The sequence below is a fragment of the Novacetimonas hansenii JCM 7643 genome (assembly GCF_000964405.1).
Classification (GTDB): Bacteria; Pseudomonadota; Alphaproteobacteria; order Acetobacterales; family Acetobacteraceae; genus Novacetimonas; species Novacetimonas hansenii.
In genome coordinates, this window is sequence record NZ_BANE01000078.1 from 1 (window position 1) to 53195 (window position 53195).

Genomic DNA, 53195 nt, shown 5'->3' on the forward strand with positions numbered 1-53195 from the left:
GCCAGTCCGGCCTCGTTCATCTCGGGCATTCAGGCCTCGCGTCGCGCTCTGGTGGCGAAGAACGATGATGATCGTGAAACATTCTTACGTCGTCGCGGGTTCTCAAAACCGGAAACCACAAAGATCATCGAAACGGTCTTGCATGAGGAAGGGCACAAGCCCGAGAGCGTGTTCGATTTCGTGCAGGGGATTACCGCACTGGCCCGCACCAGGGCCAATCAGGATACGCGGCTGGATCTGGAAGAGAAGGCCCGCAGGCTGATGGAACGGGCTTCCTGAAAGCCGACTGCACGCTTTTCCGCCAATACGTTTTTACGAGCCCGGCCACCGCGCCGGGCTTTTTCGTTTCGGGAGTTTTCCGATGGCTGATTTCTTCACGCATTTTTCCTGCGTTCTCGATGTGGGCACAGTGGACAATGCCGCAAAGGCGCTCGACCTCTACAATGAATTCATCGACGAACTGGCGGCGGAAGACCCGCCCTCTGACGGTTTTGTCCTGTCGATCGTGCCTGAATATGGTGGCACGAAACTCTGGATGCACGATGAGACAACCGGCGATCCGCATCAGGTGGTGGATTTCGTGCTACGCTGTGCGCGGGCATTCCGGCTGCGGGGGCGATGGGGGTTCCAGTGGGCCAATAGCTGTTCACGTCCCCGGATCGGCGCCTTCAGCGGAGGCGCGCATCTGCTTGACCTTGGCAGGCGCAAGACGATTTCATGGATGACCACCGATCGCTGGCTGGCGATCGCCCTGGACGGAGGCAATCCCGACACAGGAGGGCAGGGCGATGACCTTGCATGACGCGGGCGATCTGGCCCGCCGTCTGGCGGAGAACGCAGAGGCGGTGTGCCGTCGGTATCTGTCCGCTGGTCGTCGTCACGGCAATTACTGGCTGGTCGGTGACGTACGCAACACGCCCGGCCGGTCGCTGTTTGTCCGGCTGCACAACACCGCCAACGGCAGGGCGGGAAAATGGACGGACGCGCAGTCCGCTGAACATGGCGACCTGCTGGACGTGATCCGCGAAAGCCTCGGCCTGGTGGATTTCCGCGACGTGGCCGACGAGGCGCGCGCCTTTCTCAGCCTGCCGCGTCCCGATCCGGTACCGTCGTCACAGGACCGTCCGGCCCGTGAGCGTGGCTCTGCCAGTTCTTCTGAAGCCGCACATCGGCTCTGGGCCATGTCCGGGCCGATCGTGGGTACATCCGTAGAAGCGTATCTCCGTAGACGCGATATTACGCTTTTGCACGGAGCCGGCGCCCTGCGCTTCCATCCGCGCTGCTTTTACCGCCCGGACGAGGACAGTCCGACCGAGACCTGGCCCGCCATGATCGCCGCCGTCACCGATCTCGACGGCACTCTGACCGGTGTGCATCGCACCTGGCTGGCGGCGGAAGGGCGCGGCAAGGCGCCGGTCGATCATCCGCGTCGCGCCCTGGGCGGGCTGCTCGGCCATGCCGTGCGCTTTGGGGTGGCATCCGATGTGCTCGCCGCCGGGGAAGGCATCGAGACGGTGCTGTCGCTGCGGCAGGTTCTGCCCGATCTGCCATTGGCCGCATGCCTGTCCTCGGCGCATCTCGCCGCCCTGATCTTTCCGCCGCTGCTGCGCCGGCTCTACGTGCTGCGCGACGATGATCCGGCCGGGGATCAGGCGCTGGCGACGCTGCACGCCCGCGCGGATGACGCCGGGATCGAGGTGATCGGGCTGTCGCCACGGCTGGGCGATTTCAACGATGATCTCCGGGCGCTCGGACGCGGCGCACTGCGGGCGATCCTGCATCCGCAACTTGCGCCACCGGACGTGGCACGGTTTCTGGAGACTGCCGGCACATGAGCGGGCCGGAAAGAGGGGCGGGCGGTTTCCGTCTTCTATCGGCGGTCCTGTCGTGCCTCCCGTTCGGCAGGTTCGCGCCCCGGCCTTTCAAGTGGGGAGCGGGCGTCAGCCGGGCCGGGCCTTCAATGGCGTGAGCCAGCTATTTTCCGTCGCGCCCCTTTGGGGGCGCTTTACATCGCGAAGCAAAATAGCCGGCCCCCTGCCATCCTTCGCTGTGCTGCGGCCGCGCGCGAGCGCGCGGTTCCGGCCCGTCCCTGGTCTGCCGCTATCCGCCCCCGGAAAGGCCGCGAAGGGCGCGGCCGGAGACCTGGGAGGACCGCATCATGACCCGCACCGATGATTTTGAACCGCCGCACGCCGCTTCATCCACCGCCCATGTGCTGGCTGAACTTCAGATGTATGGCTACCGTCCCTTCGAGGACGAGCCTGATCCAAGGCCGCTGCCCGAAGCTCCGCGCATCGGGGGTGCTGTGGCCGACATCTTCGACGCCGTCGCCGCGACGCTGACTGACACACGGCTGGAACCGGACCTCGAAGCGCTGCTCTGGTCCACCGTGAACATCTTCCACCGCATGGTCGGCCAGGTCGAGCGTGAGCTTGACCGCAACGAGCAGGCGCAGAAACGCAGCCAGCAGGATCAGGATGGCAGCGAGATCCGCTCGGTGGAACTGGAGCGACTGATCGCCGAAGGGCTGACACTGATCGAACGCCGCAACGCCTACGAGATCTTCCGCGACGAGGCGCAGGAGCAGTTCGAGCGGCTGACCCTGAGCGCGTGGCGGCCGAAGACCGGCTCGCTGGTATCGCGGCGGACCATGACGGCCTCTATGATCGACAGCCGTGACTTTCTCAACGCCCGACGCCGCGCCGAGAGCGAATTGCTGGTCCCGCCCGGCCCCAAGGTCGTCGTGACCGGGGGGCTGGACTTCGACGACCATATCCTGATCTGGGACCGGCTGGACAAGGTCCGTGCCAAGCATCCCGACATGGTGCTGCTGCATGGTGGTTCGCCCAGGGGCGCGGAGTTCGTCGCGTCTCGCTGGGCTGATCACCGCGAGATCGTGCAGATCGCTTTCAAGCCGGACTGGACGAAGCATGCCAAGGCCGCGCCCTTCCGCCGCAACGACGCCATGCTCGATACCTTGCCGATTGGCGTCATCGTCTTTCCCGGAACCGGTATCCAGGAGAATTTGGCCGACAAGGCGAAGCGCCTCGGTATCCCGGTCCTGCGGTTCGGAGGCGGCGCGTGAGCGCCGTCTTCAGTCCGGATTACCCGTGACGGCGATCCGCGCGGAACGGGCATAGAAGGCCAGCTCGGTATCGCCGGGCGCCAGAAGGTCGAGCAGGCCCTTCATGTCCTGCATGTCCGAATAGGACTGAAACGGCCCTGGTTGCTGTTCAATGGCCAGCACTGCAATGGCGAGCGCCTTTTTGACCAGATGCAGTTCGCGTCCCGTGATGTCCGCCATGACGTTGTCTCCCTGAGCAGCCCCACGATGCACGTCCGCTTGGCGGACGTCAGTACGATTCTCGTTCCGTCGATACATCGTTTTCTCTATGATGCGGATTGCGCCGTGGTGGTGGTGGCAGGCGTGACCGTCAGATCATGTCATCTTTACGGGAGCCGCCACCATGGTGATCTTCGCACCGTTCCTGATCGTCGCCGGCATCGGATTTTTCTGCTGGCTCATGTTCACGCTCGCGGTCTTCGCCTTGCCGTTTGCTGGCGGGTTGTATGCCGGGCTCTGGGCGTTTCATACCGGTGCCGGAGTGATTGGCGCCCTGATCGTCGGCGTCGTGGCGGGGATAGCGACTTTCGTCGCCGGTCAGATCGCACTCGCCTGCGCGCCGTGGATCTGGCTGAGAGGGCTGATCGTCCTGCTCTATACCGTGCCCGCCATCATTGCCGGTTATAGCGCCACGCACGGTCTCGCCGAGATGATGATGCCGTCCGTCGTCTGGCAGCTCTTCTTTTCGGTCATCGGCGCCATTGCGGTCGGCATCACCGCGTTCGTCCGCTTTACCGGCATGGCCCCGCCCGAACCGGCCAACGGGAGCGTCGCGCGGGTCTGACCGCCTGCGCGGCAGCCGGCGGGCAGGCATGGATCAGGTACCTGCCTGTCTTTCCACGTCATCGAGAGGCGGGGAGCGATGGGCAGCGAAGCGCGGATGCGACGCGCTGTTCCAGATACGGTCCGCCTGTTGAAGCAAACGAACTGGCGCTCTGATTTCCCGCAGGCCGATCGCAACGGGGAAGCCGGGCATGTCCGGTGAGGCGCAGTCCCGGAACGGGCCGGTTCGGTGGGCTGGTATGGAGGGAGGATGACGCCGTCATTCTGGTTGCCGCCGGATCTCGTGCGCTGTGCCGGTCGCCATAGTCTCCGTGATGTGTGCTCTGTCGGGCCGCGCACGCATGCTGCCTCTCAAGATGGCTGATCTAGCCGAAGGCCGGCTACGCCTCGATCGGCTATGGCGCAACAACGGGCCATAATTTTCTTCCCCTGCCGGCTGCGCCGTCATTCCTCGCGCACCAAGAAAATTCTGTCCCGCCGTCCTCCGCTGCGCTTCGGCCCCAAGGGATGCGCCGCCGCTCGCCTCCGTCTGTCCGATCGCCATCGAGGCCGCAATGGTGCGGGCTCGATAACAGAGATCACGGAGAGTATCATGGCCACCATCGGCACCTTCAAGAAAGTCGGCAACGGGTATAACGGCGAGATCGTCACCCTCTCGCTCCAGACCCCCAACGTCCGTATCGCTCCCGAGACCACGCGCGCGAACGACAACGCCCCCAGCCACCGCGTCTTCGTAGGCAGGGTGGAGATCGGGGCGGCCTGGTCCCGGCGCTCCAACGAGGGGCGCGACTATCTGAGCCTCAAGCTCGACGATCCGAGCTTCAACGCCCCGATCTTCGCCAATCTCTTCGATGACGAGGACGGCGAGGGTTACAGCCTGATCTGGTCCCGCCCCAATGGTCGCCGCAACGGCGACTGAAGTGCCCGCGATCCCCGCCCGGCCGGTCCGGGCGGGGCCTTCGCATGACCGGTTGGAAACCAGCGGGCGTGCGCAGCAGTCGCGCTCCTCTCGATCTGCCGGGGTGCGGGCAAGAAAGGGGAACAGGGCTTCCCTCAGTCTTCCCATTATACCATGCCCGGCGTGAACCGCCTCAAGGACGCGCGGTCCCCCCAATTTTGCCCGGCGCACCCTACGGGCACACCGGACAAAATCGGCTCCCCCGGGCGCCGCTGGCGCGGTCGCCTGCGGCGATCCCTGACCCGGCTCCCGCGTGCATGAGGCGGAGTCCTGTCTTCGAGAAACGAAAGGAGCAGGACGATGACCACGCTACACGACCATATCCAGATGCTGCGCGCCGAACTGACCAGCTTTTACCTGAGCCACGGGGAGCGCCGACGGATCGAACGAGAACTGAAGCTGGCATGCGCGCAATTCGCGGCGGACCGATACGACGAGACCCCCCCCGCATAGAGCGGGGGGCTTTTCGTATGGTCGCCCGTGCCATCGGATATCCAGGCGCCGATTCCACTTTGCCATCCTCCTGAAAGAACGTTGTTGAATCTCTCTAACACGACTATTATAGTCGTATTACTGGTGTGCATGCCCCGCGTGTCGGATGTGATCATGGATGATCACTGGCCGACAGGTAAGGGCGGCACGGGCACTCCTGAACTGGACACAGGAGATGCTCGCTGAAAAAGCCCTCGTAGCACTGACCGCGCTCAAGCGCCTTGAATCCGAACGCGGTCTCGGCGTTCATGAGGGCACGACCGACCAGGTTCGCCGCGCGCTGGAAGCGGCGGGCATCCTGTTCATCGAGTCCGGACAAGGGCGTGGCGTCATGTTTCTTAACGAGACTTCCGGCATCGAAACGCGGCAGGCTAGGGTGCGTCGCGTTCGTTCTCCGACCTGATCGACTCCATCATGCAGAAGCCCCCGCTCGACCCGTCTGTCGCCGACAGCGCTCCGGAAGCGTCCTGTCTCACCGGCTACGACGAACAGCATCTGATTACCTATCTCCGCCTGCTGGATGCCGAGGCCGACGGCGCCGACTGGCGCGAGGTCGCCCGCATCGTGCTCCACCGCGACCCGGTGGTTGACCCCGAGGGCGTCCACCGCTGCTGGCACAGTCATCTGGCGCGGGCGCACTGGATGACCGAGCATGGCTACCAGCATCTGCTGCGCGGCGGCGCGCCCCACTGACACCCTGAATCGTTGCGTGACCTGCAAGACCTGTTGCAGGTGCGGGGCGTAGCGGGCAACGGGACGGTCTGGCATACTCTCGCGAGCAAGTACTTGCCCTGTTCCCACCCGTTACGCATCGGAGACGACGCCATGAGCCGCGCCAACTGGCGGTCGGCGGGCGCGTACGAGGGCCTGCGGTCGCTCGACGCTCCTGCCTTTGCCTTGCAGTTTGTCAGTCGCAATCGGGACTTTATCCGTGATCGTGCCGCCCTTCAGCGCGCCGCGCTCCGGGCCGCGCTGTCCACGTCAGACGCCGAAGCCTTCGCCCGGCGCTGGGGGTTGCGATTTCGAGAGTGTCCGCACGGCCCTCAATCCGCGTACCGCCCGCTGGACTGTTGCGGTATCGCCGGCCGTGATTGCGGTTGTCCGCCTGCCGACAGCACTGGCTGACGCGGCGTATCATCCGGTCTCCCTCGCTCGGGCAGAACTGCCGCCTGATATGGCGGGAGAAGTGCTGGTCGAGCAGGGGGAGATGATCCTGCGGCTGTACGTCTTGCCGCCTGACGGGGCTCAGCTCGGCGTGCTCCTGCCGCTCGACGCGCTGTTCGAGGTGCGTGTCCAGGCCGCCCTGCGGCTCTGGCGCGTGCTGATGGATCGGCGTCCCGGTCGTGATCCGGCCTGCCTGTCATCCGATCGCATCCGCAGGCTGATCCTGGCGCTCCGGACGCTCGATGGCCTGGACGACGGGGTGTCGCAGCGCGAGATCGCCGGCGTCCTGTTCGGTCGGGAGGTTTCCGCAGGGGACTGGCTCTCCCATGATCTGCATTTCCGCATGAAACGGCTGGTGCGTTTTGCGCGGGGACTGACTGACGGAGGATATCGGCGCCTGCTACTGCACCCGTTTCGGGGACGATAGTGGATGATGAATGTCTTGTAGGGCCGGAAGAACAGAACAAGGAGGCTGATAGTATCCATGGCCTCACTGCTGGCCGCTCCGGTGCTTTGTGTCGAGGAAAACCGAAAATGGTCCGCTATTGGAGACGCGTGACGGTTCGTTGAAAAGAAGAAGTGAGGCTTCAGATACATAAGGAGAAAATAGTCCATTCCTGAACATTATACGTCAAAAGATAACGTTGACACGAGCCATCGCATGTTTGCATCGGGAATGTTTCTGCAGGGGCAGTTATTTTGTAATCGAATACCGCAACCCAGATATGGAAAACCTGCCCGGAAAAATTGGCCTGACGGCGAATTTTTCCGGACATTTATTCGAAGTTTATCAGGTGGTCAGGAGCTTTTCACTGGTCAACCGCATGACGATGCCATGCCGGAGCGCATGCAAGCCCTCGATTTCAACTTCAATGTCGCGAGCCTTGAGTTTGGATACGATCTTCTCAATCATAGCCACCGAGGTCACGTCCCAGAAATGGGCGTTGTTCAGCCTGATGACGACCCGGCGCGCATTGGTCCTGAAGTCGATCTGATCGTGAAGAAGGTCAGACGAAGCAAAGAAAACCTGTCCCTCAACCTCGTAGATATCCGTACCCTCTTCTCTGATCTTTTTGACGTGCATCAAATGCGTCATAGACCAGGCAAAGAACACACCACTGAGCAGAACACCGACGAGCACACCTAGAGCCAGATCCGAGGATGCGACAGTCACGGCAACGGTTACGACCATGACGAGGCTTGAGAGCTTTGGAAAACGCGCAAGATCACGCAGGGATGACCACGAGAATGTGCTGATTGAGACCATGCACATAATGGCGACAAGGGCAGCCATTGGAATGCGGGCGACATAAGTATGCAGCATGACCATCAGAAACAGCAGGAAAGCGCCGGCAGTAAAGGTCGACAGACGTCCTTGGCCGCCGTACCGAAGATTGCCGACTGTCTGCCCTACCATACCGCACCCGGCGATGCCGCCGAACAGTCCTACAAACACATTCGAGACACCAAGACCTACGCATTCCATTCTGGGATCACCGTGCGTGTCGGTCTCATCATCCACGACACCTGCTGTCATTAGAGATTCAAGGAGGCCCACAGATGCCATCGCAAGGGCATAGGGAAACACAATTTTCAGTGTGGCCAGATTGAATGGTACGTGGGGGATCGTAAAAGCAGGAAGGCCTGTCGGCAGCGTGCCCAGATCAGAGACAGTGTGCACCGGCATTGGATACCACATCGTGATGCCTGTCAGAACTACGATACAGATCAGGGGCGACGGTATCAGGGTTGATATCCGTGGCATGAGATAGATGATGGCAAGCCCAAGGGCAATCAGTGCATACGTGTGCCACGTCACATGAAGCATTTGTGGTAACTGTGCCGAAAAGATCAGGATCGCGAGAGCATTCACAAAGCCGGTGCGGACCTCAGCCGATACGAAGCGCATAATGACCTGAAAGCCAAGCGCACCGAAAATGATCTGTAGTCCGCCAGCCAGTAATGTCGCGACGAGAAGGTATTGAAGCCCGTAGCTATGCACGAGGGCCGCGGCTACGAGGGCCACGGAACCCGCCGCCCCTGAGATCATTCCCGGGCGGCCACCGGTGATGGAAATGGCGACGCTAATGACAAATGACGCGAAAAGGGAGACGGCGGGAGAGACGCCGGCAACGTAGGAGAAAGCAATGACCTCGGGAATGAGGGCGAAGGTGCCGACCATTCCGGCCAGCACTTCGCGCAGCGGGTTATAAGCCCACTGCGACCGATAAGTCGCAAAGTTCATGGCGTTTTTTCGAAACCTCTCTAGGTAGTAAGCACGCTCAATAAGGTTTCGTCGTATTGTGGCCCGACGCGGCAATGGTGCTTGCAGGGTAGTCAGGTCGTGAGGTCGATGCAACCCGAGAAGACAGACCAGCCAACACAACGTTGACTGCTGCAATGGCGTGATCGTCTTGTGAGGACCGACATCCCAACGTCCCAGAACGTATGGACTGTAGACCGCTGCCCCACTGTTGAACCCGGCTTTCTTTCTCTGTTGGCTGAACCGGACGGCGACACGATGCAGTAAGCGGTCCAGGCCCCATGTCCTTGGCTACTGGGTCATGGGGCCCGGCATGGGCTAAGTTCGCAATTTGCTGAGAGCAGACCATATGGCATGGGTTATGGTTCAGAAACTGGCAGACTGGCTCGTGTCATCGCAGCATGATGTCCGCTTACCGAAACCTTCAGCAGAACTTTGTATGATTGGGACGAGGGCGAAAGCCGAAATCCAGTTGGTTCGGTCGCCCGGTTCGAGGCGGCCGCGTCGCCATCTCCCGCCAGTCAAGGACCGATCTCGCCCCCCGATGAGATCGGTCCTAGTCCCGGAAGACCTCGCTCCGCCACGCTGATCCCTGCTGGCCGCATCTGTCCCGCGGCCCCAGCCAGCGACCACGGAGCCACCTCATGTCCGCCAATTACAGCGATCTGCCGCCGCGCTATCTGCGCACGCCCGACGCCTCGCGCTTCGTCGGACTATCTATTCGCACACTGGAGAAACACCGGATCTACGGCACCGGACCGCGCTACTCGAAGCTCGGTGGCCGCGTGGTCTATCGGGTGGATGAGTTGCAGGCCTGGGTCGAGAGTGGTGCCCGCGCCCATACCTCGGACACCACTGCCGGCGTCGTGCCGGCGGCCGCGCGGCAAAGTCCGCTGATTCCGCCGACATCACGCGGGAGCCGTCGCTGATGCCTCCGCCCGGCAGGGCGCGCTCCGAGCGCGAGCAACTGGAACTCTTCCACGCTATCGCGGGAGATTTCGCTCCTCGTGACGCACAGGATCTGATGGCGTTTCCGTTCTTCAGCCTCGCCAAATCCCCCCGCATGGTCCCGATCGATTACCGGACCCCGGACGTCACCATCCGGGTCGAGGCGTCTGCCGAACATGGCATGGCCACGATCTGGGATGCTGACGTGCTGATCTGGGCCGCCAGCCATCTCGTTGCCGCGCGTGACGCCGGTCGGCGCACGTCGCGGCTGATGGTGGCCAGCCCGCGCGAGATCCTGACCTTCATCGGTCGGGGCGACAGCGCGCGGGACTATGAGCGGCTGGAAGCGGCCTTCGACCGGCTGCAATCCACCACGATCAAGACGTCGCTGCGGCAGACCGGCAAGGGGCAACTGCACCGCTTTTCCTGGATCAACGAATGGAAACGGCATACCGCGCGGGAAGGGCGCACCCGCGTGATCGAACTGATCCTGCCCGACTGGTTCTACCAGGCGGTTCTCGATGACGCGCTCGTGCTGACCATCGACCCGGCCTATTTTGGCCTCACCGGCGGTCTGGAGCGCTGGCTCTATCGCATCGTGCGCAAGCATGGCGGTCGCCAGCGTGCGGGCTGGGCCTTCGGCCTGCGCCATCTCTACGAAAAATCCGCCAGTCTTTCCCCCTATCGGCGCTTTGCCTTCGAACTGCGCGACATGGCGAAGCGGCAGCCCTTTGCCGGCTATCGGCTGTCGGTGCGTCCCGACCGCAACGGCAATGACACGCTGGCCTTTGCACCTGTCAAATTATCCACAGGCGTCTGTGGACAAGCTGTGAGTTCATCCGTGCTATCAGTTGTGGATTTATCCGTGCCATCACTGCCACGGCATCCGTGCTATCGTTTGCGGAAAACGCCGAATCATGACATTGAATCAATTGGTTACGACGCCCTTAACTTAGATTCTAACTTAAAAGAGTCTAACTTTAAGGATGTTGGCCCCCCTGCCGATCCGTGGAAAACCCCCGGAGAGGGGCCATGATCGTGGCTTTCCTCAACCAGAAGGGCGGCGTCGGCAAGACGACTCTGGCGCTGCATCTCGCCGGCCAATGGGCTCGGGAAGGCCAGCGCGTGACGGTCATCGACGCCGATCCGCAGGGTTCGGCGCTGGACTGGTCGGCGCAGCGCGCGCGGGAAGGACTGCCCCGGCTGTTCGGCGTGATCGGGCTGGCACGCGACACACTCCACCACGAGGCGCCCCAACTAGCTCAGGGGGTGGATCACGTCGTCATCGACGGTCCGCCTCGGGTGGCGGCATTATTGCGCTCCGCTCTGCTGGCTGCCGACCTGGTGCTGATTCCCGCGCAGCCTTCGCCGTTCGACGGATGGGCTTCGGCCGAGATGCTGCGGCTGCTGGAGGACGCGCGCTTCTTCCGTCCCGGCCTGCTGGCCCGCTTCGTGCTCAACCGCTGCGCCGCGCGCACGGTCATCGCCCGCGAAACCCGGCTGGCGCTGATGGGGCATGAGCCTGCCGCTCTAGCGGCGCGGATCGGCCAGCGGGTTGCTTTCGCCGACGCCGCGCGCACCGGCCGCCTGGTCTGCGACCTGCGCCCGCACGGGATTGCCGCCCGCGAAATCGCCGCCCTGACGGCCGAGATCGGGGGGCTGGTGCCATGACCCTCCTGACCGGCGACAGCGCGCTCCTGATGCCCTGGCACGGCCCCTACGACATGATCCTGGTCGACCCGCCCTATGGCGATACGTCGCTCGCCTGGGACCGGCGCGTGGCGGACTGGCCCGGCAAGGCACTCGCCGCCCTGAAACCGAGCGGCTCGCTCTGGGTCTTCGGCTCCCTGCGGAGCTTTCTCGCATCCAACGCGGCATTTCGGAATGCGGGCTGGAAATATGCTCAGGAACTGGTCTGGGAGAAGCAGAACGGTTCCAGCTTCCATGCCGATCGCTTCCGCCGCGTGCATGAACTGATCGTCCAGTTCTATCGCGACGATACGCCCTGGCGCGCCGTCTACAATGTTGTTCCCACCACGTCCGATGCGCGGGCGCGCACGGTAAGGCGGAGACACCGGCCGCCCCACATGGGCCGGATCGATGCCGGCCATTACGTGAGCGAGGATGGCGGCCCGCGCCTGATGCGCTCCGTGATTCCGGTCCGCAATGCGCATGGGCGCGCCATCCATCCCACCGAGAAGCCGGTGGCACTGCTGGAGATCCTGATCCGCACGAGCTGCCCACCAGGTGGCCTGGTGGGCGACTGGTTCGCCGGCTCGGGCGCGGCCGGTGTCGCCTGCCGGCTCGCCGGTCGGCGCTATGTCGGCTGCGAGATCGATCCAGTCATGGCGCAAAAGGCGCGCGACCGCATCGCCTCCGTGCTGCCGCTCGGCGAAGGAATTTCGCCATGACGGAACGTCGCACGCCGCCCGGCTTCGCGGCGCGTCCCGCCGATCCCGAACGCTGGGTCAGGGCGCCGGACAAGCCTTCGACCATCAACCGCTTTACCGCCCGGCTGACCATCGACGTCACGCCGGCGCTGCGCGCGCGGCTCAAGGTCGCGGCGTTCCAGCGCGGCATCACGGTCGCCGACATGCTGCGCGCGCTGCTGGCCCGCGAGTTCCCCGATACTGCTGGAGATGTGCCATGACCGACACCCTCGCTCATGTCGAACTGACCTGGATCGAGAAGCGCATCGAGCACTGGATCCGCTTCGGCTCTGTCGCCCATGAGCAGATTCTCGATCGTCGTCGGCGGATACTGAGCTTTCCGCCGGACACCGTATTCGCCTTCCTGCGCTGGGCAGCGAACGATTACGGCACGGTGGTGTCCTGCATCGACATCGTGCGCGTCACCCGTCCCGGCGAGCCGTATCAGACGGTGCCGTTCGTGCGCCCCGGCGGGGAGAGCCTGTTGCGCCAGAGCGGTTGGCCGAAGGTCCGTCTGGTGCTCGAAGCTGTCGATCGTATCGAAGCTATCGGCATCGACCCCGTCGACGTGGCGCCCGAGCATTGGCGGCATCTGCACAATCGGATGCTCTCCGGGCAGGCGGCACGCTCCTACACGCGCGACCGCCATCAGGCCTGGCTGCGCCGGAGGGCGGTGTCATGACGCGCCTTGGTTGGTTCTTCACCACGTATTTCGCAATACTCGGTGTTGGCACGTCAGTGGCGATTCATCCGGCGCCCCGGCTGATCTGGAATGCCACCGCCAGTACACCGGTCGGATTGTATCGCCTGCAATCGGTAAGCACCCTGCATGTCGACGACCTGATCGCGATCCGACCACCGGCCGACATTGCCACGATGCTGGCGCACGGCGGCTATCTGCCCCTCGGTGTGCCGCTGCTCAAGCCGGTTGCCGCACTGCCGGGGCAATTGGTCTGCCGGATCGGTACTGCTGTTTCGGTCGACGGCAAGGCGCTTGGCGAGGCACTCGCCTACGATCATCGCGGTCGTCCGCTGCCGATCTGGCAAGGCTGTCGGCACGTCCTGCCCGGCCAGATTTTCGTCATGAACGCAGCAGTCCCGACCAGTCTTGACGGTCGCTATTTCGGCATCCTGCCGGTCGCTGCGGTGCTCGGCCGCGCGCAGCCGCTGTGGCTCGTGCCGTCACCGATGTCTCCCACCCCCAAGCAGAAACGAGGCTGACATGGCCCAGATCGGAACTTTTACACGCACGGCTGACGGCTTCGCCGGTCGGCTGCGCACGCTCGCCCTCGACGTCGAACTAACGATCGTGCCGGCGACATCGTCGGACGCCGAGCATGCGCCCGATTATCGCGTCCATCTCGGTGACGCCGATGCCGGACCAGAGGTCGGCGCGGCCTGGAAACGCACCGGCGAGAAGGCGGGCACCTATCTCTCGCTGGTTCTCGACGACCCCATGCTGGCGCAGCCGATCCGCGCCAATCTGTTCCAGTCCGATCGTCAGGGGCGTGCCTTCCATCTGGTCTGGAGCCGCCCGGTGAAGCGTGATGACCGGCGGTAAGGCGGCGCTCCGTCTGCTCGGTGTCGTGCTTCCGGCCGTCGTTTCATTGACGGTGCCGACGCATAATGCGGTTGCCGATCCCTACGCCGACATGATCGCGGAAGCCGCCACGCGCGCGCAGATTCCGGCCTCATGGATTGCTGCCGTGCTGCACGCGGAGAGCAGGGGCGATGCGCATGCCGTGTCGTCGGCGGGTGCGATGGGGCTCATGCAGGTGATGCCCGGAACATGGGCCAGCCTGCGTACGTCGCTCGGCCTCGGCGACGATCCGTTCGACCCGCGTGACAACATTCTGGCTGGTGCGACCTATCTGCGCTGGATGCGGGATCGCTATGGCGAAGCCGGATTTCTGGCTGCTTATAATGCCGGTCCCGCGCGCTATGACGAGCATCTCGCAACCGGCCGACCACTGCCTGCCGAGACGCGGGATTACGTTGCATCGGTCAGCGCGCGGCTGGCTCTTCCGCCTGCCGATGACATCGTGATCGGTGCTTCGGAGACACCGTCCTGGCAGAGATCTTCACTCTTTCCGGCGTCATTCCTGCGCACAGGAAATGCCCCTCGGCATGGCGAGAGCGCGCATGATCCGGTGCATGCCGATGACGCTCGCCCGACAGACTGGACGGCACTCGCACCGCAGTCGGTCGGGCTGTTCATCGCCTCAGGGCATGGGGAAGCACGTCGATGACCCCCGTTCCGGTCCATCGGGCGTTGGCGGGCCATGGGTGCCTTTGGGAGGGGGCGCTGGGGGGAGGCTGGCAACGGAGGGAAGGACGGCAAGGTAAAAGCAGTGCTCCTTCGGGACTGCATATGGTTGGTTTGATTGGGGAATTTTCCTTCTCATCACGCACCGCCTGCGGCAGTCCGTGCATTTTTTCTCATCTTTTCAACGATCCGGGCGCCGTCGGGGGCGAAACGGAGCGGAGAGCGGGCTATGGCAACACGCGATGACGGCCTGACTGTCCGGCCCGGACGCATCCAGCATGGCAATCAGGGCGCACGCCCGAAATCCTTCGTTGGCGAGGTCATGCGTGCCGCGAAGAGGGCCGGTCATACCGGCACCCGGTTCGGCGCGAAGGGCAGGGGAGGCGGTGGCGGCTCCCGTTTCGGGCGCGGCCGACGGGCGGCCCTGTCCATGCGGCTGCGCAGCAATGCCCGTCGGGTCGTGGTCAAGGCGCGCGTCGTCCGTCAGCAGGGCACGCGCTTCCGCTCCGCGCCGCTCGCCCGCCACATCGCCTATCTCAGACGCGAGGGCGTGACCCGCGACGGTGCCAAAGCCCATCTGTTCGATGCCGGCTCCGACGAAGCGGACAGCAAGGCCTTCGCGGAACGCTGCGCCGACGACCGCCACCATTTCCGCTTCATCGTCTCGCCCGAGGATGCGGCGCGGATGGAGGATCTGCGGGGCTTCGCACGCGAACTGATGCAGGACATGGAGCGCGACCTCGGCACCAAACTGGACTGGGTCGGGGTGGATCACTGGAATACGGATAATCCGCATGTCCACATCCTGGTGCGCGGGGTGGCCGATGACGGCAAGGATCTGGTGATCAGCCGCGCCTATATCAGCCAGGGCCTGCGCGACCGCGCCGCCGAACGGGTAACGCTGGAACTTGGCCCGCGCAGCGAGCAGGAAATCCGCACCGCCCTGGAGACCGAGATCGGCGCCGACCGCTGGACCAGCCTCGATCGCGCGTTGCAGGACATCAACGACGAGCGCGGCGGCATCGTCGATCTCCGGCCGGGCGCAGGAGGCGAAGACCCGCAACTGCGGCGTCTGCTGATGGGCCGGGCGACCAAGCTGGAAGGGCTTGGTCTTGCCGAACCGGTCGGGGTGGCCCGCTGGACCCTCAAGCCGGGGTTGGAGGCGACCCTGCGCGATCTCTCCATCCGGGGCGACATCATCAAAACCATGCACCGCGCCATGTCTGGCGGCGGGGTGGTGGATCCCGATGTCGCGGGCTTTGCGATCCATGGCGAGAAACTCGCCGATCCGGTCATCGGGCGGCTGGTGGAGCGCGGGCTGGATGACGAGTTGAGGGGCTCGGGCTACGTGGTGATCGCGGGGACCGACGGGCGCACGCATCATGTCCGCTTCCCCGATCTGGACCTAACCGGCGATGCCAGGACCGGTGCGATCGTCGAGACCCGGAGTTGGGAGGATGCCAAGGGCACGCAGCGCCTGTCGCTGGCGACCCGCTCGGACTTCACGCTGGCCGAGCAGGTGACGGCGCCCGGCGCGACCTGGCTTGACCGCCAGTTACTGGCCAAAGACCCGGCACCGGCCAATGCGGGTTTCGGCTCGGAGGTCCGTGAGGCAATGGCGCGGCGGATCGATCATCTGGCGTCCGAGGGGCTGGCCCGACGACAGGGCGAGCGCGTGGTGTTCGCGCCCGACCTGATCGGCACCCTGCGTCAGCGCGATCTGGATCAGGCCGTCGCCAGATTGGCGGCGCAGAGCGGGCTGGAGCACCGGCCCGCGAAGGAAGGCGAGATCGTCTCGGGGGTCTATCGCCAGCGGGTGGCCCTGTCCTCGGGTCGGTTCGCGATGGTCGATGACGGGCTGGGCTTCCAGCTCGTGCCGTGGCGCCCGGCGCTGGAGCAGAAGCTCGGACGGCAGGTTTCCGGTACCCTGTCGCCGGGCGGATCGGTGGACTGGAATTTCGGGCGGAAGCGCGGGCTCGGGATTTGAAACCTTGCCGGTCAGCTCGTCAGTCCCACGCCATAGATCTCCATCAGTTCATAGAACCAGTCCGCATCGAGATTGTCGCTCTGGGAGGCGATCGCAATCGCGCTCTCCGTCCGGTTGAAAAGAGCGAAACAGATCTGATCGTTGTCATGACGGGCGCGGTAGCTGATGCCGTCCGCATCGGACCATGCGTCGTGAACGGCTTTCGACCACGCGTGCGGCAGATCGTACGGCAGGCCGGATGATGTGACCTCCGCCGTGGCGCCGAGTACAGCCAGTCCGGGACCGTGCAGCTCCACCAGCCGCAGTTCTCGATTGGCGCTCAGGATGGCGCAGGCCTTGGCGGCGATGAGATCCATCGGCAGCAGCGTGCGTCCTGGCGCGCGCAGGAACGTCTCCGCGAACGCGCCGGCCTGCTGTTCCGCCGTGTAGAGAACGCCATGAGAGCCGTTCGGCGCGTTGAGACGCCCGGAGCGCGAACGGTCGAAATAGACGGGGTCATGAGCGCGGGAGTGAAAACGATGCAGGGGATGGCCCGCGGGCAGAATGCGCCAGCGGGGTTGCCGGGAAGCGAGGTCTCCCGGCGGCCAGGGCTGGTCCGGCACGCGGTCAGCCGCCCTGGACGCCGATGGACTGCGCGGCTTTCACCACCGCCTCTGTCTTGCCGGCGCCCAGCGCTTCGATCGGTGTCTGCCCGTCGAGTTGTGCGAGCGGCGTGACCAGGAAATTCAGACGGAACCATGCGCTTTCGCTTGGCAGGGCGGCGAGCACCGGCTTCAAACCCGACATGACCCCATCGCCGGTGAACTGCGCGACCGGATAGCGCCGCTCGCCGCTCGGTCCCGGAACCGCCAGGATCGCCTGTTCACGGACCTTCTTCTCGATGGCCTGGCGCGTGACTCTGAGCAGTTCCCTGACCTGATCGAGCGTGTAGGCACCGCCCGCGCGCCGAAGATCGTCGTCCCTGATCTGTTTCCCGCGTAACAGGGCAAGTCCCCGCGGGCCGACCGCATAGGCATCTGTAGCGGTCTCGCGGGAGGGGGAGCGACCGGCTTGCGGACGAACCTCGTATTCCAGCACCTGTGGCTTCGCGCTGACACGTCCGGGGGCTGTCTTGCGTGCCGCCAGTTCCAGCCCGGCAGGCACCATCACGATGCTGCCCACGCCGAGAAGTCGGGTTCTCGTATGGCTTCCCGCAACGCGGGCGCGCGTTTCCGAAACGGGTGTCGTGGGCATCCTGTCGCCTCCTGGCAGAGTCTTCTTCGTGATGGCAATATAGGAAACCATGACAACCAAAGCAACCAATAGAACGCTGCCACGCTCCTGGCTTCGGGCTGGCGTCAGATCGGCGCCGTGCCCGCCGGTTCAGTATTCGGAGCCCCTGCGTCGTCCGCCTTCAGCGAGTCTTCCGGTAGCTGCTCTGGCAGCAAGGCGCGACGCTGCCCGAGCCAGAGTCCGTCGCTGATGTGATCCCGGCGCGGAGAACGCGTATTCGGGTGGATCAGGATGCTCAGGCCCCGGTGATTGAGTATCAGCCAGGGAACGAGCGTCGCGAACAGCCCGGTCTCGAAGGCGATCTGATACATCGGCAACGTGTGTGGGCCGACCGGAACCTCGTGCCAGCGACCCAGCCGGACCACGAAGCGCTCGGCGACCTCGGCGCGAAGCCTTTCCGCCGCCGCGCGTTCCATTGCGCCGTCGAAATAGACATGGGCATGATAGCTGGCGATGGAGTCGATCAGGCGGATGGTGTCGGTCATCGTTCAATCCCTGCGGACTGGCCGTCCGTCCGTTTATTATCCGCTGCTGTCCTGCGGCCCCAGGCGTTGTCATTAGACCTTGAATATCGGAGAATCGAGCTGTCTGGTCGGTTCCTGTCATGAACCAGACCAGGATCCTCTGGGGCTCGGTGTTTGCTGTCGGCACCGTGATCCTCGCCTTCACGTGGGCGGCGACGCAATGGACCGCCTGGCGGCTCGGCTTCCAGACGCAGCTTGGCGCTCCGTGGTTCATGCTGCTCAGTTGGCCAGTCTATTATCCGCCGGAATTCTTCTGGTGGTGGTTCGCCTACGACGCCTATGCTCCGGACATCTTTACCATCGGCGGGTATATCGCGGCGGCGGGCGGCGTGGCCGCCGTCATCGTCGCGATCACGATGTCCGTCTGGCGCGCCCGCGAGAAGAAGCGCGCCACCACTTATGGCTCAGCGCATTGGGCCGACCCGCGCGAGATCCGTCGCGCCGGATTACTCGCCCCCGATGGCGTGGTGCTGGGCCGCTCGGCCGATGCCTATCTTCGCCATGATGGGCCGGAACATGTCCTGTGCTTCGCGCCCACCCGCTCGGGCAAGGGGGTGGGACTGGTGGTGCCGACGCTGCTGACCTGGCCAGGTGCGGCGATCGTCCATGACATCAAGGGCGAGAACTGGACACTGACCGCCGGCTGGCGCGCCCGCTTTGGTCGGGTGCTGCTGTTCGATCCGACCAACCTCGCCAGCGCCGCCTACAATCCACTGCTGGAGGTCCGGCGCGGTGAACGGGAAGTCCGCGACGTGCAGAACATCGCCGATGTGCTGGTCGATCCCGAGGGCGCCCTTGAGAAGCGCAACCATTGGGAAAAGACCAGCCACGCCTTGCTGGTCGGCACCATCCTGCATGTCCTCTACGCCGAGGAAGACAAGACCCTGGCCGGGGTCGCCAATTTCCTCTCCGACCCCAAGCGGGCGATCGAGACCACGCTGCGCGCCATGATGACCACGCCACATCTTGGCGCGAAGGGTGTGCATCCGGTGGTCGCCAGTTCCGCGCGGGAACTGCTGAACAAGAGCGACAATGAACGCTCGGGCGTGCTGTCCACCGCCATGTCGTTTCTCGGTCTATATCGTGATCCGGTGGTGTCGCATGTGACCCGGCGCTGCGACTGGCGGATCCGGGACCTTGTCGCCGGCAGCCATCCGGCGACGCTGTATCTGGTGGTACCCCCATCGGATATCAGCCGCACCAAGCCGCTGGTCCGGCTGGTGCTCAATCAGATCGGCCGTCGTCTGACCGAGGAACTGGAGGCGAAGCGCCGCCATCGCCTGCTGCTGATGCTCGATGAGTTCCCGGCGCTGGGGCGGCTGGACTTCTTCGAGAGCGCGCTGGCCTTTATGGCGGGCTATGGGATCAAGAGCTTCCTGATCGGACAGAGCCTGAACCAGATCGAAAAAGCCTATGGGCAGAACAACTCGATCCTCGACAACTGCCATGTCCGGGTCAGTTTCGCGACCAACGATGAACGGACCGCCAAACGGGTCTCCGACGCGCTCGGCACCGCGACCGAGATTCGTGACGCGAAGAACTATGCCGGCCACCGGCTTTCGCCGTGGCTCGGGCATCTGATGGTGACGCGCCACGAAACCGCGCGGCCGCTGCTGACGTCCGGCGAGATCATGCAGCTTCCCCCTGACGAAGAACTGGTAATGGTCTCGGGCTGCCCGCCGATCCGGGCGCGCAAGGCGCGGTATTTCGAAGACGCCGAACTGGCCGCGCGCGTCCTCCCGCCACCCCGGTTCGAGCCGCCTCTGGCTCCGGATGGAACGCCACCCATCGGACCGCCGCCGGGGGACTGGGCCGACGTGGTGCAGCCGCCTCCTGCCAGCAATGGGGATGATGATCCCGCCAATGCTGGCATCCGCCGTGAGCCGGAACTGCCGGAACAGGAAGAGGTAGTACAGGCACCAAGGAAGCCGGTGCGTGAGTTCGACCCGCCTGAGGATGAATCCGAGGACGATGCTACACGGGCACAGACCCTGCGGCGCGGGGAGCGGGCTCTCGCGCGGCAGGTGTCGCTCGATCCTGGTGATCGGATGGGGCTGTGACCGCCATGCGGATCAGACACACGATCCGGCTACCCGCTGACCTTAGTGTCAGGCTCGCCGATTACGCCGCCCGTAAGAAGGTGCCGCAGGCGCTGATTGTGGAGACGGCGCTGGCATCGTTTCTGTCGCCGGATGGGCCGGAGCGGCTGGAGGCGGCGCTCGCTCGGCGGCTGGACCGGATGACGCGGCAGCTGGAGCGGATGGAACGACGGGTGACGATCTCCAATGAATCGCTCGCCGTGTTCGTGCGGTTCTGGCTCACCAGCACTCCCCCACTGCCCGATGCGGCTTTGGCTGCGGCGCAGAGCAAGGGGCGGGAGCGGTATGACGGCTTTGTCGAGGCTGTCGGACGCAGGTTGGCGCGTGGGACGACGCTGGATGATGAGGTCAGGCTGGACGTGGGATCTGAGGCGGAACGGCACGATACCTGAGTCGGTTAAGGGGGGGAAGCCGAATGTCTGCTTCAGAACTGGCCTGATCATAAACTGCCACCATGGGAGCACGTATAGTCCTTGAATTTTCCATGAGGATTTTTCAGATTCTGACACGTGAGGATGAGGCCGTATAACTATTTCGGGTAATCTTCCGTCAAATGCAGAATCGACTGGCTGCGAAAAAAGTCAGGAGAACTAATTATCAAACGGAGAAAGTGCTTCAATAATTCGGCATTCTGAAATATTACCTCCCCCGCATGATTCTATCATCGTAGAAAGTTCATGGCGCAATGCGATGAGATCCGCAATTTTGCGCTCAATTTCTGCCATATGGTCACGAGCAATTCTATCAACTGTCTTACAATCCTGGGTTCCCTGATCCGTTAGGGATAATAGAGCTCTTACCTGGTCTAATGAAAAACCCAGATCCCGAGATCGACGAATAAAAGACAGTCTCGCGAGTGCCTCATCATCATAAGTGCGATAATTGCCATCGGTCCGCTGTGGCGGAGCCAGAAGACCGATCCGTTCGTAATAGCGGATCGTCTCGACTTTGGTATTCGTCGCCTTCCCCAAGGCACCAATCGATCGCATTCCCTGCCTCTTGACCCTGTAGTTGCTACAGGGAGCATACATTAAAACAGATGATTCGTCAGGGAGGCACTGGATGGCAGGAGGATGCTGTGGTGGATGCACAGATACGCCGCTACCAATCAATAAATCATGGCGGAGAGCGCTCCTGATCGCGCTTTTTCTCAATGCCAGCATGTTTGCCGTTGAAGCTGGGGCTGGCGTGTCGGTTGGATCTGCATCCGTACAGGCGGACGCGATTGATTTCCTTGGCGACAGCGCCAACTACGCAATAAGCCTCAGTGTTGCCGGAATGGCATTGCGATGGCGAGCTGGCGCGGCCTTTCTGAAAGGCCTGACCCTGTTCATGGCTGGGCTATGGGTAATGGCCAATGCTGGGTGGATAGTAATGAACAGCAACCATCCGCCTCACCCAGACGCAATGGGCGGCATTGGTCTGCTTGCCCTCGCGGTCAATCTGGCCTGTGCCCTCATATTATGGACACACCGGAAAGGTGATGCCAACCGCCGTTCTGTATGGATCTGCTCTCGTAATGATGCGATCGGAAATGTTGCCGTTGTGCTGGCAGCTCTGGGCGTGTTTGGCACTCGTTCTGCGTGGCCGGATATTGCGGTAGCTGCCATCCTTGCGATGCTTGGTATTAGTGGAGGTGTGCAGATTATGCGACAATCGAGAGTAGAACTAACAGATAACAAATCAGATATATCACGACATATCAATGTATAAATCATATAATACTCTAGAATATATTAAGCAGGTAAGGAGACGCACACGCTATAATGCGGCATTCATTCTCCTGATTTTTCCCCTGCTCTGTGGCTGTACAAATAGTGATCACTCAAATATTTCGCCGGAATCAGATGTCCAGAAATTTTCCAGCCGTCAATTTACGGATGCCGGATTGCAAGAATTCATTACAAAAGTTCTCGGACCAAACGTATCGAGTCAGGAAAACGCATGGGGCATCACTCGCCTGACGCTTGCTACCTTGTATTTTCATCCCGATATCCTTGTAGCTAAAGCTGAACTGGAAACGGCTCGCGCTGGAATCAAGACAGCCGGTCAACTGCCCAATCCCAGTTTCACGGTGCTGGGTGGCCCATCGGCTCATTACGTCGGCTACGGCGCGTCAATACTGATCGAATTTTTCGGCAGGCGTTATCACCGTATCAAAGAAGCCAGATATCGGGCTGCCGTCGCGCAATGGGAAGTCATCAATACTGCATGGAAACTACGCAGCGACACGCGGTCTGCTCTTCTCGGCGTCTGGGCTGTATCCGGGCGCCTCAAGCTTGTGGAAGAGACTGCGGCAGCTAAACGCGAACTCTTTACCCTGGAACAGGCACGTTTTGATCAGGGGCGAGCATCCGCTCTCGAAATATCGCAGGTACGGACGGAAATGATCCATGCCGAGTTGTCTGTCAGTGATCTGCGGCGCGAGTATGCCGTCCGTAAGGCAGCTCTGGCAGGAGCAATCGGGGTTCCTGCCGAAGCACTTGATTCCATTGCTCTTGATACAAAAGCATTTGATGTCTGTCCCGACCTCATGGAATACCGCGATTCACAGGACATGAGATACCAAGCCGTAATGCAACGCGCGGATCTGCGGGAACTTCTTGCGTCTTATGACGCCGCCCGACAGGCTCTACGGGTCGAAGTTTCCCGACGCTATCCCGATGTCACCATCAGTCCCTCCTATAACTGGGATTTTTCAAATCGCTTTGAGGTAAATCCCTCTCTGCAAATTCCGATTTTCAATCAGAACGAAGGCCCCATAGCTGAAGCTGTTGGGCAGGAGCATGAGGCGGCGGCTCGTCTCCGGCGTGCAGAGAACACGGTGTTTAAGTCCATCTCGCAGGCTACGGCCAATTACCGCGGCACGACATCAATTCTGCTACAGGCGGATGAACTTGCCAAAACCGTACGGGTAAGGCTGAACCAGATGCAGCACCGCCTTCAGTCAGGCGCAATCGACCGACCAACGATGGTTATGACTCATATAGAGCAGATTCAAGCAGAGACCGCTCTTCTTGAAGCAGAAATTCAGCAACGGCAAGCCATAGGTCAGATCGAAGATGGCATGCAGCAGCCCATTTTTGATCACACCAGTGCCGCGCAGGTTTCCGGCCTGCTTGAAAATAACCAAAGGAACTCACCATGAAAGCGAGGGCCTTCTGGCTGCCTCTTGTAGGTCTTTCTGTCTTCCTAGTTCTAAACGTGGCGGACATTGCTATTGCAGATGATGATGATCCACCAGTTTCGGTTCTTGGCGCAGAGGCGACCGTGACGGTCTCCCCGGAAGCAGTTACGAAGAGTGGCATCGCTTCTGCACGACCCAGCATCGTGCCTTGGAGAAAGTTGGTTCCCGCCTATGGTTACGTTCTGAACGCAACACAACTTATCACTCTTGTTAGTGATTATGCTGACATGAAAGCGCGGCTGGAGAGCATGCAGGCACAGCAGACGCTTGCCCGTGCGAAACTCGATCGTGACAAAGGACTGTATCGCGACCGGCAGAATATCTCTCAGGAACAATTCCAGGAGACAACAGCCAGATTTCAGTCCAACTCAGCTATGGTAAAAGCAGAACAGGTCCGGGTGAATAACGCACTTAATATTATCAGACAGCAATTTGGTTCGGTCATATCTGACGCTACCGAAAAAAATACAATTTTCATTACACAGTTACTTCAACAACAAGTGGTCTTGGTCAAGGTGACCCTTCCACCAGATACGGATCTACCAACCCCACCAAGTCAGGCGGATGTGACCGATTATGGAAACACGGGTGGACACGGGACAATGCTCCACTATTTGTCTCCTGTAACCATGACCGATCCTGCTATTCAGGGGCGTAGCTTTTTCTATTTTGCGTCGGCTGAAAGTCAGCTTGTCGCGGGCATGAATGTTTCCGTTCTCCTGCCTACCGAAGAGGAACGTCCCGGTATCCGGATACCTGCATCAGCTATTATCTGGCTGCAAGGTAAGTCGTGGATATACCGTGATAACGGACACGGAAAATTTACACGCCTACCCCTTACGACCGACGTGCCGGACCGAGAAGGTGGCTACCTGATCCAAGATACTCCAGGACAAATCACACACGAAACGCAAATCGTCGTAGGGGGTACGCAATTACTTCTGTCTGAAGAATTCCGAGCTCAGCTTGAATCAGGAGGCGATGACGACTGATGACGGGACGTTCTTTCAGCCTTCAGGCAGCTATTATCGGGTTTTCGATCCGCTTCCGGGGCGTGGTTATCGCAACCGCATGTCTGTTGTTCTTCTATGGCCTGTATGGCTTGAGACATGCCAGCTATGATGTGTTTCCGGAATTCATTCCGCCACGGGTCACGATCCAGACCGAAGCCGCTGGTTTTACGCCGGAACAGGTCGAAACATTGGTTAGTCGCCCAATGGAAATTGCCCTGAGCGGCCTCCCGGGTATTCAGCGCGTGCAATCGACTTCGATTCAGGGACTGTCAGTCGTCAACGTCCTGTTTGCGACATCGACCGATATTTATCGCGCCCGGCAACTGGTCGGGGAACAAATGAATGTTGTTGCACAGCAATTGCCAGCCGGTGTTCATGCTCCGACTATGACGCCACTGACCTCATCCGCCGGTCTGGTACTGGTGATTGGTCTGACGTCGGAACAACAGTCCCTCATGCAGTTGCGCACGCTTACTGACTGGTCATTAAGGCCGCGTCTGCTGGCGTTGCCTGGTGTGGCTGGAGTCAGTGTGTTTGGCGGGGAGCGTCGGTCACTCCAGATACAGGTACATCCAGACCAACTCATCTTGCATCATATCGGACTTGATGACGTCCTTGCGGCTGCCCAGGAAGCAACTGGCATACAGGGGGCCGGCTTTATTGATACCCCGAACCAAAGAGTCGTTCTTCAGTCTGACGGTCAGGCCCTGACGCCAGAAAGTCTGGCCCGCACTGTGATTGTCCGCTCTGATAATGGTGCTGTCACACTGGGCAGTATTGCCACTGTAACTGAAGCCCCTATTCCCGCCTTCGGCGCGGCCAGTATCGAGGGAAAGACAGGCATTGTGGTTAATATATGGGAACAGTACGGTGCCAATACGATGGCTGTGACCCGGGAAATCGAGGCGGCACTTACCGATTTCCGCCCGCAATTGCAGGGACAGGGGATTACATTGCATGCTGACCTGTTCCGACCCGCCAATTTCATTACGACCGCATTGGGGAATGCCACACAAGCATTGCTTCTGGGCGGTTTTCTGGTGGTTGTCGTAATCTTTCTTTTCCTTTTTGACCTGCGAACCGCTGCAATCTGTTGCGCCACCATACCTTTGGCTATTCTGATAGCCCTGTCGTTGCTGGAGACACTCGGGGTTACTTTGAATGCCATGACCCTGGGGGGGCTTGCTATCGCCATCGGCGAGGTCGTGGATGACGCCGTGATCGGGGTCGAAAATGTTACACGCCGATTGCGTGAAAACCGGCTTCTGGTCCAGCCCGCATCTACAGCGCGCGTCGTACTCGATGCATGCGTTGAAGTCCGCAGTGCAGTGGTTTACGCGACCTTTGCTGTCATTATCGTTTTCTTGCCTGTCATCGCCCTTCCCGGACTTTCGGGACGACTGTTTGCTCCACTGGCAACAGCTTATGTTCTTGCGGTCATGGCTTCTCTTGCCGCTGCTGTAACCGTTGTACCTGCACTCTGCGCATGGCTCTTGGCGACGCCTGGAGAAACCCGGAGAGAGCCCCCCCTGGCAGGATGGACCGCCAGAGCTTATGAACGTCTTCTGGCCAGATTAATGCGCCATCCCCGATTTGTTATAGGCGGGATGATCCTGACCACCTTGATAGGGTTTGCGGCCCTTCCATTCCTTGAAAGCGATTTCATTCCTGATTTCAAGGAAGGTCACCTTATCATTCATATGACGGCTGCTCCGGGGACTTCCCTGGAACAGTCTCTGAAATTAGGTAGACAGGTTACAGAAAAACTTCGTCAGCTTCCCGAAATCCGTTCGGTTGCTCAGAGAGTCGGACGCGCCTCGCTGGATGAGGACACGTCTGGACCACATACCAGCGAGTTTGAGGTTGATTTGAATCAGGTGGATGGGAAGGCTTCCCGACAGATTGATGCCCGCGTTCGCAAAGCGCTTGACGGGTTCGTTGGGGCCAGTTTTTCTGTCAGTAGTTTTTTGACGATGCGCGTAAACGAAACCCTTTCTGGTTCGTCTTCGGCTGTGGCAATCAATATTATTGGCGATGATCTGGATGTATTGGATATCCAGGCAAATAATATTGTCCGCATGTTGCATCAGATACATGGCGCAACAGATGTCCGGATAGAAGCACCCCCTGGTGTTCCGGAACTTGCTATTCGGCTACGCCCTGCTGATCTGGAGCGCTGGGGGCTTCGGTCGGCGGATGTACTCCGATCCATCCATACAGCCTGGCAGGGTGAAACCGTGGGGCAGATATACGAGCGTTCTGCGGCTTTTAATGTTATGGTTCGTCTTGATGACGCAAGTCGTAATGATGTTGCGTCTGTCGGCTTCCTGCCACTGCATACTGTTCACGGAAACTACGTACCACTCCGCGCTGTCGCAGACATATATGAGACGAACGGTCGCTATCAGGTGTCACATCTGGGAGCACAGAGAACACAGACTGTCACCGCAAATGTTACAGGACGATCAGCTCAATCTTTCGTTCAGGACGCACGCACGGCTATAGCAAAAAATATCAAACTGCCTCTTGGAACCTACGTTCAATTTACATCCGCAGCGGAAGCTGAATCACAATCACGCAAGGAACTGTTTATAAATTCCGGGCTCGCTGCCATAGCGGTCATGATTCTGCTCTCAATAATCACACAAGGATGGCGCAATCTCGCTCTGATACTCGTCAATCTTCCCTTCGCATTTGTCGGCGGCATTCTGGCAATCATTGTTTCCGGCACAACGCTAACTCTTGGGGCAACAGTCGGCTTCGTTACTCTATTCGGGATTACGCTTCGGAATTCGGTGATGATGATTTCGCATTTTGAGACTTTGGTCGAGCGGGAACATCTCACATGGGGAGTAACAACAGCGCTCCGGGGGGCCAGAGACCGCGTCGTCCCCGTACTCATGACATCGCTCGTTACGGCGCTTGGACTGGCGCCTCTGGCTGTTGATATGAATGCGCCTGGGCGGGAAATCGAAGGACCTATGGCAGCTGTCATTCTTGGAGGGCTCATGACATCAATGATACTTAACCTGTTTGTTTTGCCTATTCTTGCTGTCAAATTTGGTAGTTTTTCTGAAAACGAAACGGGAGTTCCGGAAACCTTGTTCAAGTGACAGGTATGGGCCACTGCTGCACAGAACTACTTGAAGATTATGTCCGATATGCCAATAGAACCCAGAATGAAAACTGCTTCCGTATCACGCTCGGCCACCATTCGGTCTGGCTCGACCTTCTGGTTGGGTTCGGAATTGCCTTCATGAATCTTGACGCTGTCCAGAAAATCTGGATTGCCGCCCGCACCGAACATCATCGTGTCAAGGCCGAAAACCGAAAGCATCGTTGCCCGATCCAAATGATTTATACTCCCTGCCCAGTGGCTTCGGGCGTGTCTTGCTACGGCCAACCTAAGCGCCTGTATTCTTGCTGGTTATTTCCCATAACGATCACCCCACTCTCGGCTCCAAGTGATAGCGGGGGACTGCGCGGACTATGTCCGTTATGCGAAAGGCGAGCCAACCCACTTTTATGTCCGACATGAGGCGACTGCCGCCTGTCTGCTTTGTTTTTTCTGAGTCGACAGACGGTCAATTATGTCGAGTAAAAACCCATTCATGAACGCGTCTCTCATCCGGACAGCACAGGCCTGATCCCTCCATGTGCACAGCAGATCCACACTGAAGAAGTGGAGGCGTCTGGACTGTGAGCGTGCCTCCAAAGGAACGTCCGCTAACATGACTAAGCTGAAGGCCTTTCTGGGCCGATAACCGAACATGTCTCAAGTACATCCCCTCAATCGCTGCCTCGGGCAAACCTAACCCAACGCCGGCTGTCTTGGCATTTATCGCAGTCAGATCTGTTATGGTCACATCATGAATATGCGGGGTCGTTGATGTTACTGGAGCAACGGGATCGGTCATCGAGACAGTCTGCTGCACGAGGCCGGGTTGCGGATCGTGAGATGATCGATCCTGATCTGGCTGGACTCCCTGACAACGACCATCCACATTGGAGAATTGGTCGCCGTAATACCTGAGATCCGTCCATGCTGCACATGCGAAAACTCAATCAGCCAAGGACGTGGCAGACCAAAACGTTACTGACATTGCCACTGCACGATCGCGCATATCGTCTCTATCCGCGCTTCGGTGGTGCGGCTTCCCCAGGTTCACGAGAGGGCAAAGCAGGGGCTCATCACACCGCTGATCGAGATTTTTCGTGCAAATGGGACCTGCGCCTATGTGGGAGATGGGAGCAATTTCTGGCCTGCAGCGCATGTGCTCGACGTTGCCCGTCCTTATAGGCTGGCCATCGAGAAGAGGGCGACGGGTGCTGCGTGCGGCGATCCGGAGTGGTGTGGAGCGCGCGGTGATGACATCGTCTGTGGCGGCCGTAAGCCGAAGGGTCGGTAGCCCGGACTGCGAATGCGACGAGACGGTGTGGACCGATCCGGATCCCTCTGGTGTGGACGCCTATACACGCTCATATCCGGATCAGACGATCAATGTAGTCTTCCTCCACCTCTTGCTGGCGCTATTTACCCAGCCCATATTCCTGCCGTCGTCCGACACTGCTTAACAGACACGGAGGATTCCAAAATGCATTTTTCTCGTATGTTTCAGGCTGGCGTCTTTGTTGCTACACTGGCCTGCGGCGCGGCTGCCCTGCCTGCGCAGGCTCAGGATACGTTGCGCGTCGTTGATGCACGGGGACACCAGGTCGGTATCCTGGTCCCGGTCCAGGGCATCGCAACGACAGCGGCAATGCCTGATATCGACATCATGTTCGAGGCCGTTGATCGCATGATGGCACGCAATATGGCTCTCATGGAGGCGGTCGATCGGACATTGGGCTCGCGGCTGGACGGCGTCCTGCGCGCCGTTCCAGCTGTTGGTCATGACCTCCCGAAACAGAGCATGTCCTGGCAGCGTTTCGAGGCGGTCAGCACCGGTGGACCCACCGCCTGTACGCAGACGATCACGATCACATCAAACGGTCAGGCGGCGCCAATCGTTCATGTGTCACGCACCGGAAGCAAGTCCTGTGCGACGCTCCCCGCGCCGACGGCAGTTGACAATCCCGGAGGTCAAAAGACTGTTTCCACGGCTCTGACGCCCGCCGTCGAGACGCGGATGGAAGTCCCGACAAACGGACGCGCTGGAAGCGCTCTCTAAAACAGGTGGTGGCCGGAAAACCCCGGGCCACCATCATAGAAGGAAAATATATTGATTTTCTGTGATCATCGCCATGATGTTTAACGAATATCAACAAAACCCCTGTAATTTCCGTCCGCAACACCGCCACAAAAAATAAATACAAATATAAATAATAAAATTATCCATGAAAAAGGATCTGCATTTCGTGTCCCCTTGACGAGGCAAGCATCTCTTCCAATCTTGCTTTCGCTGGAAGCCATCGGGTCCGGCATAGGCTCTGTGAGCCAGACAACTGAAGTCCATGTTGCTTTAATCGGAGGATGTGGATGTCGACACTGAAAGGACTTTATTCCCGCTATCGCCGCTCCTTGCGTACAGCCGCCCGGAGATGGCGCAACCGACTGGAGGGAGGCGTATCATGGTAACGCGCCCCCTTTTCGGAGACGATCCGCTCGCTCCGCGTGTCCTCTCCGTGCTCCGCCGCCTCGGTCATGACGGACGTGGCGTGACGCTGACGTCTCTGGTGGCCCATACCGGTATACCGGGGATCAGACTTCGCTCCACGCTGGAACGCCAGGTCCAGGCGGGCGCGGTCGCCCCTGCCGGGTGTGATCCCCTGGCTTCTGATCTCGCGTTCCGTCTCCCCATGCGGGCAAGAGCCGTACCGCCAGTTCCGGTCGCGGCGTAAGGCACTGACCGCGCCGGGTAGATCAGAAACGCCTTCTCCGAGCGGAAGCGCCATCTTTTCTGGAACGACCGCACGAATGAGAGGGTGGAGCGGGGCCTTCCATCGGAGGCCCCGCGTCTCTGAAGGTGAGGTCGAAAGCAGAGAGAACAGGGAGATGTCGAGTTTTATCCATTTTCTCAACCTGAAGGCACTTCAGCACTATTGGAATAACCATCCCCCGGTGCCCCGTTCACTTGGGACGAGGAGGCCAGTTTGGTCGCATTCCGCCGGAGAGACCGAGCGAGCGGAACAGACGGCCAAGCAACCTCGGCGCCTTCGGCAGAGGGAGAGACCACACCTCGCTGTCGGTCTCGTCCTCATGCTGCTGGTCGGAATGGCCTCGCAGGCATCGGCTCATGCGCCGCATGATGTGCTGTCGTGCGAGACAGAAAAGCAGCCGGTGAATATTCCATCCATGCCACTGGCCCGCGCCATCGAGATATTAGGCCGCCAGTCAGGGTGCCCGGTCCTTGTCGACCCGATCCTTATAGACGGTCGGACCTCCGCAGCCGTCAAGGGCGCCTATACGCCTCAGGCCGCTCTCCTGCATCTGTTCGGGTCCGTGCATGTCGACGTCACCGCCACTGTTTCGGGCTTGAGCGTCAGCCCTCTGGATGCGACGGCTCTGACCTCGGGCGACACGCGCGCCAGCCTGAGGACTGCATCATGACTCTTCACACGGACAGGCCGAACAGAATTATGTCGCTTCCGACCGTTCGGATCGGTACAGAGCTGGCGGTCCTGCTGGCCGACTATCTCGGCGACCAGGAAAAAAACCAGGGATATGACGGCCTCATGCGTCGGGCGGCCGACCACCGGATTAACGATCGGGTTTCTCGCTGGAGAACCGCGTCAGACCCGGAAGCGACGACCGTCGCCGTGGTCCGAAAACTCCTGCCTGTCGCCGACCGCACGCACATGGCCAAGGCCTTGGGCTGGTCGTTGGGAGACCTCGAAAACCAGCTGACATCGATCTTGCCAAAGGCCGTGCGAGACCATGCCAGAACATTGTCCTGTCGCCTGCCACGCTGGCAGCGGCTTTGAACCGGATGTGCGCCGGAAGGGCCACGACGTAGGAACTATAACTCAATTCATAGATGGGAAAACGGCTATGGAAGACCTCTCCATGAAACGTTCCTGGCAGAGCAGGGACTGGTCCCGCTTCATCAAGCTGTTCAGGGGCCTGACATTCTACGAGCGTTTTGAACAGGCGATCATTCTGACCCTGATTGCGCTCATCATGCTGGTCACCGCCATCGCGACGATTCATCTGATCGGCGCGGTATGGCATCTGGTCGTCGATGTCGGAATCGATCCGATCAACCAGACGATCTTCCAGGCGATTTTTGGCGCGATCTTTACTGTTATCATCGCTCTTGAGTTCAAACACTCCCTGCTGGTCGTTCTTGCCCAGCATGAGAACGTCATCCGGGTGCGGACCATCGTCCTGATCGCCCTCCTGGCGATTGCCCGCAAATTCATCCTGCTGGATCTGCATGATGTGACTGCCATGGAACTGTTCGCTCTCTCGGCGGCTGTTCTGGCGCTGGGCATCGTCTACTGGCTGGTCCGCGAGCAGGATGCGCGTGTCGCGCGCGATGCCAGGGAACAGGCGCATCTCGAAGATAATCCTGCGGCCCGCTGTGAGCCTGAAGGGTCTTCATCCTGAAGAATCGAGGTAAAGGCGGTCTATAACGCCGCCTTTACTCAATCCCCACTACGTCCCGTGCGATGAGGACGTCTTCTCCGGCGTCTCTGGCCCTGACGGTGCCAGATGATCTGTGTCGATGGGCCGGAACGGCGGAATGGGTTGTCCGGGATAATAGACCGGCCCCTTGTAGTTCTGATCCAACTGGCTTGCGTTCAAGCTGTCGACCAGCATATCACCCGTGCCGTCTTCGTAATGAGTGCGAGCCCCAGTTTTGGGGATTGTGGACGTTCCCTCAGTCGCCCTCGCATCGAACGATGTTGCAGTCGTCCGGACAATATCACCAGCATGTGCGCCCGACTGGCTCAGTAGAGACAAGCCCAGAGCAGCGCACGACAGAGATATTTTCATCCTCTTCATGCTCATGACCTTTCGAGATTCTCCCCCGGCCGGATGAATGGCCGGGGGAGAGTTTTCGTCACGCCATCAGGCTGCCTCTTTCCGCGCCTCAATCTGGGGCACGGCTTCCTCCGCACGTGCTGTAGAGGACGTAATCGCGATACGACGCGGCTTCATCGCTTCGGGTATCTCACGTTTCAGAGTAATGGACAGAAGTCCGTTCTCGAAGTGCGCATCGGTGACTTTCATATGCTCGGCCAGATCGAAGCGGCGTTCGAATTCTCTGCCCGCAATACCCCGATGGAGATATTCGGCGGCGCTTTGCGGCTCCGGCGCCTTTCGTCCTGTCACGACAAGAGTATTGCGCTCCTGTGTGATCGTAAGGTCGGCCTCGGCAAGTCCGGCAACCGCCATGTCGATCCGGTAATCATCCTCACCGGTCTTGACGATATCGTAAGGCGGCCAGTTATCGACCGCTGGAATCCGGCTGGCGAGATCAAGGGCGTTGAGCATTCTGTCAAAGCCCACGCTCGAACGGAACAGGGGAGCAAAATCAACGGTGGCTCTCATAGCCATATCCTCCTTTGAGCAACATGGACACAAGATCAAAACTGATAGTTCTGTCTGCCGACCCCTTTGGCGGCCGGCAGATTCAATCTGGGCACTCCGTGCATGGTGTCAAGAGGTATCAAAAATGCAGAAAGGCAGGTTTGGGCGTCCTCAATCGTTCGCGTGTTCAGAGTGGACCAGAACAATGCCTGATAGCATCGGATGGAAGTTGCTAGCCGCGGCATTCGCCGCGACCATGCTGAGTGCCGCTCCGGCGGAGGTCTGGCCGTGGATTTATGCTGGACCACCAATTGTCGTTCCACCACCAGTCGTGGTCGCGCCGCTAGCTGTCAGTTGGGGTGGGCGGTCTCCTTCAGAAGGTTTATCAACCGCCGGTATGGCACATCAATGCCGCAAGGAGGCCTTCCACCCCATCTGACATGTCTTGTTCTATGATACGTTCTCAGAAGGGGCTGCTTTTATGCAGCCGAGCGGAGAATGCACTCGGGTGGGAGGAAACTCCATCAGCTCATGGTGATTGCGGACTGTCCGCTTAGGAGCTTGGCGAATGGGGGCTTGTATGTCCGGGATGAAGGCGTAAGCAGCAGGTCCGCTTCTATATCACTGAGCGGACTGACCGTTCAGGGGGAATACGGAAGGTCCGGTATCGAAAGGAAAACAGAGAAACCGGACATTGTAAAAAAACAAGTAGGTTCTATATGTGGATTTCGAAGGCAATACTTAAGTGTCTGAATCAGGTGAAGCGGCGAATTCGATAAAATCTTGCAGGTATCGAATCTCTTCATCAGTTTCGCGGCAACCAAGAAATATCTGTTTTGCAATGCCTTTCTTGCCAAGCTTCACAGGATAAAGATCAAAGCGGGAAGCGTACTCTTCCACAAGCCAGCGAGGAAGTGCTGCAACGCCCCGTCCATGTGCCACCATCACCAGCATGATATCAGTGGTTTCAATTTGTTTCTGATGCCGCGGACCAATACCAGCAGGCTGCAGAAACTGTGTATAGATATCCAACCGCTCGGATGGAACGGGATAGGTGATCAATGTTTCGCCCGCAAGTTGCTCCGGCAAGACAAACTTCTCATTCCGCAGAGGATGTCCAGGGCCAACGGCCAGAACAAGTTCATAATCGAATACCGGCGTGAATTTCAGGCCAGGTTTGTAAAGCGGATCAGGCGTGACCACGATATCGATTTCATTGCTGAACAACGCACCAATACCGCCAAACTGGAACTTCTGCCGCACATCCACATCAACTTTGGGCCACCTCTCCAAATAAGGGGAGACCACCTTCAGAAGCCACTGATAGCAGGGATGACACTCCATGCCGATGCGGAGTGTGCCACGCCCGCCATTTGCGAACTGCTCAAGGCGGCTTTCCGCGAGCTCAAATTGAGGAAGCAGACGGTTCGCCAGAGAAAGCAGCCATTCGCCTGCCTGGTTGAGCACAAGGGAACGTCCCTCACGGCGCCATATCTTGACGCCAAGCTGCTGTTCAATCTTGCGGATGGCATGGCTGAGCGCCGGCTGGGTCAGGTTCAGACGCATTCCTGCGGCCGTCAATGAGCCTTCTCGCGCGACTTCCCGAATAATTGTCAGATGACTGCGCTCCAGAACACTCATGACTTACCTCTCGAATGCACGAAATTCATATAATTATAAAAACATATCATTTCAGTTCACTTACATAAACTTTTATCGTGATGGTTTACAGGATTCTTTCGGATAGCTTTCTATGATCCCGACCGATAATCGTGGCCTCTTGTGCTCTGAATCTGAATACAAATTCGATCGCCAGCATGAGACATGCAGGGAACGAGCCGGAGATTGTGTTTCCCTGCAACTGACATGACAGACAGATTGAACGGATTGGTCTCGGAGGAACGGATCGGCAACCTGCTGTCGTGCAGCTGCGACATGCCGCCACCTGCGCTTTCCTTTGAATTCGTCCCGCCAAGAACAGAACCTATGGAGCAGCGGTTATGGCAATGCATCCGGCGCCTTGCACCGCTCTCGCCGTGCTTCGCGTCCGTGACCTATGGTGCGGGCGGAAGCACTCAGGCCAGCACTTATGCGACGGTGTTGCGCCTCAGACGTGAGACTGACCTCGTACCGGCTGCCCATCTGACATGTGTCGGTGCGACACGGGAAGAAGTCGACGCTATCGCCCGCAGCTATTGGGAAGCAGGGATCAGGCACATCGTGGCACTGCGCGGCGATCCACCAGCGGGAACAGCGGACTACACTCCGCATCCGGGTGGTTATGCCTATGCCCGCGATCTCGTCGCGGGGTTACGTCGTATCGCCGATTTTGACATCTCCGTCGCTGCCTACCCGGAAACGCATCCGGCAGCCCTTAGCCCTGAAGCCGATCTCGACAATCTCAAAAGTAAGCTTGATGCGGGGGCCACACGCGCCATCACGCAATATTTCTTTGACGCTTCGACCTGCCTGCGCTTCCTTGACCGGTGTCAGTCCGCTGGTATCAACGCGCCCATCATTCCGGGCATCATGCCGGTCTCGAATTACGAGCAGGTGGCACGCTTCTCGGCGCTTTGTGGGGTCGCGGTGCCAGCCTGGCTCAGGCGTCTGTTTGAAGACACCGACGAAAACCCGGAACTCCGGCGCATCGTCGCCAGTATTGTGGCGGTGGAGCAGATCCGAACCTTGCAGGCCAACGGTATCAACGAATTTCATATCTCCACGTTGAATCGTGCGGACCCGACTTATGCAATCGCCCATATCCTCGGACTGCAGGAGATCGGCCGTTCCATATTGGATCATGTGGCAGACTATCCGGAACAGGAAGAGACAAGTGATGAACGAGAAGCCGAGACAAATTCTGACACCGCCGGGCGGACAGAGGAAGGTGCTTCTCCATTCATGCTGCGCACCATGTTCGGGTGAGGTGATGGAGGCGATGACGGCATCGGGCATCGACTACACGATCTTCTTCTACAACCCGAACATCCACCCCGAGCGGGAGTATCTCCTCCGCAAGGACGAAAACATCCGGTTTGCCGAAAAACATGATGTTCCTTTTATCGACGCTGATTACGACAAGGATAACTGGTTCGCCCGGGCGAAAGGCATGGAATGGGAGCCGGAACGTGGCGTACGATGCACCATGTGCTTCGACATGCGCTTCGAGCGGACCGCACTCTACGCCCATGAGCATGATTTCCCGGTCATGACGAGTTCGCTCGGTATTTCACGATGGAAGAACATGGCGCAGATCAACGAGTGCGGGCAACGCGCCGTATCTCCCTATGACGGGCTGTCCTACTGGGATTTCAACTGGCGCAAAGGGGGAGGCTCCGCCCGGATGATCGAGATCAGCAAGCAGGAGCGCTTCTACCAGCAGGAATATTGCGGTTGCGCCTATTCGCTGCGGGATACCAACGCCCATCGTCGCAGCCAGGGCCGCCCGGCGATCGAACTTGGCAAGCTGTATTATGGAACGAACGATGACGCCTCATAACACGCCGCAGGACGACGAGGCGTTTTCCGACACTACGACGATTGTGCCGAGGCTGAACCACCAGGCTCGTCATCGGGCCGGTCCATCTCTGGCCTGCGACGATCCTGATGACGAAAGCCCGTTCGGATGCCCGTGTTGCGTGGTGCCCTGGTTTCGTTGAGCCGGATGAAATGCGGCTCAGGCTTTGACGCGCACCATGCCACAGACCCTTGCCGCAGACATCATGCGCTATCTTCAAATGCCTGATCGCCCGGTGCTGTCCAAAGGAGAACAGATATCCCGTTTTGTCGATTTCCTCTCGGAAACTCACAAAATCGTCGGCTGTCGACGGGGAGAGTGCCGCAAGCGTTTGCGCCGGTTCAGCCATGTGCTCGGCGCTTCCCGCCCCATGGCCGATACGGCAAGAGATGTCGAACGGCTGATCATAACGATGCAAGACATCGGCACACGCCCCCTCACCCCTGCCAGGCTTCAGGACGCTTTTCGCTGACGTTTTACAGTGCGGACGATGTTGCAAGACTGTTGATCTCCCCCGAAACCCTGACGTCATGGAGAAGCTGAATCGTATCCTGCTTGCCCAAGGGAGAGCGTATCGACATGGTCGTCTCTACTTCTCTCCCTCTTTTGGAATCCACCTACGGCAGTCTGTCAGGTCGAGAGTTCTTTACGAACGATTTCCGCACCTGCCCCCAGAGCATTGAGCTTGCCTCGTGCCACGTCACGCGGCAAAGGCGCCATGCCGCAGTTCGTGCAGGGATAAAGCTTGTCGGCATCGACAAACTGAAGCGCTTTTCGCAAGATATCAGCGACTTTTTCGGGTGTCTCAATGGTTTTTGTGGCAACGTCAATGGCGCCGACCATCACTTTTTTCCCGCGAATGAGTTCGATCAGATCCATCGGAACACGGGAATTCTGACATTCCAGAGAGACAAGATCGATATTGGATTTTTGAATCTTGGGAAAGATTTCCTCATACTGACGCCACTCTTCCCCCAGCGCGTTTTTCCAGTCGATATTGGCTTTGATACCATAGCCATAGCAGATATGGACGGCGGTTTCGCATTTAAGGCCTTCAATGGCCTTTTCCAATGTGGCGATGCCCCAGTCATTCACCTCATCGAAGAACACATTGAAGGCAGGCTCATCAAACTGGATGATATCGACGCCAGCCGCTTCCAGCTCTCTCGCTTCCTGATTGAGGATCCTGGCAAATTCCCACGCCAGCTTTTCGCGGCTTTTGTAGTGGCCGTCATAGAGCGTGTCGATCATGGTCATCGGGCCGGGGAGAGCCCATTTGATCGGTTTCTTCGTCAGTGCGCGTAAAAACTTCGCATCCTCGACAAAGACAGGCTTCTCGCGTGCCACAGCACCGACAACTGATGGCACACTGGCATCGTAACGGTTGCGAATTTTAACCGTCTGACGGTTCTCAAAGTCGACGCCGCTGAGATGCTCGATAAATGTTGTGACGAAATGCTGACGCGTCTGTTCGCCATCGCTGACGATATCAATACCGGCCCGGTCCTGATCGTCCAACGTCAGGCGCAACGCATCCTGTTTACCTTCGATCAGTTCCTCGCCGTGCAATTTCCAGGGAGACCAGAGGGTCTCCGGTTTGGCGAGCCAGGACGGCTTGGGCAGGCTGCCGGCTGTGGAGGTCGGGAGTAGCGTTTTCATAAGAATTGATCCTGCATTTCTGATTGATCAGGCGGCGTAGCTGGCAGACCACTGCTCAAGAACATCGTAGTAAGGTTCGCTGAAATTCTCTTCCGTATACTTCCCCTGTGCCGTTGCCAGCTGAGTGCGTTCCTCCCGGTCATAGATAATGAGGGTATTTGAATAATCCTGGTGCTTCAGACTGGGCTTGTAACAATCGGCTGCCGAGGCATTGGCGTTGTAGATTTCAGGGCGGTAAACCTTCTGAAAGGACTCCATCGTGCTGATGGTGCTGATAAGTTCAAGCGTGGAGTAATCAGACAGCAGATCACCGAAAAAATAGAACGCCAGCGGAGCTGCACTGTTGGAGGGCATGAAATAGCGAACCTTCATCCCCATTTTTGCAAAATATTCGTCCGTGAGTGAGAATTCACGCTGCTGGTATTCAACACCCAGAATAGGGTGCTGATTTTCTGTCCGATGATAGGTCCGGTTGGTAGAAACACTGAGGCATATCAAAGGACGTTTTTTGAAGTTCTTTTTATATGCGGCGGAATTTATAACACTTTTAAAGAGATTGCCATGCAGATCTCCGTAATTGTGAGGAACGCTGAATTCTGTCTTGTCTTTATTATATTTCGGCAGCAGCACGCTGAAATCATAATCTCTCACATATGAGGAAAAGCTGTTCCCTGCGAGACCTTCTATACGCCTATTTTCCTTTTTATCGACAATCGTTGTGTACAATACTTCAATCAGAGGAAAACTGTCATTTTTTCCAGCAAAAGCGAGATCCATCTCTACAGAGACAATTTCCAGTTCAATGGAATAACGGTCTCTCGTGGGGTTATCCCAATGCGCCAGTTCATTGAAACGATTGTCAATCATTCTGATGACATTACGTAGATTTTCCTGACGGCTTTCCCCTCTCGCCAGATTGGCAAAATTGGTCGTGAGACGCGTCCGGTCAGATGGATGATAGGTCTCATCGAAGCGAAGTCGATGAATACTGAATGTTGAATCCTGAATCATTGTGGTTCTACTTCTCTTTTCCCGAAAAAACCAGAACCAGACCAAACGGTAGACAGGAAGTCTCTCGTTTTGGTTTCTGACGTTCACAGGCTGCAATCGTTATCGTGATCGCTTTATGCCCGAATAAAACCGTGAACAAAAATGATTTTAATTCATAAAAATATAGATATCATTCATAGTTTATTATCGGAATAAGCCTGCTGTTCAGGCGCCTACAATTAGGACTTTTTCCGCCCAAAGTGGCGATAGAGATATGCAATAGTCATGTCGGCTTTTGGGCAACTCTCCCAACTGCCTGGCATGTCCGGGATGAGGGCGGAAGCGGCCTTTTGCCTTCGGTGCATGTCCTTCGCACGGCCAATTTTCATCAGGCAGTTGCCTGGTTCCTCTTGGCTTTAATACCGACACCCCTTGATCTAGTCATCGCAAGATGCAGGATAGCTTTCGGAGACGGCTGGCCCAAACCGTCTCTCTCGGGGGAATAAATGCTGCTTGCGGACAACGAGACCACTTTCGATCTGCTGAACAACGATGCGATCGCCAAGACTATTGTCGGCCTCATTACCGAAGATCCCGAGCGCGCCGTCACCGTTGGTGTCCACGGTGACTGGGGAGCGGGCAAATCAAGCGTGCTGGAGATGATCGAAGCGTCGTTCGCCGATCATGATGAGACGCTGTGCATTAAGTTCAACGCATGGCGGTTCCAGGGATTAGAGGATGCGAAGATCGCGCTGATTGAAGGCGTGGTCACGCAGCTGATCGAGAAGAGGTCGCTGACGACGAAGGCAGCCGATGCCGTCAAGGATGTCGTCAAGCGCATTGACTGGCTCAAGGTAGCGCGGATGGGCGGTGGGCTCGCGTTCACCGCGATGTCGGGTTTGCCCAGTCCCGATCATGTCGGCGCGGTCGTCGGCATGGTGAAAGGCTTCTTCGCGGACCCGGCCAAGTATGCCGACAAGGAGCAGATAAACAAGGTCATAGAAGGTGCCGAAGGGTTATTGAAGGAGAAGGAAAGTCGGCGGGTCCCGCAGGAAGTCGAGGAATTCCGTAAGGCATTCGATGAACTGCTAAATCGCGCTGGACTGAAGCAGTTGGTCGTCCTGATCGACGATCTCGACCGCTGCCTGCCCGAGCCGGCGATCGAGACGCTTGAAGCGATGCGCTTGTTCGTGATGATGGACCGCACCGCCTTCGTCATCGCGGCGGACGAGGCGATGATCGAATATTCGGTGCGTAAGCACTTCCCCGACTTACCGGATACCACCGGTCCGCGTGATTATGCGCGCAATTATCTCGAGAAGCTCATCCAGATCCCGTTTCGCATCCCGGCGCTCGGCGGGGTTGAGACGCATATCTATGTGACCTTGCTCCTCGTGGGCGCACGGCTCGGTGACGAAGACGCGCAATTCAAGGCGTTGGTGGCGGTGGCGCGCGAGGCGCTGAAGCGCCCATGGGATCCGACGGGGTTCGATGGTGCCGCGGTCCAAGCTGCGCTCGGTGCGCGCGCGAAGGATGTTGCGGACGATCTCGTGCTGACCGAACAGATCGTGCCGCTGCTGGCTAGTGGGACGTCCGGCAATCCGCGGCAGATCAAGCGATTCCTCAACAGCTTGCTGCTCCGCGAGCGGACGGCGGACGCGCGAGGCTTCGGGGCTGCGGTCAAATTGCCGGTGCTGGCCAAGCTCATGCTAGCGGAACGGTTCATCCCCACGTTGTTCGACGAGATCGGCCTCGCGTCGGCGAACGATCCCGATGGTCGTTGCAAAGACCTCGCTGTCCTCGAGGAAGGTTCCAAACCCGAAACGGCTCGGGCCCCTGCACCACTTGTGGCAGGCGGGGAAGGGAAGAAAGTCGTGCCCCCCAAGGCTGTCGCCGCCCCCGAGCCTGCGACGGTCGAAAATCCGGTCCTGACACAATGGCAGGCGTCGGACGTCATCAAGGCGTGGGCGAAGCTTCAGCCGCCCTTGAGCAATGTTGATTTGCGTCCGTATCTGTTCGTCACCAAGGACCGGAAGGACTATCTCGCAGCAGCCTCCGCCCTCGGCCCGCTGGCGGCGGTCGTCGAACGGCTGATGGGCCGTCGCATGGCCGTCTCGGGAATGGATGCGGAACTGCGGGCGCTCGCAAAGCCCGAAGCCTCGCTCGTCTTCGATTATGTGCGTCGGCGAATCCTAGGTGCGGGTGATTTCTCGCGGCCACCCGCCGGCATCGACGGCGCGACGATCCTCGTGCGTACGCAACCGCACCTTCAGTCGGCTCTCTTGGACATGCTCGGAACGCTGCCCGCCTCAAGCGGTCCCTGGATCGTCGCGGGTTGGTCGGAGGTGATCACCGAAGACGCCGAAAGACGGCGCTTCCAGACTCTGCTGGAGCGATGGAGCAAGGCTACCGACAATCCGGCGCTGGCCGCGAGCGCGACCGCCGCTCTGCGGACGAGGGCGAAGGGCTGATGGGCACGTCCTCGACCTTCGACGGCCCCAATAACGATCGCCCGCTGGTGCCCACCTTCGTCGACGACAGCGACCGGGACGGTGGGGCCGGTGATGACGCAGGCGATGGGCAGGATGGTGCCGATGGCAACAGCGGTGATGGCGAACCTGCGCCCGCCGCGCCGCCACTCCCGCCACCGGGTGCAGCAGGTCGCTTCACGGCCCCGCGCGCCAATTTCACGACGTTTGCGCGTTCTGGCGGCACCGATCGGCGCAGTCTGGGCCGGGCGGTATCAGGTTATGTGCGCTCGTCCATGGGGAGCCCGCGCCGCGCAGCGCAGCGGATGGGCACCGCTCGCGCGTCCGGCGGCAACGTGGTCCGGATGCTGCAATCGGTGCAGGCCAACGGGATCGCAGAGACCTTGCGGGAGCTTAATCTCACCGCGCTCGCCGGACGTCCTATCGAGGAAGTGTTCGCGGGGCTGGCGGACTATGTCTGTCCGGAAGATGGGTCGATAGATCAAGGCATCGCGCGCAACGCTTTCATAGAGACGATCGCCGACCTAGCCGAAGCCGGCATCACTGACATCGATGGTTTGACCTCCGAGCAGATGACAACGGTCTTTGAGCTTTATGTGGCGCACACGATCGAAGCCCGCATCTGCAATGACATCGGGACCAAGGCGGTGGCCTTGCCCGCGAACCCGGCGGCAGCCCAGAAGGTCGAGGATATGCTGCACGATTTCATCCAGCGCGGCGTAACCGACGCAGTGGCGCGTTCCGGTAGTAACATCCAGACGCTTTCACCCGACCAGATCAACGGTTTCGTGACATCGGTCTACGAGGATGCCTTCCAGATCCTCCAAGCGATGGGCGATGCGGAGGCGGCACGATGAAGCGTCATCTCCTCGTCGGCAAATTGGGACCCACGGACGACCCTACTGTCTTGACGCGGATCGACGAAGTCCGATCCGACGTCCAGCTCCTGAACGCAGGCGGGATGGCCTATGGGGTACAGACGGCGCTCAATGAGCTGCGCAAGTTCGATCTGGTCCCCAATGAGATCGGCATCGACCTGCTGGCGCTTGGCGCCCTCGTCTACGCGGCGGATACGCGGATCGCTCGCGCGACCGAAGCCCAGGACGGCTGGACCCGCGAGATACGCATCTCGTTGCCAGTCAGTGACGTCGCCGCGTGGGAAAGGGCACGACCGGTGATCGACCGCGCATTAGGCTTCCTGAGCGGCGACCGATGGGAGATTGAGTTCCGCACCCGGCCAGTGGGCAAGGGAAGGCTCGGTGGCGACGCGCCGCTGCTCAATACGGATCTCGGGGGTGTGAACCTCTTCTCGGGCGGCCTCGATAGCTTGATCGGCGCCATCGATAGCCTCGCGGCCGATGAGCGGCCCCTGCTGGTGAGCCATGCTGGCGAAGGTGCGGGGAGCAAAGCGCAGTATCTTTGCCACGCGGCGCTCAAGGCGAAATTCCCGCAGCGTCGTTTCGAATGGGTGAGGCTGCCGATGGTCTTCGCGCATGACTTGGCAGAAGGCGTCGGATCGGAGACGTCGACTAGGGCGCGATCGTTTCTGTTCTTCGCCTTCGGTGTTGCGGCCGGAACGGCGCTGCGTCGGCCATTCGACCTCAAAGTGCCCGAAAATGGCCTTATCGCGCTTAACGTACCGCTCGATCCGCTACGTCTCGGGGCACTTAGTACCCGAACGACACACCCATTCTATATGGCGCGCTGGCGCGAGATCATCGCCGCGCTCGGCATCGATGGGTCACTGTCAAACCCTTATTGGGCGATGACCAAGGGCGAGATGGTCGACGCTTGCGCGGACAAGCCGTTCCTCATGACGATCGCCGACAAATCGATCTCCTGTTCGTCCCCCGCGAAACTGCGGTGGGCGGGCTATGCTCAAGGACATTGCGGATACTGCGTTCCGTGCCTCATCCGGCGGGCATCGATGCCGGACGGCGATCCGACGAGGTACTTCCTCGAGGACCTGCGCCAGCGCCCGCTGAACAGCGCGGAAGCAGAAGGCGTACAGGTCCGCTCGTTTCAGTTGGCGATCGCGCGGCTCCGCGACCGACCCGACCTGGCGAAGATCCTCATCCATAAACCCGGCCCCCTCTACGACCATGATCTGGATGACCAAGGCCGCATGGCAGGGGTCTACGCGCGTGGTCTGGAGGAAGTCGGGCGATTGCTGGATGGCGTTCGCACGCGTCCGAGGTAGAGGGCGGGGATGAGCAATCTCGTAGATTTCCATTGTCACCTCGACCTGTATCCAGATTTCGAGCGCGCGGTCGAGCGTTGCGAACGCGCAGGCGTCTTCACCCTCACGGTGACGACGACGCCTAAGGCGTGGCGGCGGAACGCGGAAGTGACGGGAGCGACGAAATATGTGCGCGCGGGCCTCGGCCTCCATCCTCAGCTTGTGGGCGAAAGGGCAGCCGAGATAGGCTTATGGGAGAGGTTGCTGCCCGAGACGCGCTATGTCGGCGAAGTCGGCCTCGATGCGGGACCTCGGTACTATAGCTCGTTCGACGTGCAAAAGAAGGTCTTCGCCCACGTACTGGAAGCTTGTGCCGAAGCCGGTAACAAGATCCTGTCGGTCCATAGCGTACGGTCGGCGAAGATCGTCCTCGATATGGTCGAGGCTCACATGCCGTCCGATCGCGGGAAGGTGGTGCTACACTGGTTCACGGGCTCGGCAGCGGAAGCACGCCGTGCGGCCGATCTCGGGTGCTATTTCTCGATCAACGAACAGATGCTCGCCAAGGAAGGTAAAACGGCATTTCTGCGATCCCTGCCGCGTGAATGTCTCCTGACCGAAACGGACGGTCCGTTTACTAAGGTAGGGGATCGTGCGGCTGAGCCTACAGATGCGGGGCGGGCACTCGCTCCACTGGCCGCTTTGCTAGGATTGGACGAAACCGAGACTAAGGCCCTGATCTACGCCAATCTCAGGAAGCTTCTCTTCTGACGATCTGCTCGCTTCGCCCTCTGGCGGTGGTGAAGACACGGTTAACGGCACCATATCCCGGCTTGCGCTGGAACCTGTCTGTTGCAAATCCATCCGTCTCGGCTAGCCTAGATGTTTAGTCCCGGGGTTTGATGGTGTGATATTTTCACGCGAGTGGAAGGAAGCATTATGGGACAGATACGTCATGGGAGCGCCACGACCACGCACGCCGTGCGAGCAGCAATACAGCGATCGCAGGCTTCGCTCGCGGCGCTGAGCGAGGCGTTCGGGATCAACCCGAAAACGGTGGCGAAATGGCGGAAGCGTCAGACTGTCGAGGATCAGAAGACAGGTCCCAAAGCGCCGCGCTCAACGGTTCTGTCCGAGACTGACGAAGCGATGATCGTGGCCTTCCGTCGGCATAGCTTACTGCCGTTGGATGATTGCCTTTACGCATTGCAGGCCACCATTCCACATCTGACACGCTCGGCCCTGCATCGCTGTCTTCAGCGTCACGGGATTTCACGCCTGCCTGATGTCGAAGGAGACAAGCCAAAACGGCAGCACTTCAAGCGCTATCCGATCGGGTTCTTTCACCTCGATATTGCCGAAGTCCAGACTGCCGAAGGAAAGCTTTACCTTTTCGTCGGTATAGATCGCACAAGCAAGTTTGCGGTAACGCAGCTTGTGGACAAAGCCAACAGACGGACAGCCTGGGAATTTCTCGAATATCTTCTGCGCATCGTCCCTTATCAGGTTCATACTATCCTGACGGACAACGGCATCCAGTTCGCCGAACAGCCCCGCAACCGGGGCTCGGCATGGTCACGTTCCATGCGTTTCGACATGATCTGCGAGGCTAACGGGATCGAGCATCGCCTGACAAAACCCAATCACCCCTGGACCAATGGTCAGGTCGAGCGAATGAACCGGACGATCAAGGAAGCAACGGTCAAACGCTTCCATTACGACAGCCATGAGCAGTTGAGGACGCACCTCAATGACTTCATCGCCGCGTATAATTTCGGGCGAAGGCTCAAGACACTCAAAGGCCTCACACCCTATGAATACATCTGCAAAATATGGACTTCAGAACCAGATCGATTCATCATCAACCCAATCCATCAAATCCCGGGACTAAACACGTAGGGTGCAGATCGCTAACCTGAAACTGAACGTTCGTCCCGCTGATCCAACGTCAACAGACCATCGGCAGATTATGGCATAAACAGCCGTTAGGTAACGGCACCATGGATGGCGACTCAGTCCCAAAAGGGGGCTTTAGAGGGCTATGGCGTAGACGTAGTTCTCATCTGGTTCCGGCCCGCCTAGTGAGATTCGAGCCTCGACTGGGTAGAATGCATGCGCAAATCCGCTATCCGCCTTTGCCGGCAGAGCGTCGGATGGATTCATGTCGGCTTTCGGGAAACTCTCCCAACCGCCTGTATGACCGGGATGTAGGCGGAAGCCGCCGCTGCGCATCTCGCACTTCGCAAGTGCGGCCGATCTCTCGCGCCGTCAGTCGAAGGACGCATCACACCGGGAAAGTGTGGCTTCGTCTCCGGTTCGCATTTAGCGTGTCTTTCCATCCGTTGCGCTGTCTGCACCGCGCCGGAACGGCGCCAGCCTGTCGGAAAGATAAAGTCGGTTCATCCGCCGCAACTCATCGGGCGCGCCCGACGTCGTGGGCGCGTCGTTCGCGAGCATGCCGCGCAAGACTTTCATGGTGTTCAGAACGACCGCCGCGATGTCTTTCGCCAGCGCCTCATCCAGTCCCGGCGCACACACGCGCAGCGCCGCCGCAATTCCGGCCACGGCATGACCTCGCGCGCGGTCGCGGATCTCCATCTTGTCAGTCCGCGCCTCCATCAGGGCGGACAGCGATTTCACACGCGGATGAAGCGTGACAAGCAGTTCGATCAGGATATCCGCCAACGCTTCCGGCGAAAGCGTGGCCGCACGTTTGGCAAGTGCTGCGTATTCGTCTTCCAGAATGGCGATATGCCGCTGCACCAGAGCGTCCGCCACAGCCTCCTTGTTCGGAAAGAAGCGATAGAGCGAGCCGATCTTCGCCCCGGCGCGCGCGGCGATCTCCGCCATGGTCGTCGCCTCGTAACCGCGTTCCGCCATAAGGTCGGACGCAGCCGCGAGCAGTTCCTCGACGCGCTGGCGTCCGGCCGAGCGTAGCGGCTGAAGAGATGTCCGTTTTGCTCTTGACGTATTTGAGTCCATCCTCAAATAATGCTCCTGTTTGAGTATCTGCTCAACTTCTAGCGGTTCCGTGCGGTCTGGACAACGCTTCGGGACGGTCGCGCGAACGTCAACAGGGAAGCTCACGCCATGATTTCACTTCCGCCCACCCGGACGGCCCTCGTCCTGATCGATCTCCAGAAGGGAATCACGGGACTGCCTTTGGCCCCGATACCGGGGGCCACGATCGTCGAACGATCGAAAGAACTCGCGGCGCGTTTCCGGGCCGCCGGTGCTCCCGTCATTCTGGTGAATGTCGCGTTCGCGCCCGATTTCGCGGACGCGGTGCATGCGGTCGTCGATCGCTCCTTTTCGCCGCCCGGAGGCTTTGCTCCCGACTGGACCGAACTGGTTGACGGGCTCGCCGGACCGAATGATCTGCGTATCACGAAACGGCAATGGGGTGCCTTCTACGGCACGGATCTCGACCTTCAGTTGCGGCGGCGCGGCATCACCACCATCGTCCTGGGCGGAATCGCGACCAATCTGGGCGTGGAGTCCACCGCCAGGGGGGCTCATGAGCATGGATACAACGTCGTGCTCGCCGAGGATGTTATGTCCACATTCACCGAAGAGATGCAGCGCTTTGCCTGCGAGGAGATTTTTCCTCGTCTTGGCCGCGTGACGACCAGCGAGGCGATTGCCTTGGATGCGTGAGCGAATGGCGGACATCTGCGCGTCTCGCGGTTCCCGGCGAGATCATTCATGAACGCCGGAACGTCGTTGCCAGCCCAAGGCTCGGATCAACTGCCTCCCGGAACCTGGAAAATCGTGAGCGTCGCGGCGATCGGGTCTTTCATGGCGCAACTGGACGCCACGATCGTCAACGTGTCGCTCCCCGATCTCGTTAGGACCCTGCACGCGCCGTTTTCAAGCGTTCAATGGGTGGTCAGCGGTTATCTGCTGGCGCTCGCCCTGACGTTGCCGCTGAACGGATGGCTCGTAAGCCGCCTCGGGGGGCGAGCGGTCTATTTATGGTGCTTCGGTGCTTTCACGCTGACATCAGGCTTCTGCGCGCTGGCATGGTCGGCACCGTCCCTGATCGCGTTCCGCCTGCTGCAAGGCATGGCTGGCGGCCTGCTTGCTCCCATGGCGCAGATGACGGTCGCCCGTGTGGCGGGCCGACAGATGCCGAGGGTTGCGAGTGCGATGACGGCACCCGTTCTGCTCGCGCCGCTTCTCGGACCCGTTGTCGCGGGAGCCATCCTCTCCGTCGCGTCGTGGCGCTGGATCTTTCTTCTCAATGTGCCGGTCGGGCTGGCGGCCTTTGTCCTCGCCGTCCTGTTTCTCCCGGACGACAGAGAGGGCGCGCGTGCCCGTCCGCTCGATCTGACAGGGCTCGGGCTGCTCGGGCCTGCCCTGGTGTTGTTTCTCTACGGCATGGATCACATCGCCCGACCTTACGGGCAGGCGACCCTGAGCGCATCCCTTGTGCTGTTCGTCCTGTATATCCGATCCGCGCGACGCAAGGGCGACGATGCGCTGATCGACCTGCGCCTGTTGCGTGCGCCCGCCTTTTCGGTGTCGGCGATCATCATGTTTCTGACGAACGGGGTGTCGTTCGCTGGTCAGATGCTTCTACCCGTATGGCTGATCCACGCCTGCGGTGTCTCGCCCGAGCGGACGGGCCTGCTCATGGCGCCGCTGGGCCTGGGAATGATGTGCGTCTATCCGCTCATTGGTCGTCTGAGTGACCGGTTTGACGCGCGCGATCTGACCGGTTGCGGCGCGCTGCTTTCGCTGGTTGGAACACTGATTCTGGCTGTGCTCGCCTATAACGGTCTGAATGCCGCCCTGCTCAGCGTCGCCCTGCTTCTGCGCGGTGGTGGCGGAGGAGCCGTGGGCATTCCGGCGATGAGCGCGGGGTATGCGTCGATCGCTCGGGACGATATTCCCATGGCAACGACTGCGCTGAACATCATGCAAAGGATCGGGGGGCCGACGTTGACCACGGTGTGCGCCACATTCCTTGGATGGCGGCTCGCGACAACCGGTCCGTCTCATATCCCATCAGAGGCTTTTGCCGAAGCATTTGGAGTGCTCGCGTTATTTCATGGCGTTCTGCTACTCACGACGCGCTTCATCAACCACTCAGAAAACAACCGCGAAACTCGACAACCTTCGACGTGACTGTACTTTGAGCGGTCACCAAAAAAAACAAATCAGGCAAGCTCTGCTGAATTTTTCTGCTTTGAGGGCGAAAGACGACATCGTTGACCAGCAGAATTATCACGTAAGCGCAGGGGCTAGTGGAAGTTTCTTGATTTCACCGTGATCCGTTCAGATCTGGCTTCCTGTTGTGCCCTGCCGACCTCATGCAGGGACCGGTTCCCGACATCGGCCAGCAATCCAGACAGGTTGGTGATCTCCTTCGCCACCAGATGCACGACCTCACCTTCCTTTTGCAGCATGCCCATTACCGCCAGCATCTGCCCGCCCAGTACCACGCGCCGGTTCGCATCGAACATGTCTGGCCAGATGATGACGTTCATATTGGCCGTTTCGTCCTCCAGCGTCATGAACACCACGCCTTCGGCGGAGCCCGGTCGCTGCCGGACCAGCACCAGCCCTGCCACGGTGAGACGCTTCCCATCCTTCGCTGCCAGTGCCTGCCGACAGGACATGATGTCCCTTTCCTGAAGATCCTCACGCAGAAAAGTCAACGGATGATCCCGAAGGGTCAGGCCAAGTCGGTTGTAATCCCGCACCACCTCGGCCCCATCGCGCATGGGCTGGAGCAATACATCCGGTTCTTCAGCTTCCCGCGTGATCTGGGCTGCCGCGAACAGCGGCAACGGTTCATCGCGCAGGACCCTGATCGCCCAGAGCGCCTCGCGCCTGGCCAGCCCAAGCGAGGGCCGGAACGCATCGGCCTCGGCCAGATGGGTCAGGGCTGCCGCCTTCACACCCGCCCGACGCCACAGATCATCAATGGATGTAAAGGGACGGGAGTCTCGTGCGGCAACAATCCGGGCCGCATCATCATTGGCCAGTCCCTTCACCAGGCTCATGCCCAGTCGCACGGCGAACATCCCGTTGGGGCTTTCCGGTCCTTCCAGCGTGCTGTCCCAGCGCGAGGCATTGACGCAAACGGGCCGGATTTCCACGCCATGTTCCCGCGCATCGCGGACAAGTTGCGCCGGGGCATAGAACCCCATAGGCTGGGAATTCAGAAGCGAGGCCAGAAACACGTCCGGATGGGTGCATTTCATCCACGATGACGAATAGGCCAGAATGGCGAAACTGGCCGCATGGCTCTCAGGAAATCCGTAAGACCCGAAGCCCTCCAGTTGCAGGTAGATCCGTTCAGCGAATTCCTCATCATACCCGTTGGCGCGCATGCCATTGATCAGGCGTGTCTGAAACTGAGAGACGGTACCAGTGTTCTTGAACGTCGCCATGGCCCGCCGCAACTGATCGGCCTCGGCGGCTGTAAACCCGGCGCAGATCATGGCGACCTGCATCGCCTGTTCCTGAAACAGCGGGATGCCAAGCGTCTTTTTCAGAACCTTTTCCAGTTCCGGGGTGGGATAGTCTTCCGGCTCGATCCCTTCGCGCCTTCGGAGATAGGGGTGGACCATGTCTCCCTGTATGGGACCAGGTCGAACAATCGCGACCTCGATGACGAGATCGTAAAACACACGCGGTTTGAGCCGTGGCAGCATGGACATCTGTGCCCGGCTCTCGATCTGGAACACGCCGATAGTGTCCGCCTTGCGGATCATGGCGTAGGTGCGGGGATCTTCGGCAGGGAGGGTCTGGAGGGTGAAATGCTGGCCCTTGTGCTCCGCCAGCAGATCCAGCCCCTTTTTCATGCAGGTCAGCATGCCAAGCGCCAGGATATCGACCTTCATGAATTTCAGGACGTCGATATCATCCTTGTCCCACTCGATAATCTGGCGGGCCTCCATCGAAGCGGGTTCGATCGGCACCAGTTCATCCAGCCGGTCATGCGTCAGCACAAAGCCGCCGGGATGTTGCGACAGATGGCGGGGCGTCCCGATCAGGCACCGCGCGAGATCCAGAGTCAGGCGGATGCGCCGATCGGACAGATCAATACCGCTGTCAGTCAGGGCGTCATCGTCCAGCGTGCGGCCCCAACCATGAATCTGGCCCGAGAGTGTGCGGATCAGGTCTTCCGGTAGCCCCATGACCTTCCCGACATCGCGCAAGGCTCCCTTGGCGCGATAGCGGATGACCACGGCCGTCAGTGCTGCCCGATCACGTCCGTAATGCTCATAGACCCACTGGATGACCTGTTCACGTCGCGCATGCTCGAAATCGACATCGATGTCCGGCGGCTCGCCCCGCTCTTCGGAGACGAAGCGCTCGAACAGCAGGGAGTTGCGCGCGGGATCAATGGCCGTGATGCCGAGCACGTAACAGACGGCAGAATTGGCCGCCGATCCACGTCCCTGACAGAGAATGTCCTGGCTGCGGGCATAGCGGACGATGCTGTTCACCGTCAGGAAATACGGTGCGTAGGCCATGCGCCCGATCAGGCCGAGTTCATGGTTCAGGCTTTTGCGAACCTCGTCCGGGATACCTTCAGGATAGGTGCGGGCTGCGGCCTCCCATGTCAGCGCTTCCAATGCCTGCTGGGGCGTCTGGCCGGGAACGGACACTTCATCGGGATACTGGTAGGCCAGATCATCCAGAGAGAAGTGACAGCGCTCGACGATCTGCACGGTGCGAGCCACCGCTTCCGGATAACGGCTGAACAGCCGGGCCATTTCCTGCGGGGGTTTGAGATAGCGGTCCGCATGACGTTCGCGGACGAACCCGGCCTCGTCGATGGTCGTGTTATGCCGGATGCAGGTGACGACGTCCTGCAGGATGCGCCGGTCATGGGTATGGAACAGCACGTCATTGGTTACAACGGTTGGCACATGCGCCTGCTGCGCCAGGTTGGCCAGTTCGTAGAGCCGCATCTGGTCATTGGGACGGCGCAGCAGGGTCAGCGCCATATAGGCCCGGTCGGCAAAGGCGTCTTTCAGTTTGCGCAGATGCAAAGCGCAGGCATCGTCTGCCGTGTCAGGGACCATGACGATGATCAGGCCCTCGCCCCAGGCGACCAGATCCTCCCAGAGCAGATGGCATTTCCCTTTGCCGGCTCGTGCCTTGCCTATGGTGAGCAGCCGGCACAGGCGACCGTAGGCCGCGCGGTCGGTCGGATAGACCAGCACTGCTGGGAAATCGGCCAGGTCGATGCGACAGCCGACAACCAGCCGGACACCGGTAGCCTTCGCGGCTCCGTATGCCTGCACCATTCCGGCCAGAGAGTTGCGGTCACAGATGCTCAGTGCCTCGATGCCAAGGGCCTTTGCCTGCTCGAATAACTCAATGGGCGACGAGGCTCCACGCAGGAACGAGAAATAGGTTGTGACCTGCAGTTCGGCATAGCACGGTACCGGGGTGTTCATCCGAAAATCCCGTGCAGAAACCAGCCCTGCGAGCCGGTCTCGCCGTGCTCACCATCACCCGCCCGGTAAAGCCAGAACCGCTCGCCGCTCGTATCCTCCACCCGGAAATAGTCCCGGGCGATGGTCAGTTCCGCGTCGTTCTTCCACCATTCGCCAAACACGCGCTCCGGCCCGTCAGCGCATTTCACCTTCCGTCGTACACCCCGCCAGATGAAGAACAGCGGCGGCTGGTCCGGGAGTTCCGCCATGGCCTGCACCGGTTCCGGTCGTGCCAGCAGCCGGGTAGGGCGAGGCCAGTGCTCGGGCCACTCCTTCGTCTCCTCGGGGGCAAGCGCGGGCACGCGGCAGAAGGAGCGTTCGGGCAAATCGCTTTCTACTGGCGCGAAGCGATACAGCGCCTGCATGCCGACACGGTTGGCCAGTGTGTCGACCAGATCGGACACATCGGCCTCTTCCTCGGCGATCAGGGAGGAGACGGTCTGCCGCCGGTCCATCGGTTCGGCCAGTGAGGCGATCAGCACCATGCGCTCGATGCCGAACCCCGGATCGATGGTCTCGATCTTCTCGCACAGCAGCCGCGTCAGGCGCTTCACGTCGCGTACCGGCATGGCGGTCGCCACGCGGATCGCTTCGGTGCGGCTGTCGACACGATGCAGCAGTAGATCGAGGCGGCGCACGCCCTGTCCACGCTCGTCCAGCCCCTGGCAGAGCAGCGGCACCAGCTTGCCGATATATTTGGCGATAGTCTCGGCCGCGCCGATGGGTTCGGCAAAATTACGGCTGACTTCCACTGGATCAACCGGGCGGACAGGCACGATGGCTTCCCCCATGCGTCCAAAAGCCTGATCCAGCCTGCGGGCCACCTCTGGGCCGAAACGCAGCGCCAAAGGTGCACGGGGAATGGAGGCAAGTGGTCCGATGCGGGATACGCCCAGCGTGGCCAGACCCTCAAT

Annotated in this window: 55 protein-coding genes and 2 pseudogenes; 41 read left to right on the forward strand and 16 right to left on the reverse strand. The window is 59.8% G+C overall.

Annotation, left to right across the window (positions count from 1 at the left end):
* The 4 genes and pseudogenes from B7G66_RS06165 to B7G66_RS06180 all read left to right on the forward strand — a co-directional run.
* Positions 1–279: pseudogene (locus B7G66_RS06165) on the forward strand (DUF932 domain-containing protein); the annotation flags it as partial.
* Positions 280–361: 82 nt separating this feature from the next.
* On the forward strand, positions 362–802 hold the full coding sequence (locus B7G66_RS06170) for a hypothetical protein (RefSeq protein ID WP_003618738.1): 441 nt from the start codon (positions 362–364) through the stop codon (positions 800–802).
* Positions 789–1835, forward strand: coding sequence for a DUF7146 domain-containing protein (locus B7G66_RS06175; protein WP_003618742.1), 1047 nt, complete (start codon positions 789–791; stop codon positions 1833–1835). Before B7G66_RS06170 ends, B7G66_RS06175 begins: the two co-directional genes overlap by 14 nt.
* 323 nt (positions 1836–2158) lie before the next feature.
* Positions 2159–3085, forward strand: a complete 927-nt coding sequence (locus B7G66_RS06180; RefSeq protein WP_048858928.1) for a DUF2493 domain-containing protein — start codon at positions 2159–2161, stop codon at positions 3083–3085.
* 9 nt (positions 3086–3094) lie between these two features.
* On the opposite strand, the gene B7G66_RS06185 is transcribed toward B7G66_RS06180, so the two are convergent.
* A complete protein-coding gene (locus B7G66_RS06185) occupies positions 3095–3304 on the reverse strand; it encodes a hypothetical protein (RefSeq protein ID WP_003618751.1) in 210 nt (69 codons plus the stop codon).
* A gap of 163 nt (positions 3305–3467) precedes the next feature.
* On the opposite strand from B7G66_RS06185, the gene B7G66_RS06190 reads away from it, so the two are divergent.
* The 7 genes and pseudogenes from B7G66_RS06190 (at position 3468) to B7G66_RS18660 (ending at position 6948) form a co-directional block, all read left to right on the forward strand.
* On the forward strand, positions 3468–3908 hold the full coding sequence (locus tag B7G66_RS06190) for a hypothetical protein (protein WP_003618753.1): 441 nt from the start codon (positions 3468–3470) through the stop codon (positions 3906–3908).
* Between the two features lie 591 nt (positions 3909–4499).
* The gene (locus tag B7G66_RS06195) at positions 4500–4826 is read left to right on the forward strand and encodes a DUF736 domain-containing protein (RefSeq protein WP_034931914.1); all 327 of its coding nucleotides are present in this window, start codon (positions 4500–4502) and stop codon (positions 4824–4826) included.
* Positions 4827–5165: 339 nt separating this feature from the next.
* Positions 5166–5318: a hypothetical protein gene (locus B7G66_RS18165; RefSeq protein ID WP_170213666.1), complete on the forward strand. Its 153-nt coding sequence runs from the start codon at positions 5166–5168 to the stop codon at positions 5316–5318.
* 214 nt (positions 5319–5532) lie between these two features.
* Entirely contained in the window at positions 5533–5760 is a 228-nt protein-coding gene (locus tag B7G66_RS06205) for a hypothetical protein (RefSeq protein WP_018307953.1), read from the forward strand.
* Between the two features lie 11 nt (positions 5761–5771).
* A complete protein-coding gene (locus tag B7G66_RS06210; protein ID WP_010669065.1) occupies positions 5772–6050 on the forward strand; it encodes a DNA -binding domain-containing protein in 279 nt (92 codons plus the stop codon).
* Positions 6051–6182: 132 nt separating this feature from the next.
* Positions 6183–6323, forward strand: a pseudogene (locus B7G66_RS18655) (transcriptional regulator domain-containing protein); the annotation flags it as partial.
* Positions 6262–6948, forward strand: a complete 687-nt coding sequence (locus tag B7G66_RS18660) for a DUF2285 domain-containing protein (RefSeq protein ID WP_239016127.1) — start codon at positions 6262–6264, stop codon at positions 6946–6948. The pseudogene B7G66_RS18655 and the gene B7G66_RS18660, both read left to right, overlap by 62 nt.
* 363 nt (positions 6949–7311) lie before the next feature.
* Here B7G66_RS18660 and B7G66_RS06225 read toward each other — a convergent pair whose 3' ends face one another.
* Positions 7312–8766: a SulP family inorganic anion transporter gene (locus tag B7G66_RS06225; protein WP_003618757.1), complete on the reverse strand. Its 1455-nt coding sequence runs from the start codon at positions 8764–8766 to the stop codon at positions 7312–7314.
* A 662-nt stretch (positions 8767–9428) separates the two neighbouring features.
* Between B7G66_RS06225 and B7G66_RS06230 the strand changes: the two genes are divergently transcribed.
* Genes B7G66_RS06230 through B7G66_RS06270 form a run of 9 tightly spaced genes read left to right on the forward strand, consistent with a single transcriptional unit; the run spans position 9429 to position 14410 of the window.
* Positions 9429–9713: a helix-turn-helix transcriptional regulator gene (locus B7G66_RS06230; protein ID WP_003618758.1), complete on the forward strand. Its 285-nt coding sequence runs from the start codon at positions 9429–9431 to the stop codon at positions 9711–9713.
* Positions 9713–10768 (forward strand): replication initiator protein A, encoded by a 1056-nt coding sequence (locus tag B7G66_RS06235; RefSeq protein ID WP_048858929.1) that lies wholly within the window; start codon positions 9713–9715, stop codon positions 10766–10768. The genes B7G66_RS06230 and B7G66_RS06235 overlap by 1 nt, the downstream gene beginning before the upstream one ends.
* The gene (gene parA / locus B7G66_RS06240) at positions 10765–11403 is read left to right on the forward strand and encodes a ParA family partition ATPase (protein WP_003618761.1); all 639 of its coding nucleotides are present in this window, start codon (positions 10765–10767) and stop codon (positions 11401–11403) included. Before B7G66_RS06235 ends, parA begins: the two co-directional genes overlap by 4 nt.
* Positions 11400–12143 carry a DNA-methyltransferase gene (locus tag B7G66_RS06245; protein WP_003618763.1) on the forward strand — a complete coding sequence of 248 codons (744 nt, stop codon included), beginning with the start codon at positions 11400–11402 and terminating at the stop codon, positions 12141–12143. The genes parA and B7G66_RS06245 overlap by 4 nt, the downstream gene beginning before the upstream one ends.
* Positions 12140–12382: a ribbon-helix-helix protein gene (locus B7G66_RS06250; RefSeq protein ID WP_003618765.1), complete on the forward strand. Its 243-nt coding sequence runs from the start codon at positions 12140–12142 to the stop codon at positions 12380–12382. The genes B7G66_RS06245 and B7G66_RS06250 overlap by 4 nt, the downstream gene beginning before the upstream one ends.
* A complete protein-coding gene (locus tag B7G66_RS06255) occupies positions 12379–12843 on the forward strand; it encodes a DUF2840 domain-containing protein (RefSeq protein ID WP_048858930.1) in 465 nt (154 codons plus the stop codon). The genes B7G66_RS06250 and B7G66_RS06255 overlap by 4 nt, the downstream gene beginning before the upstream one ends.
* On the forward strand, positions 12840–13382 hold the full coding sequence (locus tag B7G66_RS06260; protein WP_003618770.1) for a S26 family signal peptidase: 543 nt from the start codon (positions 12840–12842) through the stop codon (positions 13380–13382). The genes B7G66_RS06255 and B7G66_RS06260 overlap by 4 nt, the downstream gene beginning before the upstream one ends.
* A gap of 1 nt (position 13383) precedes the next feature.
* Positions 13384–13722 carry a DUF736 domain-containing protein gene (locus tag B7G66_RS06265; RefSeq protein WP_003618772.1) on the forward strand — a complete coding sequence of 113 codons (339 nt, stop codon included), beginning with the start codon at positions 13384–13386 and terminating at the stop codon, positions 13720–13722.
* Positions 13709–14410 (forward strand): lytic transglycosylase domain-containing protein, encoded by a 702-nt coding sequence (locus B7G66_RS06270; protein WP_003618774.1) that lies wholly within the window; start codon positions 13709–13711, stop codon positions 14408–14410. The genes B7G66_RS06265 and B7G66_RS06270 overlap by 14 nt, the downstream gene beginning before the upstream one ends.
* Before the next feature lie 198 nt (positions 14411–14608).
* Here the strand turns inward: B7G66_RS06270 and B7G66_RS18665 are convergent, their stop codons facing one another.
* On the reverse strand, positions 14609–15004 hold the full coding sequence (locus tag B7G66_RS18665) for a hypothetical protein (RefSeq protein WP_239016128.1): 396 nt from the start codon (positions 15002–15004) through the stop codon (positions 14609–14611).
* On the opposite strand from B7G66_RS18665, the gene B7G66_RS06275 reads away from it, so the two are divergent.
* Positions 14978–16414 carry a relaxase/mobilization nuclease domain-containing protein gene (locus tag B7G66_RS06275; protein ID WP_239016129.1) on the forward strand — a complete coding sequence of 479 codons (1437 nt, stop codon included), beginning with the start codon at positions 14978–14980 and terminating at the stop codon, positions 16412–16414. The two genes, B7G66_RS18665 and B7G66_RS06275, sit on opposite strands and share 27 nt — an antisense overlap.
* Positions 16415–16425: 11 nt before the next feature.
* Here the strand turns inward: B7G66_RS06275 and B7G66_RS06280 are convergent, their stop codons facing one another.
* The 3 genes from B7G66_RS06280 to B7G66_RS06290 form a co-directional block, all read right to left on the reverse strand.
* Positions 16426–17016, reverse strand: coding sequence for an RES family NAD+ phosphorylase (locus B7G66_RS06280; RefSeq protein WP_003618777.1), 591 nt, complete (start codon positions 17014–17016; stop codon positions 16426–16428).
* A gap of 4 nt (positions 17017–17020) precedes the next feature.
* Positions 17021–17647 carry a hypothetical protein gene (locus B7G66_RS06285; protein WP_003618778.1) on the reverse strand — a complete coding sequence of 209 codons (627 nt, stop codon included), beginning with the start codon at positions 17645–17647 and terminating at the stop codon, positions 17021–17023.
* A gap of 104 nt (positions 17648–17751) precedes the next feature.
* Positions 17752–18171, reverse strand: coding sequence for a DOPA 4,5-dioxygenase family protein (locus tag B7G66_RS06290; protein ID WP_003618779.1), 420 nt, complete (start codon positions 18169–18171; stop codon positions 17752–17754).
* A 119-nt stretch (positions 18172–18290) separates the two neighbouring features.
* On the opposite strand from B7G66_RS06290, the gene B7G66_RS06295 reads away from it, so the two are divergent.
* Both B7G66_RS06295 and B7G66_RS06300 read left to right on the forward strand, forming a co-directional pair.
* Positions 18291–20270 carry a conjugal transfer protein TraG gene (locus B7G66_RS06295; protein WP_040510572.1) on the forward strand — a complete coding sequence of 660 codons (1980 nt, stop codon included), beginning with the start codon at positions 18291–18293 and terminating at the stop codon, positions 20268–20270.
* 5 nt (positions 20271–20275) lie between these two features.
* On the forward strand, positions 20276–20701 hold the full coding sequence (locus B7G66_RS06300; RefSeq protein ID WP_003618781.1) for a hypothetical protein: 426 nt from the start codon (positions 20276–20278) through the stop codon (positions 20699–20701).
* Positions 20702–20899: 198 nt separating this feature from the next.
* On the opposite strand, the gene B7G66_RS06305 is transcribed toward B7G66_RS06300, so the two are convergent.
* Entirely contained in the window at positions 20900–21298 is a 399-nt protein-coding gene (locus B7G66_RS06305) for a MerR family transcriptional regulator (RefSeq protein WP_003618791.1), read from the reverse strand.
* Positions 21299–21371: 73 nt separating this feature from the next.
* Here B7G66_RS06305 and B7G66_RS06310 point away from each other — a divergent pair, with 73 nt between their 5' ends.
* Genes B7G66_RS06310 through B7G66_RS06325 form a run of 4 tightly spaced genes read left to right on the forward strand, consistent with a single transcriptional unit; the run spans position 21372 to position 27622 of the window.
* Positions 21372–22022 (forward strand): cation transporter, encoded by a 651-nt coding sequence (locus tag B7G66_RS06310; protein WP_010516881.1) that lies wholly within the window; start codon positions 21372–21374, stop codon positions 22020–22022.
* Complete coding sequence (locus B7G66_RS06315) at positions 22015–23457, forward strand: TolC family protein (protein WP_012813328.1); 1443 nt, start codon at positions 22015–22017, stop codon at positions 23455–23457. Before B7G66_RS06310 ends, B7G66_RS06315 begins: the two co-directional genes overlap by 8 nt.
* Positions 23454–24488, forward strand: a complete 1035-nt coding sequence (locus B7G66_RS06320) for an efflux RND transporter periplasmic adaptor subunit (RefSeq protein WP_003618801.1) — start codon at positions 23454–23456, stop codon at positions 24486–24488. Before B7G66_RS06315 ends, B7G66_RS06320 begins: the two co-directional genes overlap by 4 nt.
* A complete protein-coding gene (locus B7G66_RS06325) occupies positions 24488–27622 on the forward strand; it encodes an efflux RND transporter permease subunit (RefSeq protein ID WP_003618803.1) in 3135 nt (1044 codons plus the stop codon). The genes B7G66_RS06320 and B7G66_RS06325 overlap by 1 nt, the downstream gene beginning before the upstream one ends.
* A gap of 26 nt (positions 27623–27648) precedes the next feature.
* Here the strand turns inward: B7G66_RS06325 and B7G66_RS06330 are convergent, their stop codons facing one another.
* Positions 27649–27846 (reverse strand): hypothetical protein, encoded by a 198-nt coding sequence (locus B7G66_RS06330; protein WP_010516885.1) that lies wholly within the window; start codon positions 27844–27846, stop codon positions 27649–27651.
* A 1258-nt stretch (positions 27847–29104) separates the two neighbouring features.
* On the opposite strand from B7G66_RS06330, the gene B7G66_RS06345 reads away from it, so the two are divergent.
* Complete coding sequence (locus B7G66_RS06345) at positions 29105–29680, forward strand: hypothetical protein (protein ID WP_048858932.1); 576 nt, start codon at positions 29105–29107, stop codon at positions 29678–29680.
* 337 nt (positions 29681–30017) lie between these two features.
* Here the strand turns inward: B7G66_RS06345 and B7G66_RS18170 are convergent, their stop codons facing one another.
* Positions 30018–30404, reverse strand: a complete 387-nt coding sequence (locus B7G66_RS18170) for a hypothetical protein (RefSeq protein WP_040510580.1) — start codon at positions 30402–30404, stop codon at positions 30018–30020.
* Positions 30405–30708: 304 nt separating this feature from the next.
* Here B7G66_RS18170 and B7G66_RS18670 point away from each other — a divergent pair, with 304 nt between their 5' ends.
* The 3 genes from B7G66_RS18670 (at position 30709) to B7G66_RS06365 (ending at position 32058) form a co-directional block, all read left to right on the forward strand.
* Positions 30709–31059 carry a hypothetical protein gene (locus B7G66_RS18670; protein ID WP_225578690.1) on the forward strand — a complete coding sequence of 117 codons (351 nt, stop codon included), beginning with the start codon at positions 30709–30711 and terminating at the stop codon, positions 31057–31059.
* A 29-nt stretch (positions 31060–31088) separates the two neighbouring features.
* Positions 31089–31433 (forward strand): hypothetical protein, encoded by a 345-nt coding sequence (locus B7G66_RS06360; RefSeq protein WP_225578691.1) that lies wholly within the window; start codon positions 31089–31091, stop codon positions 31431–31433.
* 67 nt (positions 31434–31500) lie between these two features.
* Entirely contained in the window at positions 31501–32058 is a 558-nt protein-coding gene (locus tag B7G66_RS06365; RefSeq protein WP_003618818.1) for a phosphate-starvation-inducible PsiE family protein, read from the forward strand.
* Positions 32059–32523: 465 nt separating this feature from the next.
* Here the strand turns inward: B7G66_RS06365 and B7G66_RS06375 are convergent, their stop codons facing one another.
* Together B7G66_RS06375 and B7G66_RS06385 are read right to left on the reverse strand one after the other, a co-directional pair.
* Complete coding sequence (locus B7G66_RS06375; RefSeq protein ID WP_003618820.1) at positions 32524–33006, reverse strand: Hsp20 family protein; 483 nt, start codon at positions 33004–33006, stop codon at positions 32524–32526.
* Between the two features lie 720 nt (positions 33007–33726).
* Positions 33727–34626 carry a LysR family transcriptional regulator gene (locus B7G66_RS06385; protein WP_040510582.1) on the reverse strand — a complete coding sequence of 300 codons (900 nt, stop codon included), beginning with the start codon at positions 34624–34626 and terminating at the stop codon, positions 33727–33729.
* 225 nt (positions 34627–34851) lie between these two features.
* Here B7G66_RS06385 and metF point away from each other — a divergent pair, with 225 nt between their 5' ends.
* The 3 genes from metF to B7G66_RS06400 all read left to right on the forward strand — a co-directional run bounded on the left by metF (position 34852) and on the right by B7G66_RS06400 (position 36974).
* Positions 34852–35910 (forward strand): methylenetetrahydrofolate reductase [NAD(P)H], encoded by a 1059-nt coding sequence (gene metF, locus B7G66_RS06390; RefSeq protein ID WP_040510584.1) that lies wholly within the window; start codon positions 34852–34854, stop codon positions 35908–35910.
* 4 nt (positions 35911–35914) lie between these two features.
* Positions 35915–36484, forward strand: coding sequence for an epoxyqueuosine reductase QueH (locus B7G66_RS06395; protein WP_231106186.1), 570 nt, complete (start codon positions 35915–35917; stop codon positions 36482–36484).
* Positions 36485–36680: 196 nt separating this feature from the next.
* Positions 36681–36974 (forward strand): hypothetical protein, encoded by a 294-nt coding sequence (locus B7G66_RS06400; protein WP_003618825.1) that lies wholly within the window; start codon positions 36681–36683, stop codon positions 36972–36974.
* Positions 36975–37132: 158 nt separating this feature from the next.
* Here B7G66_RS06400 and B7G66_RS06405 read toward each other — a convergent pair whose 3' ends face one another.
* Together B7G66_RS06405 and B7G66_RS06410 are read right to left on the reverse strand one after the other, a co-directional pair.
* Positions 37133–38161, reverse strand: coding sequence for a methionine synthase (locus B7G66_RS06405; RefSeq protein ID WP_003618826.1), 1029 nt, complete (start codon positions 38159–38161; stop codon positions 37133–37135).
* Between the two features lie 27 nt (positions 38162–38188).
* Positions 38189–39172, reverse strand: coding sequence for a DUF1852 domain-containing protein (locus B7G66_RS06410; protein WP_003618828.1), 984 nt, complete (start codon positions 39170–39172; stop codon positions 38189–38191).
* Between the two features lie 485 nt (positions 39173–39657).
* Between B7G66_RS06410 and qatA the strand changes: the two genes are divergently transcribed.
* The 5 genes from qatA to B7G66_RS06440 all read left to right on the forward strand — a co-directional run bounded on the left by qatA (position 39658) and on the right by B7G66_RS06440 (position 45718).
* Complete coding sequence (gene qatA / locus B7G66_RS06415; protein WP_003618831.1) at positions 39658–41622, forward strand: Qat anti-phage system ATPase QatA; 1965 nt, start codon at positions 39658–39660, stop codon at positions 41620–41622.
* Positions 41622–42497, forward strand: coding sequence for a Qat anti-phage system associated protein QatB (qatB, locus tag B7G66_RS06420; RefSeq protein WP_003618833.1), 876 nt, complete (start codon positions 41622–41624; stop codon positions 42495–42497). Before qatA ends, qatB begins: the two co-directional genes overlap by 1 nt.
* Entirely contained in the window at positions 42494–43840 is a 1347-nt protein-coding gene (gene qatC / locus B7G66_RS06425) for a Qat anti-phage system QueC-like protein QatC (RefSeq protein ID WP_003618835.1), read from the forward strand. The genes qatB and qatC overlap by 4 nt, the downstream gene beginning before the upstream one ends.
* A 9-nt stretch (positions 43841–43849) precedes the next feature.
* Positions 43850–44590: a Qat anti-phage system TatD family nuclease QatD gene (gene qatD, locus B7G66_RS06430; RefSeq protein WP_003618836.1), complete on the forward strand. Its 741-nt coding sequence runs from the start codon at positions 43850–43852 to the stop codon at positions 44588–44590.
* A 168-nt stretch (positions 44591–44758) separates the two neighbouring features.
* Positions 44759–45718: an IS481 family transposase gene (locus B7G66_RS06440; protein ID WP_003618838.1), complete on the forward strand. Its 960-nt coding sequence runs from the start codon at positions 44759–44761 to the stop codon at positions 45716–45718.
* Between the two features lie 423 nt (positions 45719–46141).
* Here B7G66_RS06440 and B7G66_RS06445 read toward each other — a convergent pair whose 3' ends face one another.
* Positions 46142–46801 (reverse strand): TetR/AcrR family transcriptional regulator, encoded by a 660-nt coding sequence (locus B7G66_RS06445; protein WP_040510588.1) that lies wholly within the window; start codon positions 46799–46801, stop codon positions 46142–46144.
* A 108-nt stretch (positions 46802–46909) separates the two neighbouring features.
* On the opposite strand from B7G66_RS06445, the gene B7G66_RS06450 reads away from it, so the two are divergent.
* Together B7G66_RS06450 and B7G66_RS06455 are read left to right on the forward strand one after the other, a co-directional pair.
* Complete coding sequence (locus B7G66_RS06450; protein WP_003618841.1) at positions 46910–47476, forward strand: hydrolase; 567 nt, start codon at positions 46910–46912, stop codon at positions 47474–47476.
* Between the two features lie 48 nt (positions 47477–47524).
* Entirely contained in the window at positions 47525–48949 is a 1425-nt protein-coding gene (locus tag B7G66_RS06455) for a DHA2 family efflux MFS transporter permease subunit (RefSeq protein WP_040510590.1), read from the forward strand.
* 116 nt (positions 48950–49065) lie between these two features.
* Here the strand turns inward: B7G66_RS06455 and B7G66_RS06460 are convergent, their stop codons facing one another.
* Together B7G66_RS06460 and B7G66_RS06465 are read right to left on the reverse strand one after the other, a co-directional pair.
* The gene (locus B7G66_RS06460) at positions 49066–52242 is read right to left on the reverse strand and encodes an error-prone DNA polymerase (RefSeq protein WP_003618845.1); all 3177 of its coding nucleotides are present in this window, start codon (positions 52240–52242) and stop codon (positions 49066–49068) included.
* A partial coding sequence (locus tag B7G66_RS06465; protein WP_048858934.1) for a DUF6504 family protein occupies positions 52239–53195 on the reverse strand: 957 nt, incomplete at its 5' end. The genes B7G66_RS06465 and B7G66_RS06460, both read right to left, overlap by 4 nt.

Bases quoted from the DNA above. Each gene is read 5' to 3' on its own strand.
- B7G66_RS06170 (WP_003618738.1), top strand. From the start codon at position 362: ATGGCTGATTTCTTCACGCATTTTTCCTGCGTTCTCGATGTGGGCACA.
- B7G66_RS06175 (WP_003618742.1), top strand. From the start codon at position 789: ATGACCTTGCATGACGCGGGCGATCTGGCCCGCCGTCTGGCGGAGAAC.
- B7G66_RS06180 (WP_048858928.1), top strand. From the start codon at position 2,159: ATGACCCGCACCGATGATTTTGAACCGCCGCACGCCGCTTCATCCACC.
- B7G66_RS06185 (WP_003618751.1), bottom strand. From the start codon at position 3,304: ATGGCGGACATCACGGGACGCGAACTGCATCTGGTCAAAAAGGCGCTC.
- B7G66_RS06190 (WP_003618753.1), top strand. From the start codon at position 3,468: ATGGTGATCTTCGCACCGTTCCTGATCGTCGCCGGCATCGGATTTTTC.
- B7G66_RS06195 (WP_034931914.1), top strand. From the start codon at position 4,500: ATGGCCACCATCGGCACCTTCAAGAAAGTCGGCAACGGGTATAACGGC.
- B7G66_RS18165 (WP_170213666.1), top strand. From the start codon at position 5,166: ATGACCACGCTACACGACCATATCCAGATGCTGCGCGCCGAACTGACC.
- B7G66_RS06205 (WP_018307953.1), top strand. From the start codon at position 5,533: ATGCTCGCTGAAAAAGCCCTCGTAGCACTGACCGCGCTCAAGCGCCTT.
- B7G66_RS06210 (WP_010669065.1), top strand. From the start codon at position 5,772: ATGCAGAAGCCCCCGCTCGACCCGTCTGTCGCCGACAGCGCTCCGGAA.
- B7G66_RS06225 (WP_003618757.1), bottom strand. From the start codon at position 8,766: ATGAACTTTGCGACTTATCGGTCGCAGTGGGCTTATAACCCGCTGCGC.
- B7G66_RS06230 (WP_003618758.1), top strand. From the start codon at position 9,429: ATGTCCGCCAATTACAGCGATCTGCCGCCGCGCTATCTGCGCACGCCC.
- B7G66_RS06235 (WP_048858929.1), top strand. From the start codon at position 9,713: ATGCCTCCGCCCGGCAGGGCGCGCTCCGAGCGCGAGCAACTGGAACTC.
- parA (WP_003618761.1), top strand. From the start codon at position 10,765: ATGATCGTGGCTTTCCTCAACCAGAAGGGCGGCGTCGGCAAGACGACT.
- B7G66_RS06245 (WP_003618763.1), top strand. From the start codon at position 11,400: ATGACCCTCCTGACCGGCGACAGCGCGCTCCTGATGCCCTGGCACGGC.
- B7G66_RS06250 (WP_003618765.1), top strand. From the start codon at position 12,140: ATGACGGAACGTCGCACGCCGCCCGGCTTCGCGGCGCGTCCCGCCGAT.
- B7G66_RS06255 (WP_048858930.1), top strand. From the start codon at position 12,379: ATGACCGACACCCTCGCTCATGTCGAACTGACCTGGATCGAGAAGCGC.
- B7G66_RS06260 (WP_003618770.1), top strand. From the start codon at position 12,840: ATGACGCGCCTTGGTTGGTTCTTCACCACGTATTTCGCAATACTCGGT.
- B7G66_RS06265 (WP_003618772.1), top strand. From the start codon at position 13,384: ATGGCCCAGATCGGAACTTTTACACGCACGGCTGACGGCTTCGCCGGT.
- B7G66_RS06270 (WP_003618774.1), top strand. From the start codon at position 13,709: ATGACCGGCGGTAAGGCGGCGCTCCGTCTGCTCGGTGTCGTGCTTCCG.
- B7G66_RS18665 (WP_239016128.1), bottom strand. From the start codon at position 15,004: ATGGGCTTTGGCACCGTCGCGGGTCACGCCCTCGCGTCTGAGATAGGC.
- B7G66_RS06285 (WP_003618778.1), bottom strand. From the start codon at position 17,647: ATGCCCACGACACCCGTTTCGGAAACGCGCGCCCGCGTTGCGGGAAGC.
- B7G66_RS06290 (WP_003618779.1), bottom strand. From the start codon at position 18,171: ATGACCGACACCATCCGCCTGATCGACTCCATCGCCAGCTATCATGCC.
- B7G66_RS06295 (WP_040510572.1), top strand. From the start codon at position 18,291: ATGAACCAGACCAGGATCCTCTGGGGCTCGGTGTTTGCTGTCGGCACC.
- B7G66_RS06300 (WP_003618781.1), top strand. From the start codon at position 20,276: ATGCGGATCAGACACACGATCCGGCTACCCGCTGACCTTAGTGTCAGG.
- B7G66_RS06305 (WP_003618791.1), bottom strand. From the start codon at position 21,298: ATGCGATCGATTGGTGCCTTGGGGAAGGCGACGAATACCAAAGTCGAG.
- B7G66_RS06310 (WP_010516881.1), top strand. From the start codon at position 21,372: ATGGCAGGAGGATGCTGTGGTGGATGCACAGATACGCCGCTACCAATC.
- B7G66_RS06315 (WP_012813328.1), top strand. From the start codon at position 22,015: ATGTATAAATCATATAATACTCTAGAATATATTAAGCAGGTAAGGAGA.
- B7G66_RS06320 (WP_003618801.1), top strand. From the start codon at position 23,454: ATGAAAGCGAGGGCCTTCTGGCTGCCTCTTGTAGGTCTTTCTGTCTTC.
- B7G66_RS06325 (WP_003618803.1), top strand. From the start codon at position 24,488: ATGACGGGACGTTCTTTCAGCCTTCAGGCAGCTATTATCGGGTTTTCG.
- B7G66_RS06330 (WP_010516885.1), bottom strand. From the start codon at position 27,846: ATGCTTTCGGTTTTCGGCCTTGACACGATGATGTTCGGTGCGGGCGGC.
- B7G66_RS06345 (WP_048858932.1), top strand. From the start codon at position 29,105: ATGCATTTTTCTCGTATGTTTCAGGCTGGCGTCTTTGTTGCTACACTG.
- B7G66_RS18170 (WP_040510580.1), bottom strand. From the start codon at position 30,404: ATGGCGCTTCCGCTCGGAGAAGGCGTTTCTGATCTACCCGGCGCGGTC.
- B7G66_RS18670 (WP_225578690.1), top strand. From the start codon at position 30,709: ATGCTGCTGGTCGGAATGGCCTCGCAGGCATCGGCTCATGCGCCGCAT.
- B7G66_RS06360 (WP_225578691.1), top strand. From the start codon at position 31,089: ATGTCGCTTCCGACCGTTCGGATCGGTACAGAGCTGGCGGTCCTGCTG.
- B7G66_RS06365 (WP_003618818.1), top strand. From the start codon at position 31,501: ATGGAAGACCTCTCCATGAAACGTTCCTGGCAGAGCAGGGACTGGTCC.
- B7G66_RS06375 (WP_003618820.1), bottom strand. From the start codon at position 33,006: ATGAGAGCCACCGTTGATTTTGCTCCCCTGTTCCGTTCGAGCGTGGGC.
- B7G66_RS06385 (WP_040510582.1), bottom strand. From the start codon at position 34,626: ATGAGTGTTCTGGAGCGCAGTCATCTGACAATTATTCGGGAAGTCGCG.
- metF (WP_040510584.1), top strand. From the start codon at position 34,852: ATGACAGACAGATTGAACGGATTGGTCTCGGAGGAACGGATCGGCAAC.
- B7G66_RS06395 (WP_231106186.1), top strand. From the start codon at position 35,915: ATGGAGGCGATGACGGCATCGGGCATCGACTACACGATCTTCTTCTAC.
- B7G66_RS06400 (WP_003618825.1), top strand. From the start codon at position 36,681: ATGCCACAGACCCTTGCCGCAGACATCATGCGCTATCTTCAAATGCCT.
- B7G66_RS06405 (WP_003618826.1), bottom strand. From the start codon at position 38,161: ATGAAAACGCTACTCCCGACCTCCACAGCCGGCAGCCTGCCCAAGCCG.
- B7G66_RS06410 (WP_003618828.1), bottom strand. From the start codon at position 39,172: ATGATTCAGGATTCAACATTCAGTATTCATCGACTTCGCTTCGATGAG.
- qatA (WP_003618831.1), top strand. From the start codon at position 39,658: ATGCTGCTTGCGGACAACGAGACCACTTTCGATCTGCTGAACAACGAT.
- qatB (WP_003618833.1), top strand. From the start codon at position 41,622: ATGGGCACGTCCTCGACCTTCGACGGCCCCAATAACGATCGCCCGCTG.
- qatC (WP_003618835.1), top strand. From the start codon at position 42,494: ATGAAGCGTCATCTCCTCGTCGGCAAATTGGGACCCACGGACGACCCT.
- qatD (WP_003618836.1), top strand. From the start codon at position 43,850: ATGAGCAATCTCGTAGATTTCCATTGTCACCTCGACCTGTATCCAGAT.
- B7G66_RS06440 (WP_003618838.1), top strand. From the start codon at position 44,759: ATGGGACAGATACGTCATGGGAGCGCCACGACCACGCACGCCGTGCGA.
- B7G66_RS06445 (WP_040510588.1), bottom strand. From the start codon at position 46,801: ATGGACTCAAATACGTCAAGAGCAAAACGGACATCTCTTCAGCCGCTA.
- B7G66_RS06450 (WP_003618841.1), top strand. From the start codon at position 46,910: ATGATTTCACTTCCGCCCACCCGGACGGCCCTCGTCCTGATCGATCTC.
- B7G66_RS06455 (WP_040510590.1), top strand. From the start codon at position 47,525: ATGAACGCCGGAACGTCGTTGCCAGCCCAAGGCTCGGATCAACTGCCT.
- B7G66_RS06460 (WP_003618845.1), bottom strand. From the start codon at position 52,242: ATGAACACCCCGGTACCGTGCTATGCCGAACTGCAGGTCACAACCTAT.